Origin of the sequence: Cupriavidus sp. GA3-3 (assembly GCF_000389805.1) — a bacterium.
GTDB lineage: Bacteria > Pseudomonadota > Gammaproteobacteria > Burkholderiales > Burkholderiaceae > Cupriavidus > Cupriavidus necator_D.
In genome coordinates, this window is sequence record NZ_KB944481.1 from 1 (window position 1) to 57112 (window position 57112).

The window sequence follows — 57112 nt, forward strand, 5'->3', positions numbered from 1 at the left end:
CGGCACGAACTTCAGGTTCTCCGGACCGGTGTAGTTGGCGCTCGGGCGGATGATCTTGTTGTCGATGCGCTGCTCGATAATGTGCGCGGCCCAGCCCGAAGTACGCGCGATCACGAACAGCGGCGTGAACATCGCCGTCGGCACGCCCATCATGTGGTAGCTCACCGCGCTGAACCAGTCCAGGTTCGGGAACATCTTCTTGATGTCCCACATCACCGTTTCCAGGCGCTCGGCGATGTCAAACATCTTCATCGAGCCGGCATCCTTAGACAGCTTCTTCGCCACTTCCTTGATCACCTGGTTGCGCGGGTCGCCGGTGGTGTACACCGGGTGGCCGAAGCCGATCACGACTTCCTTGTTCTCGACGCGGCGCGTGATGTCGGCCTGGGCCTCGTCGGGGTTGTCGTAGCGCTTCTGGATCTCGAACGCGACTTCATTGGCGCCGCCGTGCTTGGGGCCGCGCAGTGCGCCGATGGCGCCGCTGATCGACGAATACATGTCCGAGCCCGTGCCGGCGATCACGCGGGCGGTGAAGGTCGAGGCGTTGAACTCGTGCTCGGCGTACAGGTTGAGCGAGGTGTTCATGGCGCGCTCCCACAGCGCCGACGGCTTCTCGCCGTGCAGCAGGTGCAGGAAGTGGCCGCCGATGGAGTCATCGTCGGTTTCGACTTCGATACGGCGGCCGTTGTGGCTGTAGTGGTACCAGTACAGCAGCATCGAGCCGAGGCTGGCCATCAGCCGGTCGGCAATGTCGCGCGCGCCCGGGGTGTTGTGGTCTTCCTTCTCCGGCAGCACGGTGCCCAGCACCGACACGCCGGTGCGCATCACGTCCATCGGGTGGGCGCTGGCGGGCACCCATTCCAACGCGGCCTTCACATTGGCGGGCAGGCCGCGCAGGCTCTTGAGCTTGGCCTTGTAGGCGGCCAGTTCGGATCTGGTCGGCAGCTTGCCGTGCACCAGCAGGTGGGCGATTTCCTCGAACTCGCAGGTCTCGGCGATGTCGAGGATATCGTAGCCGCGGTAGTGCAGGTCGTTGCCAGTGCGGCCGACGGTGCACAGCGCGGTATTGCCGGCGGTCACGCCCGACAGGGCGACGGATTTCTTGACCCGGGGCGCGGCCGGCTCGCTGGCCGTGGCGTCGGGTGCAGCGTCGGGTGCGGCGAACTTCGAGGCGGACATCCGTGTCTCCTTGGGCGCTGCCCTGTTTGTTTTTGGTACGGGTATCGGCTTCAGGCGAAAAACAATGCCTCCACATTGGCCGGCAGCGGCGTGCCGGTGGCCTGCGCGCGCTGCAGCAGCGACCAGTAGTAGCGGTAGCTGGCGCGGTCGTGCAGCTGGCCCTCGTGGCGGATCGGGGCCCAGCTGTTCTCGTGCGCGGCCAGCAGGATCTGGCTGGCCGCGCCGATTTCTTCGGCACCGGGGCGGAACGCCGCCACGATCGGCGCGATCTGGCCCGGATGGATGCTCCATTTGCGCAGGTAGCCGAACTCGCTGCGCGCGCGCAGCGCATCGTCGCCGGCGCGCTGCGGCGCCTGCACGTCGGTGCTGACGTTGTGCGACGGCACCTTGCCGTGGCGGTGGCAGGCGGCGGAGATCTCCAGCATGGCGCGGCGGATCAGCGGGTGTTCGAATTGCTGTGGGGAGCGCATGGCTTCGCCCGGGATGGCGCCATGATGGGCCGAGACAAAGTCCATCAGGCCGAAGCTCAGGCATTCCACCTGCACCAGCGCGGCAATATCGAAGGCCTGTTCCAGCGCGGCGTGGGTCTCGACCAGCACATGGATCGGGATATGCCGGGCGATGCCGGCATTGCGCGCCACCTGGTTGACATGATCGGTCACGCGCGCAACCTCGACCACGTCGCTGACCTTGGGCACCACCACATAGGCCAGGCGCGCGCCGGCGGCGCGCACCAGCACGTCGACGTCCTCGCGCCAGTTCGGGTGGGCCGGGTCATGGATGCGCACGCCGACGCGATTGTGGGCATTGAGCGGGCTGTTGACCAGTTGCGCGCACAGCTCGGCATGCTCGCTCTCACGGCCGACGGCGGCGCCGTCCTCGCAGTCGAAGGTGATGTCGAAGACCGGGCCAAGCTCTTGTTGCAGGGCAAGCGATTTGCGCATCAGCTTTTCGCTGCCCGCGTAGTGGTCACACACCGGCAACTGGACCGGGATGGCTTCGCCCTGGAACAAGACCTCGGAAGGATGCACGTTGATTCGGACCGGTTTGGGTTGAGGGGGGAGAGCAAGGGGACATCGTAGCCCCTGGATATTAAAAAACCGGGGTCCGCACTGATTCGTGAATCGTTGCGGAACCCCGGTCTTTCCTCGAGCGATCGGAGGATCAGCCCAGCAGGTGCTGCACGCCGGCCTTTTCTTCTTCCAGTTCGTTCAGGGTGATATTGATCTTTTCCTGGCTGTAGGCGTCGATCTCCAGACCCTTGACGATCTCGTACTTGCCGTTGGCGGTGGTCACCGGGTAGCCGAACATGGTGTCGGCCGGGATGCCGTATTCACCGTTCGACGGGATGCCCATGGTGACGACCTTGCCGTTGGTGCCCAGCACCCAGTCGCGCACGTGGTCGATGGCGGCGTTGGCGGCCGAAGCAGCCGACGACAGGCCACGCGCTTCGATGATGGCGGCGCCGCGCTTGCCGACGGTCGGCAGGAACACGTCGTTGTTCCACACCGGGTCGTTGATCAGGTCCTTGACGCTCTTGCCGTCGACGGTGGCATAGCGGTAGTCGGCGTACATGGTCGGGCTGTGGTTGCCCCACACGAACAGCTTCTCGATCGACGACACCGGCTTGCCGGTCTTGGCGGCGATTTGCGACAGGGCACGGTTGTGGTCCAGGCGCAGCATCGCGGTGAAGTTCTCGCGCGGCAGGTTCGGTGCCGACTTCATGGCGATGTAGGCGTTGGTGTTGGCCGGGTTGCCGACCACCAGCACCTTGACGTTGCGGCTGGCGACTTCGTCCAGCGCCTTGCCCTGCACCGTGAAGATCTGGGCATTGGCTTCGAGCAGGTCCTTGCGCTCCATGCCCTTGCTGCGCGGACGGGCGCCAACCAGCAGGGCCACGTCGGCGTCCTTGAAGGCAACCTTGGGGTCGTCGGTGATGACCACGCCGGCCAGCAGCGGGAACGCGCAGTCTTCCAGTTCCATCACCACGCCCTTGACGGCTTGCTGGGCTTGCGGGAGGTCGAGCAGTTGGAGGATGACCGGCTGGTCTTTGCCCAGCATGTCGCCATTGGCGATGCGGAACAGCAGGGAGTAGCCGATCTGGCCAGCGGCGCCGGTCACTGCGACGCGCATTGGGGCTTTAGCCATGAGTAAATCTCCAAACGATAGAAGGGGGGAAGCCGGTCGGTGGCATGCCGTTGCCGTAACAAGGGGTGCGGCGGGTCACCGGGTGCTGGTTGTCGCCACAGCGGGGAGCGGCCGTCCGCCGGAGCCAGGTGGCGGGGCCACGGGGCGGAACCGGTGAGGGAGAGCCACAACGGGTCATGGTGATGCAACAAAGCGTTAGTCTACTGCGAAGCGTGGCGCCATTTCCAGACCGGAGCGCTGCCGGGATTCTGCCGGGCCGATACATTCCGGTATCCTGACTGCTGCTGGCGTGCCTGAGGCCATCGCGGGCGTGGACCAGCGCGAGTGTAGGACGGGCCTCCCGTGATGTCAATTCATATGTCTTATATAAGACATAAGACAATTAACGTAAGGCTGGACGTATCTTGCCCTTTTGTGGTGAAATCCCGCTATGTCCTCCCTGCCTACGTCCCTGACTGGCGCAGCCGCACCCGGCGCGCCGGAATCTGGCGCCGCCACGCCTGGCGCCGGGGCGCAGCCGCCTTCTTCGCCGCCCGCGCCTGTGCCGCAGGCGGCCCCGCAATCTGGTCCCGCCTCTGGTCTGCAGTCCGTGCCGTCGCCCACCTTCAGTCCGCTCTACCAGCAGATCAAGGCGCTGATCACGCGCAGCCTGCAATCCGGCGAATGGAAGCCCGGCGAGATGATCCCCAGCGAAATGGAGCTGGCCTCGCGCTACAAGGTCAGCCAGGGCACGGTGCGCAAGGCCATCGATGAACTCGCCGCCGAGAACCTGGTGGCGCGCCGGCAGGGCAAGGGCACTTTCGTGACCACGCACCATGAAGACGTGGTCAAGTTCCGCTTCCTGCGCCTCGTCCCGGACGAAGGCGAACCCCATTATGGCGCCAGCCGCGTGCTGGAATGCAAGCGCCTGCGCGCCCCCGCCGAAATTGCCCGGCTGCTCGACATCCGCACCGGCGACAGCGTGGTGCAGATCCGCCGCGTGCTGAATTTCTCGGGCGAGTCGACCGTGCTGGATGAAATCTGGCTGCTCGGCGCCAACTTCAAGGGCCTCACTGCTGAAAAGCTGACCGAGTGGAAGGGCCCCATGTATGCATTGTTCGAGGCCGAGTTCGGTACGCGCATGATCCGCGCCTCGGAGAAGATCCGCGCCGTGCCTGCCGATGAAACCGCGGCCGAGTTGCTGTCTGTCCCGGTAGGCTCGCCGCTGCTGTCAGTCGAGCGGGTGTCGTACACCTATGGCGACCGCCCCGTCGAAGTGCGCCGCGGGCTGTACGTGACTACGCGGCACTATTACCAGAACGACCTGAGCTGACGCCGGCGCATGGCATGATGCGCCCGCTGGCGTTGATTATTGTGGCTTTCGTCATGACGGTGCGGGCTGTTGCGCGGCGCGGCTAATGTTGCGCTGGGTTGCCCGCCGGATGTGATTGGTGTGCGATTGTCGGGCGGCACCTGTTGGTGCCTGATAGCTGAAAATTATTGGTGCAGCGCGCAACAAAGGCGCTAAAATCTCATGGATTTGCCCTAATGCATCCCGTTGCATGCAGGGCAGTGGCAGTTTCGTTTTTTGTTTACCGCAAATGGGGTCTCGCATGGCTGAAGCCGTCAAACAAGCCAGGCCGGAGTACCGGAATATCGGTATCGCGCAGATTGCGCGCTACCGGTTGCCCTGGGCCGGCAAGGTATCCATCCTGCATCGCGTGAGCGGTGCACTGATGTTCCTCCTCCTTCCCTTCGTCCTGTATCTGTTTGAGCAGAGCATAACTTCGGAACTGAGCTTCGCAAAGTTCTCGGCGCTTCTGTCCGGTGGCTTCGTCAAGCTGGTTCTGCTGGTCCTGATCTGGGGTTATCTGCATCACTTCTGCGCGGGTATCCGTTTCCTGCTGCTGGATGTGCACGTCGGCGTTTCCAAGCCGGCCTCGGCCAAGTCTGCCATCGGCGTGCTGGTTGTGAGCCTGCTGCTTACCCTGATTTTCGGCCTGAAGCTGTTCGGCCTGTTCTGAGGAGAATCAAGGTGGCAAACAATAATATCGGTCCCAAGCGTCTTGTCGTCGGTGCGCACTACGGCCTGAAAGACTGGCTGGCGCAGCGCGTCACGGCCGTGATCATGGTGGTCTTCACCGTGGTCCTGGCCATTGCCTTCCTGCTGTCGAACGGCGCTTCGTATGAAGCGTGGGCAGGGCTCTTCTCCAACCAGTGGATGAAGATCATCACGTTCCTGACCATCCTGTCGCTGCTGTATCACGCCTGGATCGGCGTGCGCGACATCTGGATGGACTATGTGCGTCCGATGGCGGTTCGCCTCGTGCTGCAAGTTCTTACGATTCTGTGGCTCGTCGGTTGCGCGGGCTACGCTGCTCAGATTCTCTGGAGGGTGTAATAAATGGTCGCAGTCAAGACTGGATTGCCGCGTCGCCGTTTCGACGTGGTCATCGTCGGTGCTGGCGGCGCCGGGATGCGCGCATCCCTCCAGCTCGCGGAAGCCGGCCTGAACGTGGCCGTGCTGTCCAAGGTGTTCCCGACGCGCTCGCACACGGTGGCGGCACAGGGCGGCATCGGCGCTTCGCTGGGGAACATGAGCGAAGACAACTGGCACTACCACTTCTACGACACCATCAAGGGCTCGGACTGGCTGGGTGACCAGGACGCCATCGAGTTCATGTGCCGTGAAGCCCCGAAGGTCGTGTACGAGCTCGAACACTTCGGCATGCCGTTCGACCGCAACCCCGACGGCACCATCTACCAGCGTCCGTTCGGCGGCCACACCGCCAACTACGGTGAAAAGCCGGTGCAGCGCGCCTGCGCCGCGGCTGACCGTACCGGCCACGCGCTGCTGCACACGCTGTACCAGCGCAACGTGCGCGCCAAGACCCACTTCTTCGTCGAGTGGATGGCGCTGGACCTGATCCGCGACCAGGACGGCGACGTGCTGGGCGTGACCGCGCTGGAAATGGAAACCGGCGAGGTCTACATCCTCGAAGCCAAGACCACGCTGTTCGCGACCGGCGGTGCCGGCCGTATCTATGCAGCTTCCACCAACGCCTTCATCAACACCGGTGACGGCCTGGGCATGGCAGCGCGCGCAGGCGTGCCGCTGGAAGACATGGAGTTCTGGCAGTTTCACCCGACCGGCGTGGCCGGCGCGGGCGTGCTGATCACCGAAGGCGTGCGCGGCGAAGGCGGTATCCTGCGCAACAAGGACGGCGAGCGCTTCATGGAGCGCTATGCCCCGACGCTGAAGGACCTGGCGCCGCGTGACTTCGTCTCGCGCTCGATGGACCAGGAAATCAAGGAAGGCCGCGGCTGCGGCCCGAACGGCGACTACGTGCTGCTCGACCTGACCCACGTCGGTGCCGAGACCATCATGAAGCGCCTGCCGTCGATCCGCGAAATCGGCATGAAGTTCGCCAACGTCGACGCGATCAAAGAACCGATCCCGGTGGTCCCGACCATCCACTACCAGATGGGCGGTATCCCGACCAACTATCACGGCCAGGTCGTGGTGCCTAAGAACGGCAACCCGAACGAAGTCCTGAACGGGTTCTACGCGATCGGCGAATGCTCGTGCGTGTCGGTGCACGGCGCCAACCGCCTGGGCACCAACTCGCTGCTGGACCTGGTGGTGTTCGGCCGCGCCGCCGGCAACCACATCATCGCCCAGAACCTGAAGCAGAAAGAGCACAAGCCGCTGCCGGCCGACGCCGCCGACCTGGCGCTGTCGCGCCTGGCCAAGCTGCAGTCGTCGTCCTCGGGCGAGTACACGCAGGACGTTGCCAACGACATCCGCAAGAACATGCAGTCGCATGCCGGCGTGTTCCGTACCCAGAAGCTGATGGACGAAGGCGTCGAGCGCATCCTGGAAGTGTCGCAGCGTGCCGACAACATCCACCTGAAGGACAAGTCCAAGGTCTTCAACACCGCGCTGGTGGAAGCCCTGGAAGTGGCCAACCTGGTGGAAGTGGCCAAGGCCACCATGATCTCGGCGGCCGCCCGCAAGGAATCGCGCGGTGCCCACGCGCACAGCGACTTCCCGAATCGCGACGACCAGAACTGGCTCAAGCACACGCTGTTCTACAGCGAAGGCAACCGCCTCGACTACAAGCCGGTGAAGATGGAACCGCTGACGGTGGAAAGCGTGCCGCCGAAGGCCCGTACCTTCTGAGCACCGCATCGTAGAGACAACAGGACCCACAGAAATGAAGCGTATTTTCGAAGTCTACCGCTACGATCCGGACAAGGATGCGGCACCGCGCATGCAGACCTACGAGGTCGAGCTGGACGGTCACGAGCGCATGCTGCTGGACGCGCTGGTCAAGCTGAAGAAGCTGGACGAGACCATCTCGTTCCGCCGTTCGTGCCGCGAAGGCGTGTGCGGCTCGGACGCGATGAACATCAACGGCAAGAACGGCCTGGCCTGCCTGACCAATATGCGCGAGCTGCCGGACCGCATCGTGCTGCGTCCGCTGCCCGGCCTGCCGGTGGTGCGCGACCTGATCGTCGACATGACGAACTTCTTCAAGCAGTACAACTCGATCAAGCCGTTCCTGATCAACGACGAGCCGCCGCCCGAGAAAGAGCGCCTGCAGTCGCCGGAAGAGCGTGACGAGCTGGATGGCCTGTACGAGTGCATTCTCTGCGCCAGCTGCTCGACGTCGTGCCCGTCGTTCTGGTGGAACCCGGACAAGTTCGTCGGCCCCGCCGGCCTGCTGCAGGCTTACCGCTTCATCGCGGACAGCCGCGACCAGGCCACCAACGAGCGCCTGGACAACCTGAACGACCCGTACCGCCTGTTCCGCTGCCACAGCATCATGAACTGCGTCGATGTGTGCCCGAAGGGTCTGAACCCGACCAAGGCCATCGGCAAGATCAAGGAGCTGATGGTCCGCCGCGCGGTCTGAGCCTGCGGCTGTCTGCAGTAGTAAGCGGCGCGTCAGCCAGAGCGGCTATATCTGGCTGGCGCGCCGAAAGTAGGAAGCCATGACTGAGAGTCCTGCCACCACCTTCTCCCATCAGGCCGACCCGCACAAGCGCGCACGTCTGCGCTGGCGCGCCCGCCGCGGTCTGCTGGAGAACGACATCATCGTCGAACGTTTTTTCAACCGTTACGAGGAGAGCCTGTCCGACGAGGACGTGGCTTCGCTGAGCGAGCTGTTCGAACTCAGCGACAACGAGTTGATGGACCTGCTCCTTGCGCGCAAGGAACTGGACGGTGAGCTCGACACGCCCCCGATGCAGCGAGTGATCACCCTGCTGCGTACGGTCTGAGTTTTGGTCAACATTATTATTCACAGCATTTGAAGGATCCGACATGACGCCGTCCGATGTGAAAGCCACGCTATCGTTCTCCGATGGTTCCCCCAGCGTTGAGCTGCCGATCTACACGGGTACCGTTGGCCCGGACGTAATCGACATTCGCAAGCTGTACGGACAGACCGGTAAGTTCACCTACGACCCCGGTTTCATGTCGACGGCTTCGTGCAATTCCAAGATCACCTATATCGACGGTGACAAGGGCGAACTGCTGTACCGCGGCTACCCGATCGAGCAACTGGCGCAGAAGTGCGACCACCTCGAAACCTGCTACCTGCTGCTCAAGGGCGAACTGCCCAACGCCAAGCAGAAGGAAGAATTCGTCGGCCACGTGATGAACCACACCATGGTTCACGAGCAGATGCAGTTCTTCATGCGCGGCTTCCGCCGCGACGCGCACCCGATGGCCGTGCTGACCGGCATGGTCGGTGCCATGAGCGCGTTCTACCACGACGCGATGGACATCGACGATCCGCACCAGCGCGAGATCTCGGCCATCCGCCTGATCGCCAAGATGCCGACCCTGGTCGCCATGGCGTACAAGTACAACATCGGCCAGCCGTACATCTACCCGCAGAACGACCTGTCCTACTCGGGCAACTTCATGCGCATGATGTTCGGCACGCCGTGCGCCCCGTACACCGTGAACCCGGTGCTGGAGCGCGCGCTGGACCGCATCTTCATCCTGCACGCAGACCACGAGCAGAACGCGTCGACCTCGACCGTGCGCCTGGCCGGTTCGTCGGGCACCAACCCGTTCGCAGCCATCGCCGCCGGCGTGGCCTGCCTGTGGGGCCCGGCCCACGGCGGCGCCAACGAAGCCGCGCTGAAGATGCTGGAAGAAATCGGCAGCGTCGACAACATCAACGAGTTCATCAAGCAGGTCAAGGACAAGAACTCGGGCGTGCGCCTGATGGGCTTTGGCCACCGCGTGTACAAGAACTACGATCCGCGCGCCAAGCTGATGCGCGAAACCTGCCACGAAGTGCTGGAAGAGCTGGGCCTGCACAACGACCCGCTGTTCAAGCTGGCCATGGAGCTGGAAAAGATCGCGCTGGAAGACGAGTACTTCGTCAGCCGCAAGCTGTACCCGAACGTGGACTTCTACTCGGGCATCGTCCAGCGCGCGCTGGGCATCCCGACCTCGCTGTTCACCTGCATCTTCGCGCTGGCCCGCACCCCGGGCTGGATCTCGCAGTGGGAAGAGATGATTACCGATCCGGAATACAAGATCGGTCGTCCGCGTCAGCTGTTCGTTGGCGCAGCTACCCGCGACGTGCCGGACGTTGCCAAGCGCTGATCGCTGGCTTGTCATCCGGCTGCGCGATGCAGCAATCACAAACGCCCCGGCCCGCCGGGGCGTTTGTGTTTCTGGGCCGGAGTGCCTTGTGCGTCGCAGCAGGGCAGGGAGCAGGAAATTGCCGGATAAGTGGTGAGAACGGCAATTTGCGGAGAATTGTGTCTCAGTCTGTCAATTCAGTTCCGCATTTGTTGTGCGATTTTCGCCTGCGGCAGGAAATTTGACCCTATAATGCGGGCTGCTTTGCCGACGGCAGCCGGGCCACCCTTCCGGCATGCGGTGCGGCAAGCGGGGCAGGCGAATCGCTTGCGCAATAGAGAACGCATCAAACGTTGTCTTTCCGAACCTTGGTCCCCGTACCTCAGCGGGACTGACACATGCCGGGCCCCGCATAAGCTGTCTCTCCCTTGCAGGCCCGTCTTCCGCGTCTCGGGCGTCTTTATTCGTAGTCCGCGGGTGTTGTTCGATTGCGCAGGTCACACCGTTTCTGCCCGGTTGACCCAAACATAAATCGAGGAGCTCCTGATGACGCTGTCCCGTCTTACGTCCATCTCGCTGGCCGCCGTGCTGGCCACCCTTGGCGCCGCTGCCAACGCCGAAACCGTGAAGATCGCCATTGCCGGCCCGATGAGCGGCTCGGTGGCGCAGTATGGCGACATGGTCAAGGCCGGTGCGCTGACCGCGATCGAACAACTCAATGCCAACGGCGGCGCCGGCGGCAACAAGTTCGAAGTGGTGATGATGGACGACGCCTGCGAGCCGAAGCAGGCCGTGGCAGTTGCCAACAAGATCGTCAGCCAGAACATCAAGTACGTGATCGGCCATGTGTGCTCGGGCTCGACCATCCCGGCTTCGGACATCTACGAGAACGAAGGGATCGTCATGGTCACGCCGTCGGCCACCGCACCGCAGCTGACCGAGACCAAGAAGCGCAAGTACATCTTCCGCACCATCGGCCGCGACGACCAGCAGGGCCCGGCCGCCGCCCAGTACATCATCGGCAAGGTCAAGCCGAAGAAGGTCGCGGTGCTGCACGACAAGCAGTCGTACGGCCAGGGCATCGCCAGCTCGGTGAAGAAGGACCTGGAAGCCGCCAAGATCCCGGTCGCCGTGTTCGAAGGCATCAACGCCGGCGATTCGGACTACTCCGCCGTCATCACCAAGCTCAAGTCGCAGGGCGTGGACTTCGTCTACTTCGGCGGCTACCACCCGGAAATGGGCCTGCTGCTGCGCCAGGCGCGCGAGCAGGGCGTGAAGGCCGCGTTCATGGGCCCCGAGGGCGTGGGCAACAAGGACGTGACGGCGATCGCCGGCCCGTCCTCGGAAGGCATGCTGGTGACGCTGCCGGCAGACTTCTCGGCCGACCCGGCCAACGCCGCGCTGGTGAAGGCCTTTGCCGACAAGAAGCGTGACGCCAACGGTCCGTTCCAGATGCCGGCCTATGCCGCCGTCAAGATCATCGGCGACGCCATTGCCGGCGCCAAGAGCACCGACCCGACCAAGGTCGCGGCGTACATGCACAAGAACGCCTTCACCACCCCGATCGGCAAGGTCGAGTACGACGACAAGGGCGACCTGAAGTCCTTCAGGTTCGTGGTCTACACCTGGCACAAGGACGCCAGCAAGACGGCCGCCAACTAAGCCGGAGCTTTTCCACGCACACGCCCCGCCCGGACCCCGGGCGGGGCGTTCTGGTATCGGGCTTCAAGTTCCTGAGGCTTCCCCAATGAATGAATTCCTTCCACAGTTCACCCAGCAGCTGGTCAACGGCCTGACGCTGGGTGCGATCTATGCGCTGATCGCCATCGGCTACACAATGGTCTACGGCATCATCGGCATGATCAATTTCGCGCACGGCGAGATTTACATGATCGGTGCCTATGTCGGCCTGGTCACGCTCACCGCGATCGGCGCCCAGGCAGGCTACCCCCTGCCGCTGGTGCTGGGCGCCGCCTTGCTGGTCTCGGTGCTGGTCACCGGGGTGTACGGCTATGCGGTCGAGCGGGTGGCATACCGGCCCTTGCGCGGCGGACCGCGGCTGGTGCCGCTGATCTCGGCCATCGGCATGTCGATCTTCCTGCAGAACTATGTCCAGATCGGGCAGGGCGCACGCGACGTGTCGGTGCCGGTGCTGATCTCGGGCGCCATCGAGTTCCAGATGGGCAGTGACTTCACCGTGACGGTGCCGTACTCGCGCCTGCTGATCGTCGGCGTGACGCTGGTGCTGATGATCGCGCTGACGCTGTTTATCGGCCGTTCGCGCATGGGCCGTGCCTGCCGAGCCTGCGCCGAAGACATGCGCATGGCCAACCTGCTCGGCATCGACACCAACAAGGTGATCTCGTTCACCTTCGTGCTGGGTGCGATGCTGGCGGCGGTGGGCGGCGTGCTGATCGGGCTGACCATCGGCAAGCTCAATCCCTTTATCGGCTTTATCGCCGGCATCAAGGCCTTTACCGCGGCGGTGCTGGGCGGCATCGGCAGCATCCCGGGCGCGATGCTCGGCGGCGTGCTGCTGGGCCTGGCGGAGACCTTCGCCTCGGGCTATATGCCGGCCGAGTACAAGGACGTGGTTGCGTTCAGCCTGCTGGTGCTGGTGCTGCTGTTCCGTCCGACCGGGCTGCTCGGCAAGCCTGACGTCGAAAAGGTCTGAGGGAGGACGAGACATGACCAACAACGTTTCCGCGATGCCCGCGGGCAAGGCCGCCGCACGCGGCGCCGCACCGGGACAATCGCTCAAGAATGCGATCACGGCCGCCGTGATGACGGCCATCCTGACCATTCCCATCCTGGGCCTGCAGCTCAAGCTGGAAGGCTACAAGGTCGTGCTGGAGCCGCACTGGCGGCCGGTGTGGATCGCCGTGGCGGCGGTCTTCCTGTTCCAGCTGTTCAAGCCGCTGCTGTCGCGCGCCGGCAGCGCGGTGCGCCTGCCGGCGGTGCCGCAGCTGGGCGCCCGGCAGCAGCGCGCGGCGGTATGGATGCTGCTGGTGGTCGGGCTGGTGTGGCCGTTCTTCGGCTCGCGCGGCGCGGTCGACGTGGCCACGCTGGCGCTGATCTACGTGATCCTGGGCCTGGGCCTGAATATCGTGGTGGGCTATGCCGGCCTGCTCGACCTGGGCTATGTCGGCTTCTACGCCATCGGCGGCTACACCTACGCGCTGCTCAACCAGTATTTCGGGCTGGGCTTCTGGGAATGCCTGCCGATCGCCGCCGCGATGTCGGCCACCTTCGGCTTCCTGCTGGGTTTCCCGGTGCTGCGTTTGCGCGGCGACTACCTGGCCATCGTGACACTTGGCTTCGGCGAGATCATCCGCCTGCTGGCCAACAACCTGACCAGCCTGACCGGCGGCCCGGATGGCGTGTCCGGCATCCCGAAGCCGACCGTGTTCGGCATCGAGATGGCGCGCAGCGCGAGCGTGGAGGGCGCCAAGACCTTTCATGACCTGCTGGGCTGGGACTACAGCGGCCAGCACATGGTGATCTTCCTGTACCTGCTGGCGCTGCTGCTGGTGGGCTTCACGCTGTTCGTCACCAGCCGCCTGATCCGCATGCCGATGGGCCGCGCCTGGGAAGCGCTGCGCGACGACGAGATCGCGTGCCGCTCGCTGGGCCTGAACCCGACCCGCATCAAGCTGTCGGCGTTCACGCTGGGAGCTTCGTTCGCCGGCATCGGCGGCGCTTTCTTCGCGGCGCGCCAGGGCCTGGTCAATCCGGAATCGTTCACCTTCATCGAGTCGGCGCTGATCCTCGCCGTGGTGGTGCTGGGCGGCATGGGTTCGCAGCTGGGCGTGATCCTGGCGGCGATCCTGCTGACGGTGCTGCCCGAGGTGGCGCGCGGTTTTGCCGAATATCGCATGCTGATCTTCGGCCTGGTGATGGTGCTGATGATGATGTGGCGTCCGCAGGGCCTGCTGCCCGCGAGCCGTCCCCACGTGGAGTTGCCGAAATGAGCGCGGATTTGCTGAAAGTCTCCGGCCTGCAGATGCGCTTCGGCGGCTTGCTGGCCGTGGACGGTATTGATTTCAATGTGCGCAGCGACGAGGTCTTCGCCATCATCGGCCCTAATGGCGCCGGCAAGACCACGGTGTTCAACTGCGTGGGCGGCTTCTACAAGCCCACCGCGGGCGAGGTCACGCTGGACGGCCACGCCATCGCCGGCCTGCCCAGCCACCAGGTAGCGCGCAAGGGCCTGGTGCGGACCTTCCAGAACATCCGCCTGTTCAAGTCGCTGACGGTGGTGGAAAACCTGCTGGTGGCGCAGCACCGCCAGGTGCAGGCGGGCATCCTGCGCGGCCTGTTCGCCACGCCGGCCTACCGCCGCGCCGAGCGCGAGGCGCTGGAGCGCGCCGCGGTCTGGCTTGAACGCATGGGGCTGACCTCGGTGGCCAACCGCGAGGCGGGCACGCTGTCGTACGGCCACCAGCGCCGGCTGGAGATCGCGCGCTGCATGATCACCAAGCCGCGCCTGTTGATGCTGGACGAGCCGGCGGCCGGCCTGAACCCGCAGGAGAAGATCGAGCTGCAGCAGCTGATCGACCAGCTGCGGCGCGAGTTCGGCATTGCCGTGCTGCTGATCGAGCACGACATGAGCCTGGTGATGGGCGTGTCCGACCGCATCCTGGTGATGGAGCACGGCAAGCCGATCGTTACGGCCGCGCCTGAGGAAGTGCGCAACGACCCGCGCGTGATCAAGGCCTACCTGGGAGAGGACTGATGCTGAAGCTGGAACAGGTCCATACCCACTACGGCGCCGTCGAGGCGCTGTCGGGCGTATCGATCGAAGTCAACAAGGGGGAGATCGTCACCCTGATCGGCAGCAACGGCGCCGGCAAGACGACGCTGATGATGACCGTGTGCGGCACGCCGCGCGCGTCCAGCGGGCGCGTGACGTTCGAAGGGCAGGACATCACCAACCGGTCCACGCACGAGATCATGCGCTTGGGGCTCGCGATCTCGCCCGAGGGCCGGCGCGTGTTCCCGAGCCTGACGGTGCTGGAGAACCTGAAGATGGGCGCGTTCTTCGCCAGGCGCGACGAGATCGAGGCGGGCATCGAGCACGTGTTCAAGCTGTTCCCGCGCCTGAACCAGCGCGCCAGCCAGCGGGCCGGCACCATGTCGGGCGGCGAGCAGCAGATGCTGGCGATCGGCCGCGCGCTGATGAGCCGGCCGCGCCTGCTGCTGCTGGACGAGCCCACGCTCGGTCTGGCGCCGCTGATCATCGCGCAGATCTTCGACATCATCCGCACCATTCGTGACGAAGGCGTCACTGTGTTCCTGGTCGAGCAGAACGCCAACAAGGCACTGCAGGTCGCGGACCGCGGCTATGTGCTCGAAACCGGCAAGGTGGTGCTGGCCGATACCGGCGCCAACCTGCTGGCAAACGACCGGATCAAGGCCGCCTACCTGGGCGGCTGATCCCAAGAGGCCGCGGCCCCGCCTGGCGGGCCGCGGCCTTTTCCTTTTCGCCATCCGCGAAATCCCCCTTTCGCCAATCACATTACATTGCAGCCGCTGCCCGGGCCGGGCAGGGGGCTGACCGCCACACCCCCTGTGGCATAATCAATTGCCAAGTCAAGCATTGCGGCAACGCTTGAAATAACGCTCGCTTCAGGCGGCTTCCGGCGCGATTATCGCTATCGCCACCCGCTCGCCACCGCGACCGAAGCGAATAAAACCCCTGCAAACTACCGCGCGGTCACCGCGGACCACTCCTGCAAAGGATCGGTCTTCCGGCCCGCCATCGCATCATGGCCAAGACGCTCTACGACAAACTCTGGGATGACCACACCGTCCACGTCGAGGAAGACGGCACCACGCTGCTCTATATCGACCGCCACCTGCTGCATGAAGTGACCAGCCCGCAGGCGTTCGAAGGGCTGAAGCTGGCGGAGCGTCCGGTATGGCGCATCAGCGCCAACCTGGCCGTGTCGGACCACAACGTGCCGACCACCGACCGCAGCCACGGCATTGCCGATCCGGTGTCGAAGCTGCAGGTCGATACGCTGGATGCCAACTGCGACAGCTACGGCATCACCCAGTTCAAGATGAACGACCACCGCCAGGGCATCGTGCACGTGATCGGGCCGGAGCAGGGCGCCACGCTGCCGGGCATGACGGTGGTGTGCGGGGACTCGCATACCAGCACGCATGGCGCGTTTGGCGCGCTCGCGCATGGCATCGGCACCTCGGAAGTTGAGCATGTGCTGGCTACCCAGACGCTGTTGGGCAAGAAGGCCAGGAACATGCTGGTCAAGGTGGAAGGCAAGCTGCCGCGCGGCTGCACCGCCAAGGACATCGTGCTGGCCGTGATCGGCAAGATCGGCACCGCGGGCGGCACCGGCTACACCATCGAGTTCGCCGGCTCGGCCATCCGCGACCTGACCATGGAAGGCCGCATGACGGTCTGCAACATGGCCATCGAGGCGGGCGCGCGCGCCGGCCTGGTGGCGGTGGACGACGTCACGCTCGAATACGTGAAGGGCCGCCCCTACGCGCCGCAGGGCGTGGAGTGGGAGCAGGCCGTGGCCTACTGGCGCACGCTGCATTCGGATGCCGGGGCCAAGTTCGACCAGGTGGTCGAGCTGCGCGCCGAGGACGTCCGTCCGCAGGTGACCTGGGGTACCTCGCCCGAAATGGTGATCAGCATCGAAGACCGCGTGCCGGATCCCGAGAAGGAGAAGGACCCGAACAAGCGCAACGCGATGGAGCGCGCGCTCGAATACATGGGCCTGCAGCCCAACGTGCCGGTCGAGAGCATCAATATCGACAAGGTCTTCATCGGTTCGTGCACCAACAGCCGCATCGAAGACATGCGCGCCGCCGCGTGGGTGGTGCAGAAGCTCGGCCGCAAGGTCGCCGGCAACGTGAAGCTGGCGATGGTGGTGCCGGGCTCGGGCCTGGTCAAGGAACAGGCCGAGCGCGAAGGCCTGGACAAGATCTTCAAGGCCGCGGGCTTTGAATGGCGCGAGCCGGGCTGCTCGATGTGCCTGGCCATGAATGCCGACCGCCTCGATCCTGGCGAGCGTTGCGCGTCGACCTCGAACCGCAACTTCGAAGGCCGCCAGGGCGCGGGCGGGCGCACCCACCTGGTGAGCCCGGCGATGGCAGCGGCCGCAGCCATCGAAGGCCATTTCGTCGATATCCGCAAGCTGGGCTGAAGGAGCAAGGAAAGAGAACATGGACAAGTTCACCGTACATAGCGGCCTCGTAGCCCCGCTCGACCGCGAGAACGTCGATACCGACGCCATCATCCCGAAGCAGTTCCTGAAGTCGATCAAGCGCACCGGCTTCGGCCCCAACCTGTTCGACGAGTGGCGCTACAAGGACGTCGGCGAGCCCGGCATGGACAACAGCAAGCGTCCGCTGAACCCGGACTTCGTGCTGAACCAGCCGCGCTATCAGGGCGCGTCGATCCTGCTGGCGCGCCGCAACTTCGGCTGCGGCAGCTCGCGCGAGCACGCACCGTGGGCGCTGACGCAATACGGCTTCCGCGCCGTGATCGCGCCCAGCTTTGCCGACATCTTCTTCAACAACTGCTACAAGAACGGCCTGTTGCCGGTGGTGCTGACCGAACAGCAGGTCGACCACCTGTTCAACGAGACCAACGCCTTCAACGGCTACAAGCTGACCATCGACCTGGACAAGCAGGTGGTGCTGACGGCGGGCGGCCAGGCGTATGAGTTCGACATCGCCCCGTTCCGCAAGTACTGCATGCTGAACGGCTTCGACGATATCGGCCTGACGCTGCGCCATGCCGACAAGATCAAGGCCTATGAGGCCGAGCGCGTGGCCAAGATGCCGTGGCTGAACAACCGCCTGGTCGGATAAGACTCAACGAGGAAAGACAACAATGAAGATCGCAGTCCTGCCGGGTGACGGCATCGGTCCCGAAATCGTCGCGGAGGCCGTCAAGGTCCTGAACGCGCTCGACGAGAAGTTCGAACTGGAAACCGCCCCGGTGGGCGGCGCCGGCTACGAGGCCGAAGGCCATCCGCTGCCGGAAAACACCCTGAAGCTGGCCAAGGAAGCCGACGCCATCCTGTTCGGCGCCGTCGGCGACTGGAAGTACGACAGCCTGGATCGTCCGCTGCGCCCGGAGCAGGCCATCCTGGGCCTGCGCAAGCACCTGCAGCTGTTCGCCAACTTCCGCCCGGCAATCTGCTATCCGGAGCTGACCGGCGCTTCGAGCCTGAAGCCCGAGCTGGTGGCCGGCCTCGACATCCTGATCGTGCGCGAACTGAACGGCGACATCTACTTCGGCCAGCCGCGCGGCGTGCGCGAAGCGCCGGACGGCCTGTTCAAGGGTGCGCGCGAAGGCTTCGACACCATGCGCTACAGCGAGCCCGAAATCCGCCGCATCGCCCACGTGGCGTTCCAGGCCGCGGCCAAGCGCGGCAAGAAGCTGTGCAGCGTCGACAAGGCCAACGTGCTCGAGACCTTCCAGTTCTGGAAGGACATCGTGATCGAGGTGCACAAGGAGTACCCGGAGGTCGAACTGTCGCACATGTACGTCGACAACGCGGCCATGCAGCTGGTCAAGGCGCCCAAGAGCTTCGACGTGATCGTCACCGGCAATATGTTCGGCGACATCCTGTCGGACGAGGCCGCCATGCTGACCGGCTCGATCGGCATGCTGCCGTCGGCGTCGCTGGATGCCAACAACAAGGGCCTGTACGAACCGTCGCACGGCTCTGCACCCGACATCGCCGGCAAGGGCGTGGCCAACCCGCTGGCGACGATCCTGTCGGCGGCGATGATGCTGCGCTACTCGCTGAACCGCGCCGAGCAGGCCGACCGCATCGAGAACGCCGTCAAGAAGGTGCTGGCCCAGGGCTACCGCACCGGCGATATCCTGACGCCGGGTTGCAAGCAGGTCGGCACCCGCGAGATGGGTGACGCTGTACTGGCGGCACTGTAAGTCACACCGGAAGGGGGCACTGCGCGAGTAATGCCCCCTTTGTCTGATTTGTCCCCGTTATTTCCCCTATCTGCACGCTGCGGCAGCGCCGCAAAATCGTGTAGACTCTGCCGATGGCCCGATTTTCCCAGTCCACCCTGACTGCTGTTGCTGCCCTGACCGCTACCCGCGGCCCGGTCGGCACGATTTCGCTCGGCCAGACCGCAACGACGATTAAAACCATTATTAAAACCGCGATCGCCTAGATCCGTTCGTCGTGCCTGCCCGTCTTCCCCGCGCAGCCACGCCGGGCGAGGAAAATGGCGGGGAAGTAAAAATCACATCCGAGGTAAATCATGATTGTAGGTCTCGTCGGTTGGCGGGGAATGGTCGGCAGCGTCCTGATGCAGCGCATGCAGGAAGAGCGTGATTTCGACCAGATCGAGCCCGTCTTCTTCAGCACGTCCAATGCCGGCGGCAAGGCGCCCGCCATGGCGAAGAACGAAACCACGCTGAAAGATGCCAATGACATCGAAGCGCTGAAGAAGTGCGACGTGGTGCTGACCGCCCAGGGCGGCGACTATACCAACGAGGTCTTCCCCAAGCTGCGCGCGGCCGGCTGGAAGGGCTACTGGATCGACGCGGCCTCCTCGCTGCGCATGAAGGACGATGCCATCATCGTGCTGGATCCGGTCAACCAGGGTGTGATCAAGGACGCGCTGTCCAAGGGCGTCAAGAATTTCATCGGTGGCAACTGCACGGTCAGCTGCATGCTGATGGGCCTCGGTGGCCTGTTCCAGGCCGACCTGATCGAGTGGATGACGTCGATGACGTACCAGGCCGCTTCCGGCGGCGGTGCGCAGCATATGCGCGAGCTGCTGACGCAGTTCGGCACGCTGAACGCGTCGGTCAAGCCGCTGCTGGACAACCCGGCCTCGGCCATCCTGGAAATCGACCGCACCATCCTGGCGACCCAGCACGGCCTGTCCGCCGAGGAAACCAAGCAGTTCGGCGTGCCATTGGCCGGCAACCTGATCCCCTGGATCGACAAGGACCTGGGCAACGGCCAGTCCAGGGAAGAATGGAAGGGCGGCGCCGAGACCAACAAGATCCTGGGCCGCGGTGAAGGCTTCCTGGGTGCGACCGGCGCCACGCCGATCGCCGTCGACGGCCTGTGCGTGCGCATCGGCGCCATGCGCTGCCACTCGCAGGCGCTGACCATCAAGCTGCGCAAGGATGTGCCGCTCGATGAGATCGAAGGCATGCTCGCCGCCCACAACCCGTGGGCCAAGGTGGTGCCGAACACGCGCGACGCCAGCATGACCGACCTGACGCCCGCAGCAGTGACCGGCACCCTGAACATCCCGGTCGGCCGCCTGCGCAAGATGCAGATGGGCGGCGAGTACCTGTCTGCCTTCACGGTCGGCGACCAGCTGCTGTGGGGCGCGGCCGAGCCGCTGCGCCGCATGCTGCGTATCCTGATCGAGTCCTGATCCGGTGCTCCCGCCTGTTGCCTGGTTGCGTCCGTTGCAGCCAGGCAACAGAATGGACCGCTTTGCAGACAACGCCGCGCCCGTGCGCGGCGTTGTTGTATCCGGACGCCTATTTTCCCTGGTGATGCGTCACAATACGCCGGCATGCGCTTCGCGCCAGGCAGGGTTTGGCGTCTGCGCGCGGCTGGAGAAGGGGTGCGCCGAGAACGCCCCGCCAGCCTGCCGGACCTGGTTTTGGGGTCGGTCTGTCGATTCATATCGCTACTAAAACATAACGGAGCATAAGGTGAGTGTGAGCCAACATCGCCGGAAAGATGCGCCTACTGTCCGTCAGCGCTGGTCAACGCTGGCCGTCACGGCACTGGGCCTGCTGCTTGCGCAGCCGGCCGCATATGCCGCGGGGTTCGGGCAATTGCGGGTTCAGTCGAATCTGGGTCAGCCGCTGCAGGCTGAGATCGACATCAGTGGGGTCAGTGCCGAAGAGGCCGCCGGGCTCAGTGTCAAGCTGGCGTCGCCAGCGGCGTATGCCGCGGCCGGGCTGACCTACCTGCCGGCCGTCAGCAGCCTGCGGCTGGAGGTGGAGCGCCGCCCGAACGGCAGCTATGTGGCCCGGGTCCGCTCCAACCAGCCGATCAGCGAGCCCTTTGTCGACATCCTGGTCGACATGAGCTGGGCCAGCGGCAAGGTCTCGCGCGCCTATACCTTCCTGCTTGACCCCGCCGGGACCAAGCCTTCGAACCAGACCTTCTCGCCGGCGACGGTGGTGCAGGCGGCGACGCCGGATGCGCCGCCCGTAGCGGCACCGGCACCTGCCGCCGCGCCGCAGCCTGCGCCGGCCCAGGAAGCTGCGCCGGCCGCGGCTGCCGAGGCAGTCAAGCCAGCCGTGCCCGCGCGCCCTGCCCGCCAGAGCGCAAAGCGGGCGCCGGCACCGGCCGCCAGCGGCGGCACCGAGATGGCACCCGGCGGCGGCTACACCGTGCAGCGCGGCGACACGCTCTACGCCATTGCCGGCGAGGCCGTGCAAGGCCAGGAATCGGTCTCGCTGGACCAGATGCTGGTGGCGCTCTACCGCAACAATCCCAACGCCTTTATCGGCGGCAACATGAACCGGCTGCGCAGCGGCGCGGTGCTGCAGGTCCCGACCCAGCAACAGGCGCAAGCCGTCGCACCCAAGGCCGCCCGCCGCGAGGTGGTGGCGCGCACGCAGGGCTTCGATGCCTACCGCGGCCGGCTGGCCAGCGCTGCCGCGGCCAAGTCGGTCGAGCCCGACAGCGGCCGCCAGCAGTCCGGCAACGTGACCGCCCGGGTGCAGGAGCAGGCCGCCCCGACCGACGGCCCGCGCGATGAACTGAAGCTCAGCAAGGCCGCGCGCGGCGCGCAGGCCGACGTCGCGGCCAAGGCCGAAGCCGGCGTCGCGCGCGAGCGTGAGCTCAAGGAGGCGCAGGCCCGCCTGGCGCAGCTGGAAAAGAACGTCGGCGACATGCAGAAGCTGCTCGAGCTGAAGAACGCCGAGATCGCCAAGCTGAGCCAGGCTAACCAGGCGGTGCTGGCCGAGAAGGAAAAGGCTGAGGCCGCGGCCAAGGCCGCGGCGGCGGCGCCGACCGTGGTGGCGGCCCAGCCGCCGAAGGCCGACGCAGTGGCCCCGGCCCCGGTCGCGGCCGCCGCGACGGCTGCCGCAACCGCAGCGACCGCAGCCAGCGCCCCGGCAGCGGCCGGCGCCAGCGCCGCGGACGCCGTGGCGCCTGCGGCAGTCTCAGCCGTGGCAGCGGCGCCCGCTTCGCAGCCGGCTGCCGCCGTTGCCAGTGCAACGCAGGCCGCCGCCGCCGCATCGGCCCCCGCGGCCAAGCGCCCGCCGGTGGTGGCGGCCCAGCCCGAGCCGGTGCCCGAACCGTCGTTCATCGATGGCCTGCTGGCCAACCCCATGCTGCTGCCCGGCGGTGGCCTGCTGGTGGCGCTGCTCGGCGTCTATGCGATCTATCGCCGCCGCCAGCAGCAGAAGGCGGGCGAGGCGACCGGCTTCGGCGACAGCATCCTGTCGCAGGAAAGCACGGTGATGGCCGGTGCCAATTCGCTGTTCGGCACGGCCGGGGGGCAGAGCGTCGACACCTCGCAGCACAGCGTGTTTGGCGCGGACTTCCGCATCGGCAACAACACACCGGAAGCCAACGAGGTTGACCCGATCGCCGAGGCCGAGGTCTATATCGCCTATGGGCGCGATGTGCAGGCGGAGGAAATCCTGCGCGAAGCCCTGGAGAAGAACCCGGAGCAGCAGCCGGTGCGGCTCAAGCTCCTGGAGATTTACAGCAACAGACAGGATGTGGAAGGTTTCCGCGTGATTGCAGAAGAAATGTTCGCCCAGACCGGCGGACACGGGGCGGAATGGCTGAAGGCAGCAGAAATGGGGCGCGCGCTCGAACCGGGCAACGCGCTCTTCCTGGCGGTGACGCCCGAAGCGGCGGGGCCGGATACGACCTCGCCGGCAACCGACCAGTGGCGCACCCAGGACCCGTCGCAGAATCCGGCCTCGATCCCGCGGCTGGAGCCGTCGCTGGGTGACCTGGCGCTGCCGCTGGATGCCTTCCCGGCCCCGGCGGCCGGCGAGCCGATCGTGGCGCCTGCTTCCGCGGCGATGGTGTTTGGCGCTGACGCGCACGACGCCGGCGAGCCGGTACGGCTGGATCTCGGCCTGCCTCGCACCGGCGCCGACCCGCTTGCCGATGACGTGCCCACCCTCGACACGCCGACCCGCAGCCGTCCGCTGGAGTTCGACATGTCCGGGCTGTCGCTTGACCTGGGCAGCGCCGCGCAAGCCGACGCCCGCGGCAAGGATGTGCTGGACGAGGCCACCATGCCGCTGCCCGCCACCACCATGCTGCGCGACGGCAAGCTGGCCGAGCCGATCGACCTGTCGCGCGTGGCGCCTGAAACCGGCGGCGACCTCACGCACGGGGGTTCGCCGAGCACGCTGTCGGTCGACGGCGTGGACGGCGGGCGGGACATGCAGATCAAGCTTGACCTGGCTCGTGCCTATATCGAGATCGGCGACAAGGAAGGGGCGCGCGAACTGCTGCAGGAAGTGGTCGAGCAGTCGCAGGATCCGCTGCAGGCGGAGGCCCGTTCGCTGCTGCAGGAAGTGGCCTGAGCTATCATTGACGGTCCGGCCGCGGCACGCGCTGCCGCAGCCTGAAGCGATGCGCCGGAAGCGTCCCTTCCGGCGCATTTGCTTTTTCGGCGGACCTGGCGTGAACCACTGCGCCCGGACGTACCCGCCGCCTTGCCCGATCCCCTGACATGAACCGCATCGCTCTTGGGCTGCACTACGACGGCGCCGCCTTTTCCGGCTGGCAGTCGCAGCCGCACCGCAATACCGTGCAGGATCACCTGGAAAACGCCATCGAGCGCTTTGCCGGGGTGCGCCTGCTGACCACCGTGGCGGGGCGCACCGATACCGGCGTGCATGCGCTCGGCCAGGTCATCCACCTGGACACCGCGCTCGAGCGCGAGCCATTTTCCTGGGTGCGCGGCGTCAACGCCTTCCTGCCGCCGTCGATCGCGCTGCAATGGGCGCTGCCGGTGGACCAGGGTTTCCACGCGCGTTTCCTGGCGTTCGAGCGCATGTATTACTACGCGCTCTACACCGGGCCACACCGCGTGCCGCTGGTGCACGGCCGCGCCGGCTACCAGATGCTGCCGCCGGGCCAGCGGCTCGACGTCGACGCCATGCGCGAGGCCGCCGCATGCCTGCTCGGCGAGCATGATTTCTCTGCCTTCCGCGCCGCCGAATGCCAGGCCAAGTCGCCGGTCAAGACCATGTACGACGTCACCATCAGGGATGACGGCAACTGGGTGTTCCTGCGCTTTCGCGCCAGCGCCTTCCTGCACCACATGGTGCGCAACCTGATGGGCTGCCTGGTGGCGGTGGGGCGCGGACGCTACCCCGCGCACTGGCTGGCGCAGGTGCTGGCCGGGCGCGAGCGCAAGCTGGCGGCGCCGACCTTCATGCCGGACGGCCTCTACCTGGCCGGCGTCAAGTATCCTGATCCTTACCAGATCCCCGCGGCCGATCCGTCCGCGAGCCTGTTCCATGGAGTGTTCGATGACGCAGCCTGAGGCCGCTGAAGGCAGCACGGCGGGCAGCACAGTGCACATGCCGGCCCGCACCCGCATCAAGATCTGCGGCCTGACGCGCGAGGACGACGTGCGCGCCGCCGTGGACGCCGGCGCCGATGCCATCGGGCTGGTGTTCTACCCGAACAGCCCGCGCTGCGTCGACGTGGCGCGCGCCGCGGCGCTGGCCGAGGCCGCCGGGCCGTTCGTGGCGATCACCGGGCTGTTCGTCAATGCCGACCTGGAAGACATCGCCCATGTGGCCGAGCGCGTGCCGCTGACGCTGCTGCAACTGCACGGCGACGAGACCCCGCAGTTCTGCACGCAGGCGGCGCAGCGCTGCCGGCTGCCCTTCATGCGCGCCGCCCGTGTGCGCCCGGGGCTTGATTTGGTAGAATTTGCCGATCAATACCGTGATGCCGCTGCCTTGCTGCTCGATGCCTTCGTCGAAGGCTACGGCGGTGGCGGCCACGTCTTCGACTGGACCCTGATTCCCCCGGCATGGCTTCCGCCTACTCCCCCGGTACCAGCTACCGGCAACCCGAACGCAAGCGGCGCTCCTCGCATCGTTTTGAGTGGTGGGTTGAACGCGCAAAACGTCGCTGGCGCGATTGAACGCGTGCGGCCCTACGCTGTGGACGTCAGCAGCGGGGTAGAGGCCGCCAAGGGCGTGAAGGACCACGCCCGCATCGCCGCGTTCGTGCGTGCTGTGCGCAGTGCCGAGGCAGGATGAGCCGGGCCGTGTCCCGCGTCTTTCCCCATGCCGTCCGTGGCCTGCCGCATGCGCGCACACGCATCGCAGTCAACCATGCGCCCTTGCCGGATGAGGCAAGGCCGCTGTTCCGAAGAGTCTAGACATGTACGACTTGCCCGATTCCCGTGGCCATTTCGGCCCCTATGGCGGCACCTTCGTGTCGGAAACGCTGGTCCACGCGCTCGATGAGCTGCGCGAGGCCTATGCGCACTACCAGAAGGATCCGGAGTTCGATGCCGAATACCGCCGCGAACTGAAGCACTTTGTCGGCCGCCCGTCGCCGATCTACCACGCGCAGCGCTGGAGCGAGACGCTCGGGGGCGCGCAGATCTACTTCAAGCGCGAAGACCTGAACCATACCGGCGCGCACAAGATCAACAATGTGATCGGCCAGGCGCTGCTGGCCAAGCGCATGGGCAAGCCGCGCGTGATCGCCGAGACCGGGGCAGGGCAGCATGGCGTGGCCACCGCCACCATCGCCGCGCGCTTCGGCATGGAGTGCGTGGTCTACATGGGGGCCGAGGACGTCAAGCGCCAGGCCGCCAACGTCTACCGCATGAAGCTGCTGGGCGCCACCGTGGTGCCGGTGGAAAGCGGCTCGCGCACGCTCAAGGACGCGCTCAATGAAGCCATGCGCGACTGGGTCACCAACGTCGAGAACACCTTCTACATCATCGGCACGGTGGCCGGCCCGCATCCGTACCCGATGATGGTGCGCGACTTCCAGTGCGTGATCGGCGAGGAAGCCAAGGTGCAGATGCCGGAGATGACGGGCCGCCAGCCGGATGCCGTGATCGCCTGCGTCGGCGGCGGCTCCAATGCCATGGGCATCTTCTACCCGTATATCGAGCACCAGGACGTGCAGCTGATCGGCGTGGAAGCCGCCGGCGACGGCCTCGACACCGGCCGCCACGCGGCCTCGCTGACCGGCGGCACGCCGGGCGTGCTGCACGGCAACCGCACCTACCTGCTGCAGGACGCCAACGGCCAGATCATCGAGACCCATTCGGTGTCGGCCGGCCTGGACTACCCGGGCGTGGGCCCCGAGCATGCGTGGCTCAAGGACAGCGGTCGCGCGCAGTACGTGCCGATCACGGATGAAGAAGCGCTCAAGGCCTTCCACGACTGCTGCCGCATCGAGGGCATCATCCCGGCGCTGGAATCGAGCCACGCCATCGCCTATGCCTGCAAGCTGGCGCCGACGCTGCCCAAGGACAAGCTGCTGCTGGTGAACCTGTCCGGCCGCGGCGACAAGGACATGCACACCGTGGCCGAGCGCGCGGGGCTCAAGCTCTGATGCGCGCGCTGCCTCCGACCGGACTTGCCGTGGGCGGCGCGGGCGCGCCGGATGCGTCCGGAGCGCCCGATTCCGCCCAGCTGCGCCTGTTCCAGGAAGACATGTTCGAGGGCATTGCCCGCCTGCCGGACGGCTCGGTCGACCTGATCGTCGCCGATCCGCCCTACGGGCTGGGCAAGGACTACGGCAACGATTCCGACCTGCTGTCGGGCCAGGAGTATCTGGACTGGTCCGAGCGCTGGATGAACGCGGTCGTGCCCAAGCTCGCGCCCAAGGGAACGCTCTACCTGTTCTGCACCTGGCAGTATTCGCCCGAGCTGTTCGTGATGCTCAAGCGGCGCCTGACCATGATCAACGAGATCATCTGGGACCGCCGCGTGCCCAGCATGGGCGGCACCACGCGCAAGTTCTCGTCGGTGCACGACAACATCGGCTTTTTTGCCCGCGCGCGCGACTACTACTTCGATCTCGACCCGGTCCGCATTCCCTACGACCCCGAGACCAAGAAGGCGCGCAGCCGTCCGCGTTTCGAAGGCAAGAAGTGGCTGGAGGTGGGCTACAACCCGAAGGACCTGTGGAGCGTCTCGCGCATCCACCGCCAGGACCCGGAGCGCGCCAACCACCCGACGCAGAAGCCGCTGGAAATCGTCGAGCGCATGGTGCTGTCAAGCTGCCCGCCGGGCGGCCTGGTGCTGGATCCGTTCGCCGGCAGCGGCACCACCGCGGTGGCCTGCCTGCGCCACGGACGGCGCTTTGCCGGCTTCGAGATCAACCCGGAGTATGTGCAGGTGGCATGCGATCGCGTGTCTGCCGCCGCTGCAGCCCTTGCCGTCACGAATGCAGCCGCCGAGCCTGCCGCCACCCCAACCCTGGCCGCCGCCAACGACGATGTCTCGCCGGCGCCGCGGCCTCACCTGATTCCCTGATATGTCCCGTATCCAGAAGACGTTCGCGGCGCTGGCCGCGCAGCAGAAGAAGGGCCTGATTCCGTTTATCACCGCCGGCGATCCCGAGCCCGGCCTGACCGTGGCGCTGATGCATGCGCTGGTGGCGGGCGGCGCCGACGTGATCGAGCTGGGCGTGCCGTTCTCCGACCCGATGGCCGACGGCCCGGTGATCCAGCGCGCCTCCGAGCGCGCGCTGGCGCAGGGCGTGTCGTTGACCCAGGTGCTGCAGTGGGTGCGCGAGTTCCGCCAGACCAATGCCGATACCCCGGTGGTGCTGATGGGCTACGCCAATCCGATCGAGTGCATGGGCGAGCAGGTCTTTGCCGCCGCCGCGCGCGAAGCCGGCGTCGACGGCGTGCTGGTGGTCGACTATCCGCCCGAGGAGTGCGAGTCGTTCGCCACGCTGATGCGCGACAACGGCATGGACCCGATCTTCCTGCTGGCGCCGACTTCGACCGATGCCCGCATCGAGGCCGTGGCGCGCGTGGCCAGCGGCTACCTGTACTACGTGTCGCTCAAGGGCGTGACCGGCTCGGCCGCGATCGACCTGGACAGCGTGGCGGCGCGCCTGCCGCTGATCAAGCAGCATGCCAACCTGCCGGTGGGCGTGGGCTTCGGCATCCGCGACGCGCAGACCGCGCGCGCGATCGGCAGCGTGGCCGATGCCGTGGTGATCGGCAGCCGCCTGGTGCAGCTGCTGGAGGACACCCCGCGCGAACAGGCGGTGGCGACGCTGCAGGCGTTTATCGCCGAGATCCGCCAGGCGCTGGATAGTTGAAGTGATCTAATGTCGGCCTGATGATCATTTTTAAGTGCTTCAATGTGCGCAAATCGCGCGTTGCGCTTCGAGGTCACCGGGCCGGCATGGTAAATTCGCGGGTTGATTCCCTGCCATCTGCCAACAGGCGTCCCGACACCGGGCTTGCCGGCGGACCGCAGTCATCCGAAAGGAGCTTTCATGAGCTGGTTGGATAAACTCCTGCCCCCCAAGATTCAACAGACCGACCCCAGCACCCGCAAGGGCATCCCTGAGGGATTGTGGGTCAAGTGCCCGTCGTGCGAGTCCACCCTGTACCGGACCGACGTCGAGGCCAACCTGCACGTCTGCCCCAAGTGCGACCACCATATGCGCATCAGCGCGCGGGCACGCCTGGACGGGCTGCTGGACGCCGAAGGCCGCTATGAGATCGGCCAGGAGATCGTGCCGGTCGACGCCCTCAAGTTCAAGGATTCCAAGAAGTACCCGGACCGCATCAAGGCCGCCATGGATGACACCGGCGAGACCGATGCCATGGTGGTGATGGGCGGTGCCATCCACACCATCCCGGTGGTGGTCAGCTGCTTCGAGTTCGAGTTCATGGGCGGTTCGATGGGCTCGGTGGTGGGTGAGCGCTTCGTGCGCGGCGCGCAGGCCGCGCTGGAGCAGAAGGTGCCGTTCATCTGCTTTACCGCCACCGGCGGCGCGCGCATGCAGGAAAGCCTGCTGTCGCTGCTGCAGATGGCCAAGACCACCTCGATGCTGAACCAGCTGAGCGCGGCCAAGCTGCCGTTCATCAGCGTGCTGACCGACCCGACCATGGGCGGCGTGTCGGCCAGCTTCGCCTTCCTGGGCGACGTGGTGATCGCCGAGCCCAAGGCGCTGATCGGCTTTGCCGGCCCGCGCGTGATCGAGCAGACCGTGCGCGAGAAGCTGCCTGAAGGCTTCCAGCGCTCGGAGTTCCTGATCCAGAAGGGCGCCATCGACATGATCGTCGACCGCCGCAAGATGCGCGCGGAACTGGCGCAGCTGCTGGCGCTGCTGCAGAAGCAGCCGGCCGACGCGGTGGCATAACAACGTCTGCATGGCAGATCAAGGGCGCGGGTGGTTGACGCGCCTTTCGCTTTTCCTGGCCGCCCCGGTGGCTATGTCGGGCCGGGTGCAAGCCCGGCCTTGACTTTGCCGCTGGCTGGCCAAATCTGGTAGCAACAGCTTTTCCTCGCACCCCACATGCCTGTCTTCCATACACTCCCCGAATGGCTTGCCCATCTCGAAACCGCCCATCCCGTGGGCATCGACATGGGCCTGGCGCGCATCACGCGCGTGAAGGAGGCTCTCGGGCTGCGCATCGACGCCGTGGTGTTCACGGTGGGCGGCACCAACGGCAAGGGCTCTACCTGCGCGATGCTCGAGCGCATCCTGCTGGAGGCCGGCTACAAGGTGGGCTGCCATACCTCGCCGCACCTGATCTCGTTCAACGAGCGCGCCCGCATCAATGGCGAGATCGCCACCGATGCGCAGCTGCTGCCGCATTTCGAGGCGGTCGAGCGCGCGCGCAACAGCTTTGCCGACCCGGTCAGCCTGACCTACTTCGAGTTCACCACGCTGGCGATTATCCATGCCTTCGCCGCGGCCGGGCTGGACGCGATCATCCTGGAAGTGGGCCTGGGCGGGCGCCTGGACGCGGTCAACGTGATCGATACCGACTGCGCCATCGTCACCAGCGTCGATATCGACCATACCCAGTACCTGGGCCATACGCGCGAGGAGATCGGCTTCGAGAAGGCCGGCATCTTCCGCCCGGGCGTGCCCGCGATCTGTGGCGACCCGATGCCGCCCAAGTCGCTGGTGGCGCACGCCGAGGCCGTCGGCGCCGAGTTGTGGCTGGTGGGGCGCGACTACCATTTCCACGCCGCCAAGGGCCAGGAGCGCCAGCAATGGGACTGGAGCGGCGGCGGGCGCAAGCTTAACGGCCTGGGCTACCCGGCGCTGCGCGGCGCCAACCAGCTGCTCAACGCGGCGGCGGCGCTGGCCGCGCTGCAGGCCATGCGCCCGCGCCTGCCGGTCAGCGCACAGGAAGTGCGCAACGGCCTGGCTTTTGTCGAGCTGCCGGGCCGCTTCCAGGTGCTGCCAGGCCGCCCGGCCGTGATCCTGGACGTGGCGCACAATCCGCATGCGGCGGCCACGCTGGGGCAGAACCTGGAGAACATGGGGTTCTTCCGCTACACCTACGCGGTGTTCGGCGCGATGCAGGACAAGGACATCGCCGGGGTGCTGCAGCACGTGGCCGACAAGGTCGACCACTGGTGCCTGTGCGACCTGCCGACCGAGCGCGCCGCCAGGGCCGCGGACCTGCTCGCCAAGCTGGAGGCGGGCGGATTCCGCCCCGGCCCGGACGCCACCGCGGCCTGCTTCTCCAGCCCCGAGGCGGCATTCCGCGATGCCATCGAGCGAGCCACCGAGAATGATAGAATTCTGGTCTTCGGATCGTTCTATACCGTCGCCGGCGTGATGGCGTATCGTGCCACGCAGGCTAACTGAAGCAGGCGCCCCGGCGCCCGCTGAGCTGGCAACCCCGGCGGCCTTGGCCGATCAATGAGCGGCAAACGCAACGAGCGGCCCCACAAGGCCGTATCACCGAACCAATCTATGGGCCTGCTTTCGCTGTTTTCTTCCCGCAAGGGCAACGACCCGGCACCCGAGCGTGCGCGGCGCCAGCGCACCGACACGGGTGCAGGCATCGCCTCGTCGCGCCGTCTGGCCGATGACTATGCCGACGATACGCTCGACCCCGAATTCCCGCAGAAGCAGCGCGCGCGCCGCCGCCTGATCGGCGCCGTGGTGCTGATGGTGGCCGCCGTGATCGTGCTGCCGATCGTGTTCGAGACCAAGCCGCGGCCGGTGTCCGATGACGTCTCGGTAAAGGTCGCAAACGGGGTCACGGGCGCGCAGGGGGCGCAGAAGCCCCGCGTCGAGCCGCGCAAGGCCGACCCGCTGCCGCCCACGCCGGCGGCGCGCAATGATGCCGAGGCGCTCGACGCCGGCGAGGAAATCGTCAGCGCGCCCAAGCCCGCGGCCGCCGCAGCCGCCGCAGCCGCTGCGGACAAGCCGGCGCAACGGGCTGAAGCCAAGCCCGAAGCCAAGCCGGGCAGCGGCAAGTACCTGATCCTGATCGGCGCCTTCTCTTCCGAAGAGCGCGCCAAGGGCTGGCTGGCCAAGCTCAAGGCGAGCAAGGTCCCGGCCTATGTCGAAAAGAAAATGCTGGCCGATGGCGAGCGCATCCTGCTGCGTGCCGGCCCCTTCAGTGACCGTGACGCCGCCGACGCCGCCGACAAGCGTGTGCGCGCGGTGGGGCTGACCTCGAAGGTCGTGGAACAGTAAGGGGCAAGCACGGCCGGCGCCTGTGCCCGGCCGCAAGCAATGATGCAGCCGACTTTCTTCGACTATGCCGTGGTCTTCATCCTGCTGGCCTCGGGCGTGCTCGGCGTGCTGCGCGGCCTGGTGCGCGAGGTGCTCTCGCTGATCGGCTGGGTGGTGGCGTTCTGGGTGGCGTTCCGCTATGGCGCGGTGGCCGCGGGCTGGATGCCTGAATCGATGCCTGGCGGCGAGCTGGCGCGCCATGCGCTGGGTTTCGTGGTGCTGCTGATCGGCACCGTGCTGGGCGCCTCGCTGGCCGGCATGGTGGTCGGGCAGCTGCTGGAGAGCACCGGGCTCAAGCCCGCCGACCGCGGGCTGGGACTGATGTTCGGCCTGCTGCGCGGCGTGCTGCTGGTGATGGTGATGGTCACGCTGGCCAGCCTGACCAAATTGCCGGAAGAACCGTTCTGGCGCGACGCGGTAAGCCGCCCTTATGTGATGCAGGCCATGGAATCGGTGAAGCCATGGCTGCCGCCGGAGCTGGCGAAGTACGTCAAGACATGAAGCCGGGCATGGTGCCCGGTCGGTAGTACGCAGGCCTTTGGGTCCGGGGGATTTCCGGACCAGGCTGCGCCCCCTGATTCAAAGCCTTTCCTGGGAGCTTGGCAATGTGCGGTATCGTCGGCGTGGTTTCAGCCACGCCTGTCAACCAATTGATTTACGACAGCCTGCTGTTGTTGCAACATCGCGGACAGGATGCTGCCGGCATCGCCACCGCCAACGGCAGTACTTTCCACATGCACAAGGCCAACGGCCTGGTGCGCGATGTCTTCCGCACCCGCAATATGCGCAGCCTGCCCGGCGCCGCCGGTATCGGCCAGGTGCGCTATCCGACCGCTGGCTCGGCATCCAGCGAGGAAGAAGCGCAGCCGTTCTACGTGAACGCGCCCTATGGCGTGATCCTGGCGCATAACGGCAACCTGACCAACTGGGAGCAGCTGCGCGAGGAGATGTTCCGCCGCGACCGCCGCCACATCAACACGCATTCGGACACCGAAGTGCTGCTGAACGTGCTGGCCGACGAGCTGCAGCGCGCCAGCAACGGCATGGCGCTGGACCCGGACACCATCTTCACGGCGGTCAGCGGCCTGCACCGCCGCGTACGCGGCTCGTATGCCATTGCCGCGCAGATCGCCGGCTACGGCATGCTGGCGGTGCGCGACCCGTTCGGCATCCGCCCGCTGTGCCTGGGCAGCGTCGAGACCCCCACCGGCAAGGAATGGATGGTGGCATCCGAGTCCGTGGCGCTGGAAGGCATCGGCTACAAGCTCGAGCGCGACGTGGCGCCGGGCGAGGCCATCTTCATCGACCTGGACGGCAAGCTCTACAGCAAGCAGTGCGCCGAGAACGCGGTGCTGACGCCGTGCATTTTCGAGTACGTCTACCTGGCCCGCCCGGATTCGTGCATCGACGGCGTGCCGGTCTATGACGCGCGCCTGCGCATGGGCGACTACCTGGCCGAGAAGATCCGCCAGGAAGTGTCAGCCGGCGATGTCGACGTGGTCATGCCGATTCCCGATTCCAGCCGTCCGGCCGCGATGCAGGTGGCCAACCGCCTGGGCGTGAACTACCGCGAAGGCTTCTTCAAGAACCGCTACGTCGGCCGCACCTTCATCATGCCCGGCCAGGCGGTGCGCAAGAAGTCGGTGCGCCAGAAGCTCAATGCCATGGGCGTGGAGTTCAAGGGCAAGAACGTGCTGATCGTCGATGACTCGATCGTGCGCGGCACCACCTCGTTCGAGATCGTGCAGATGGCGCGCGATGCCGGCGCCAACAAGGTGATCTTCGCCTCGGCCGCGCCGCCGGTGAAGTACCCCAACGTGTACGGCATCGACATGCCGACCCGCAGCGAGCTGGTGGCCCATAACCGCACCCACGAAGAGATTGCGAAGATCATCGGCGCGGACAAGCTGGTGTACCAGGACGTGGAAGCGATGAAGCAGGCCGTGCGCGACATCAACCCGGCGCTGAAGGACTTCGATGCTTCGTGCTTCGATGGCCGCTACATCACCGGCGATATCGACGAGGCCTACCTGAACCGCCTCGAAACGGCGCGCAGCCAGGCCGACCGCGACGGCACCAATGGCGACACCGAGCGCTCGCAACTGCACCTGCAGCGCTCCGGCGGCAACGAGTAAGCCGTGCCGCCGCTGTCCGCGCGTTGACGAATGCGGAGCCCGGCCGTAACATGGCCGGGCGTCGATTTGATAGTCAGCTTGCGGACGCGGGTCCAGCCCGAAACAGCTAAAGAGATGGCGGTCAGCAACGATTCCCGATGCGCAGTGCCTTCGCGGCGCAGCGATTTCCGGAAGCTGGCCGCCACAGCCTGAAGCCGAAGGCCATTCGCAGAACAGCAAGCCCGTCGATCCGACCACCCGATCGCACGGGCTTTTTTCATGGCCGCGCGCCGGTCCACCTGGCCGGCGCCGGCTCGTCGAAACCATCGCATTCGCGCGGGTACGACCGCGCTCCACCAGCATGAACGAACCGCTCAACCCCGAATCGCTCGGCATCGACACCCTCGGCGTGCGCGCCGGCACGCTGCGCAGCGAATTCATGGAGCACTCCGAGGCCATTTACCTGACCTCGAGCTTCTGCTTCAACAGCGCCGCCGAGGCCGCCGAACGCTTCGCCAACTCGGAAGAGGGCTTCACCTACTCGCGCTTCACCAACCCGACCGTGTCGATGTTCCAGTCGCGCCTGGCCGCGCTGGAAGGCGCGCAGGCCTGCATGGCGACCGCCTCGGGCATGAGCGCGATCCTGTCGGTGGTGCTGTCGTCGATGCAGGCGGGCGACCACCTGGTCAGCTCGCGCGCGATCTTCGGCTCGACCATGACGCTGTTCGGCAATATCTTCTCGAAGTTCGGCGTCGAGACCACCTTCGTCGACCCGAGCGACCTGAACGCATGGCGCGCCGCGGTGCGCCCGAACACCAAGCTGCTCTTCCTGGAAACGCCGTCGAACCCGCTGACCGAAGTGGCCGATATCGCCGCCGTGGCCGACATCGCCCACGACGCCGGCGCGCTGCTGGTGGTCGACAACTGCTTCTGTTCGCCGGCGCTGCAGCAGCCGATGAAGTTCGGCGCCGACATCGTGGTGCATTCGGCCACCAAGCATATCGACGGCCAGGGCCGCGTGCTGGGCGGCGCGGTGCTGGGCTCGCACGACTTCATCATGGGCAAGGTGTTCCCGTTCGTTCGCACCGCGGGCCCGACGCTGTCGGCGTTCAACGCCTGGGTGCTGCTCAAGGGCATGGAGACGCTGGCGATCCGCATGGAACGCCATTCGGCCAGCGCGCTGGCGCTGGCGCAGTTCCTGGAATCGCATCCGGCGGTGGCGCGCGTGTTCCACCCGGCGCTGAAGTCGCACCCGCAGCACGAGATCGCCATGCGCCAGCAAAGCGGCGGCGGCGCGATCGTGTCGTTCGAGCTGAAGGGCGCCACGCCCGAGCAGCAGCGGGCCAATGCCTGGCGCGTGATCGACAACACCCGGCTGTGCTCGATCACCGGCAACCTGGGCGACACCCGCACCACCATCACGCACCCGTACACCACCACGCACGCGCGCGTGAGCCCCGAGGCCAAGGCGGCCGCGGGCGTCGGCGAAGGGCTGATCCGGCTGGCGGTGGGGCTGGAGTCGGTCGATGACCTGAAGGCCGACCTGCTGCGCGGCCTGGGCGACTGAGGGCTTACTGCGCCGGCTGTGGCGGCTGTGCAGGTTGTGGCGACGGGGGCGGCGCGGGTTCGTCGCTGCCGGCCACGGCCTTCACGCCTGCGGCCGTGACGTCGTAGGTGGTGCTGACCGCGGTTGTCGCCACGCTGACGGCGGCCGATCCGACGGTAGCCACCGTCGACACCGCGGCACTACCCACGGCCATCACCATGCACCCGGCCAGTGACGCCGTGGCGCATGCGGCCGCCAGCGCCAGGACGGTGCGCTGCAAGGTGGCGGAATCTCCGCTATCGTTGCGCACGTTGCGACGCAATCCGAGAAATCGATATGGCATGGACACTGCTGGCCCTGGCAGGGCTGTTCGAGGTGGTGTGGGCGATCGGGCTGAAGTACACCGAAGGTTTTACGCGGCTGGTGCCCAGCGTCATCACGCTGATCGGCATGGCCATCAGCGTGCTGCTGCTGGCGCTGGCGCTGCGGCATATCCCGGTCGGGACCGGCTATGCTGTCTGGACCGGGATTGGCGCGGTCGGCACCGCGATCCTCGGCATCATACTCTTCAATGAGCCCGCCACTGTGGCGCGGCTGGCCTGCATCGGCCTGATCGTGTGCGGGATTGCCGGGCTCAAGCTCGTGGGCAGCGCCTGAGGCCCGGCATGCGGCAGTCTTAGCGCAGCAGCCGGCGGCGCAGCAGCATCAGGCACACTACCAGCGCCACCATTGCATAGGCGCCCAGTACCGCCAGGTGCAGGCCGACATCCTCCGACGGACGGCCCAGCATCAGCGGCCGGATCAGCGCCACCGCATGCGCCAGCGGCAGTACCTTGGTGGCTGCCTGCACGCCCTCGGGCAACTGTTCCAGCGGGAAGAACACGCCCGACAGCAGCAGCATCGGCGTCATCACCAGGGTCTGGTAGAACATGAAGAAGTCGTAGCTGGGCGCCAGCGCGGTGACAGTCATCGCCAGCGCGGCAAAGGCAATGCCGGCCAGCACGATCACCGGCAGCGCCAGCAGCGCGCCGGGCATCTGCGCATAGCCGAGCGCGCCCGCCACCAGCATGATGGCCAGCCCGGACAGCACCGCCTTGCTGGCCGCCCAGGCGATCTCGCCCAGCACCACGTCGCCCAGCGTCAGCGGGGCATGCATGATCGCCTCCCAGGTGCGCTGCACGTGCATGCGCGAGAACGCCGAATACATCGACTCGAAGCTGGCCGACATCATCACGCTGGACGCGGTGGTGCCGGCGGCCAGGAAGGCGATATACGACACCCCGTTGACCTGGCCCACCATCAGCCCCAGCCCGAGGCCGAGGCCGAACAGGTAGATCATCGGGTCGGCGAGGTTGCCGATCATCGACGGGATGGCCAGCTTCTTCCACACCATGTAGTTGCGGTACCAGACCATCATCCAGTTGCGCAGGTTGCGCGGCAGCAGCGGCTGTGGATAGCGCTGGCGCGGCGTCGCGGCGGCGTGGCCGCCAGCGGCCGCGGGGGCAGTGGTGGTATCCGCGCGGGGATCCTGTTCGCTCATGTCAGTCCCTCGGTTCAGTCCCGCATCTCGCGGCCGGTCAGCTTGAGGAACACGTCCTCCAGGTTGGCCGGGCGGTGCAGGTAGCGCACGCCGTTCCTGCCGTGCAGCGCCGCCAGCAGCGGGGCGGGCTCGCGCACATAGCAGAACAGCGTCTCGCCGCTCATTTCAGTACGTTGCGCCAGCGGCGTCAGGCTGCCGCGCAGCGTGTCCAGTTCATCGCCATAGACCTCGACCACGTCGCAGCCGATCTGGCTGTCGATCAGCTCGTGCGGCTTGCCTTCGGCAATCTTGCGGCCGCCGTCGATCACGCACAGGTAGTTGCACAGCCGTTCGGCCTCTTCCATGAAGTGCGTGGTCAGCAGGATGGTCTTGCCGCTGGCCATCAGCGACTTCAGGCGCTCCCAGATCAGGTGGCGCGCCTGCGGGTCCAGGCCGGTGGTGGGCTCGTCCATCACCAGCAGGTCAGGGTCGTTGATCAGCGCGCGTGCCACCGTCAGGCGCCGGCGCATGCCGCCGGAGAGGTCGCGCACCTGCGCATCGGCGCGGTTTTCCAGCCGGGCGAATTCCAGCAGCATCGGCACGCGCCGCTCGATCTCGGCCGACGACAGCCCGAAGTAGCGCCCGAAGATGCGCAGGTTCTCGATCACCGAGAAATCCGGGTCGAGGTTGTCGAACTGCGGCACCACGCCCACGCGCATGCGCGCCTGCGGCGCGCGCTCGGGGATGGGCTCGCCGCACAGCGTGAGCGTGCCGGCCATGGGCGTGGTCAGGCCCAGCAGCAGGCGCAGCGTGGTGGTCTTGCCGGCGCCGTTGGGCCCCAGCAGGCCGAAGCACTGGCCGCGAAATACCTGGAGATCGAGGTCGTCGACCACGACCGTGTCGCCGTATTGCTTGCGCACCTTGCGCAACTCTAGGATGGCAGTCAAGGCAGGGTCCGGTGTGGCGCCGCACGGGCGCAATATCCGCCATTATGCCGGTCATCGGCGCAATGCTCAGGTGGCGCAGTGCAGCAAAAGCCGCGGCGGCAAGGCGCAGCGGGGGCCGGCCTGGGCGCGAGGCATAAAAAAACCGCCAGCGAACTGGCGGTTTTTTTATGCCCGGCGGTGCCAGGCGGCGAAGCGTACCGGATCAGTACATCTTCTTCGGCAGCATCTGCATGCGCAGGCGCTTGCGCAGACGTGCTTCGGCGGCCTTCTTCTTGCGCTTGCGCTCGGTCGTCGGCTTCTCGTAAGCGGTGCGGCTCTTGAGTTCAACGATCAGGCCAGTCTGCAGAATGGCGCGACGGAAGCGCCGCATTGCAACTTCAACGGGCTCACCGGGTTTCAAGACGATCTTAGTCAATTCAGTCCTTTAGGGGATTGCCGCAAGGAGCGGCTGGTTCACACGGGGGGAAACTGCGGTCGCCGGAGCGACTGGTATTGCACGCCGGGCTAATGCCCTGGTGCGCCCCCGCGAACCTGAAAGATGTGGACGTTTCAGTCCGTGCAACCAGTGTCAGGGGTGATAGCGCCAGGTCCTATACAACTGGAGCCTGACAGTACCGGTTTCCATGAATGCTATACGCCCGTAACTATGGCATGTATACGACTGCACTGTCAAGAATGTAGTGCAATGCGCGCGCGGGCGCAGCGTCGGAAATCGCCGCTAGTCTACCTTGGCGCACTTTACGCCGGCGCCTGCGTGGCACAATCTGGCTGCGCTCCCGCCGCTGCGAGGCAAGCGCGACCACCATGCCTGAGCCGCGCCAACCCGACGATCCCCGCCCCGACCCCGACCACCTGCTGCAGCGCATGCAGGCCGCCGGCGAACGCGCCGCGCGCGGGTGCCTGCGCATCTATTTCGGCGCTTCGGCCGGCGTCGGCAAGACCTTCGCCATGCTGGCCGCGGCGCGCGCGCAGCGCGAGCAGGGCGGCGACGTGGTGGTGGGCGTGGTCGAAACCCATGGCCGCGCCGAAACCGAGGCGCTGGCCGAAGGCATCGAGCGCGTGCCATTGCGCCGCGTCGACTACCGCGGCCGCACGCTGCAGGAATTCGATCTCGATGCGGCCCTGGCACGCCGGCCTGCGCTGATCCTGGTGGATGAGCTGGCGCACAGCAACGCGCCCGGCAGCCGCCACCCCAAGCGCTGGCAGGACATCGCCGAACTGCTGTCGGCCGGCATCGATGTCTGGACCACGGTCAACGTCCAGCACCTGGACAGCCTGAACCAGGCGGTGGCCGGCATCACCGGCATCCGCGTGCGCGAGACCGTGCCCGACGCGGTCTTCGACGATGCCGGCGAGGTGGTGCTGGTCGACCTGCCCGCCGACGAGCTGCTGCGCCGCCTGCGCGAAGGGCGCGTGTACGTGCCCGAGCAGGCCCGCCATGCCGTGCAGCATTTCTTCCGCAAGGGCAACCTGATTGCGCTGCGCGAGCTGGCGCTGCGCCGCACTGCCGACCGCGTCGACGACGACGTGCGCGCCTACCGGCAGGAAGCCTCGATCGAACCGGTCTGGCGCACGCGTGAAGCGGTGCTGGCCTGTGTCGGCCACGGCAGCGATGCTGCGCAGGTGGTGCGCAGCGCGCGCCGGCTGGCCGGGCAGCTCGATTGCGACTGCCATGTGGTGACGGTGTCGGTGCCGCGCCTGGCACCCGTGCCCGACGCCCAGCGCGAGCAGCTCGACCAGGCCATGCGGCTGGCCGAGGCGCTGGGCGCGCGTACCGAAACGCTAGCCGGCAGCGACATGGTGGCGGCGGTGGCCGGCTATGTGCGGCGGCACAATCTGACCAAGGTCTTGATCGGCCGCACGCCGGCGCGCTGGGCCGATGGCGGGGCTTCATTGTCCGGCCGCATGCACGCGCTGCTGGCGCGCGCGCTGGCGCCATGGCTGGGCGCGCGCGCGTGGCTGTTCGGGCGCACCAGTTTTGCCGATGCGCTGGCTGCGGCGTGTCCCGAGATCGACGTGATCCGCGTGGCGGACGACAGCGTCCGACAGGAGACCCCCGCTGATGCGCCCGTGCTGCCCGGCACCGAGCCGCCGCAGGCAGACGCCCGGCCTGCGCAGTGGCCGGGCCTGCTGTGGGCGGTGGCCTGGTGCGCCGGCGCCACCGCGCTGTCGGCGCTGGCGCGGCCATGGTTCGACCTGGTCAATATCGCCATGCTGTTCCTGCTGGCGGTGGCCGGCGTGGCGCTGCGCCACGGACGTACCGCGGGGGCGTTCGCCGCGCTGGTGGCGGTGGGGGCGTTTGATTTCTTCTTCGTGCCGCCGCAGCTGTCGTTTGCGGTCACCGACGTGCAATACCTGGTGACCTTCCTGGTGATGCTGGCAGTCGGGCTGGTGATTGGACAGCTGACGGCCGGACTGCGCGAGCAGGCCCAGGTATCGGTGCAGCGCGAGACCGATGCGCGCACGCTGTACGAGCTGGCGCGCGAGCTGTCGGCGGCGCTGACCGACGCGCAGATCGTCGGTATCGGCAGCCGCTTCCTGCGCGCGGCGTTCGATGCGCGTGCCGCGTTTTTCCTGGTCGGCGCGGACGGCCGGCTGCTGCCCGCGGCCACGGCTCCCGAGGCCGGCGGCGCGGCACAGAGCGATGCCGTCGACCACGTGCTGGCGCAATGGGTCTTCAACCACGGCCAGCCGGCCGGCACCGGCACCGACACGCTGCCTTCCGGCACGGTGCTGTACCTGCCGCTGAAGGCGCCGATGCAGGTGCGCGGCGTGCTGGCAGTGGAGCCGCGCACCTGGCGCGCATTTGCTCAGCCCGCGCTGCGGCGCCAGGTCGATGTCTTTGCCACGCTGATCGCGATTGCGATCGAGCGGCTGCACTATGTCGAGGTGGCGCAGCAGGCGCTGCTGGCGATGGAGTCCGAGCGCCTGCGCAGCTCGCTGCTGGCGGCGGTGTCTCACGACCTGCGCACGCCGCTGACCAGCCTGATCGGCATGGCCGAGACCCTGCAGCGCGGCACGACGCCGCTGGCGCCGGAGGTGGCCGAGACCGTCGGCGCCATGCGCGACCAGGCGCGCCGCATGCACGCGATGGTGGCCAACCTGCTCGACATGGCGCGGCTGCAAAGCCGCAGTGTGGCGCTGCGCAAGGAATGGCAGTCGTTCGAAGAACTGGCCGGCGCGGCGCTGGCGTCGCTGCGCGATGCGCTGGCGCGGCACCGCGTGGTGGTGGCCGACCTGTCGGCACTGCCGCTGGTGGAATGCGATGGCGTGCTGATGGAGCGCGTGCTGTGCAACCTGCTGGAGAATGCGGCCAAGTACACCGCGCCGGGTACCGAGATCCGCGTGCGCGGCGAGCTCTCCGACGACGCCGTGCACCTCGTCGTCGAGGACGACGGCCCCGGCGTGCCGGCGGCGATGGCGCGGCAGGTGTTCGAGAAATTCACCCGCGGCGAGCGCGAGTCCGCCACCACCGGGGTGGGCCTGGGGCTGGCCGTGTGCGAGGCCATCGTGCAGGCGCACGGCGGCAGCATCCGCGTCGAGCCGGTGCATGCTCGGGCGCAGGGCGAAGGCACCGGCGCGCGCTTCGTGGTCACGCTGCCGCGCGGCAACCCTCCAGTGCTGGAACTGGAAGCGGCCGGCTTGCCGGCCTGAACCCGACAACCTTTCAAGGATCTGACGCGTTATGCCATTCGAGTTTTCGCCCACGGTGCTGCTGGTGGAAGACGAGCCCCATATCCGCCGCTTCGTGCGCGCGGCGCTGCAGGACGAGGGCTGCACCGTGCACGAGGCCGAATCGCTGCAGCGCGGACTGATCGAGGCCGGCACGCGCCAGCCGGACCTGGTGATCCTGGACCTGGGGCTGCCCGATGGCGACGGCGTATCGATGATCGGCGACCTGCGCACCTGGACCGAAGTGCCGGTGCTGGTGCTGTCGGCGCGCACCGGCGAGGCCGAGAAGATCCGCGCGCTCGACGCCGGCGCCGACGACTACCTGACCAAGCCCTTCGGCGTGGGCGAGCTGGTGGCGCGCCTGCGCGTGCTGCAGCGCCGCCATGTGCGTGCCGGCGCGCAGGGGCGGGCGCAGGTGGCGTTCGGCGAGATCGCCGTGGACCTGGCCAACCGCCAGGTCACGCGCGCGGGGGAGCCGGTGCACCTGACGCCGATCGAGTTCCGGCTGCTGGCGGTGCTGCTGGCGCATCGCGGCAAGGTCATGACCCACCGCGAACTGCTGCGCGAGGTGTGGGGGCCGTCGCATGCCGACAGCAGCCAGTACCTGCGCGTCTACATGGGGCACCTGCGGCACAAGCTGGAAGCCGACCCGGCCCGGCCTGCCTACCTGCTGACCGAGATCGGCGTGGGCTACCGCTTCGCCGGCTGAGCGCCGGGTCACTCCCACAACACTTTCTTGCCGGTCACGCGCCGCGTGAGGCTGGCGCTCGCCCCTTGCACTCCCGGTAAACCCGCAGCGATGTCGAAATTGTTTGACGGATAAATTCAAGATAATAAACTGTTATTCATAGATATGAATTAAGGCAGGAGCACCGCATGCAGGACCAACCCGTCTATTTCATCTCGACCGACGAGGTCGAGGGCTACCACCCCGCCAACCATGTCGGCACCCTCAATCGCCGGCTGATCGGCCCAGAGACCGTCGGATCGCGGCATCTGGAAGTGATCCACGGCACCATCGAGAAGGGCAAGGGCGCGCTGCCGCACGCGCATCCCGGCATCGAGCAGGTCTGCTACGTGCTGGAAGGCCGCGCCGTGGCCGAGGTCGGCGGCCAGCGAAAGGAACTGGGCCCTGGCGACTGCTGCTTCTTCCCGCCGGACCAGATGCATGTGTTCACCGTGGTCAGCGACGAGCCGGCCAAGATTCTGGTCATCTATTCCCCGCCATATGAGGAATCCCCCGAGCGCGTGATACGGCCCGCATAAGACGCGGCTGGTCACGGCAAGGGATTGAACAACTACAGGAGACAACTACCGTGAAGTCCTTCAGCAATGCCTTTGCCAGCCTGGTGCTCGGGTGCACCGCGGCGCTGGCCGCCACCCCGGCGCTGTCGGCCGATGAATTCCCGTCCAGGCCGCTGCGCCTGGTGGTGCCGTTCGCTGCCGGCAGCGGCACCGATGCCGTGGCCCGCCTGACTGCCAAATACCTGGGCGAGGCGCTGCAGCAGCCGGTGGTGGTGGACAACAAGCCCGGCGCCAACGGCACCATTGCCGCCGAGTTCGTGGCCAAGGCCCCGGCCGATGGCTACACGCTGTTCATGACCACCAACACCACGCATTCGGCCAACCCGTCGCTGATGAAGCAGCTGCGCTATGACCCGGTCAAGGATTTCACGCCGGTCTCGCGCATGGGCAACCTGCCGTTCATGCTGGTGGTCAACCCGGCGCTGCCGGTGAAGACGCTGCGCGAGTTCATCGACTATGCCAGGGCGCATCCGGGCCTGAGCTATGCCAGCGGCAACAGCACCGGCATCGTCTCGGGCGCCACGCTGTCGAAGATGGCCGGGCTGAACATGCTGCACGTGCCATACAAGAGCACGCCGCCGGCGATGACCGATGTGATGGGTGGCCAGGTGCAGGCGATGTTCGTCGACTTTGCCGCAGGCATCGCCAACGTGCGCGCCGGCAAGCTGCGCGCGCTGGCGGTGACCACCGCGCAGCGCAGCGAACTGCTGCCCGACCTGCCGCCGCTGGCGAGCGTGCCGGAGCTGAAGGGTTTCGACGTGACCTCATGGAACGGCGTGTTCGCGCCGGCCGGGGTGCCGGCGCCGGTGGTGCAGCGGCTCAATCGTGAACTGGTTGCCATCGCCACCAGCAAGCAGCATGCGCCGCGGTTCCACGCGCTGGGCTTCGAGCCATTCGGCAGCACGCCGGCCGAGCTCAGCCAGTTTGTCGTGGCCGAGCTGCAGAAGTGGTCGCGGCTGGTGAAAGACGCTGGCATCCAGCCGGAATAGGCGCTCTTCGGGCAACCATCAGACAACCAACAAGACAACGACATCAGGCAGGTAACGCTATGAATTTCGACCTCTCCGAAGAACAGGCATCCATCGTCGAGGCCGTGCAGCAGGTCTGCACGCAGTTCGACATGGAGTACTGGGATCGCCTGGACAAGTCCGGCACCTATCCGCACGAGTTCTACAAGACGCTGTGCGAAGGCGGCTGGCTGGGCGTGGCGATGCCCGAGGCCTTCGGTGGCGCGGGCCTGGGCATCCTGGAAGCGGCGCTGGTGATGCAGACCATCTCGCAGTCGGGCGCTGGCATGACCGGCGCCTCGGCGGTGCATATGAATGTGTTCGGCCTGAACCCGGTGGTGGTGTTCGGCACCGACGAACAGAAGGGCCGCTTTCTGCCGCCGCTGATCGCCGGCCAGGAGAAGGCCTGCTTCGGCGTGACCGAGCCCGACGCGGGCCTGGACACCACCAAGCTCAAGACCTTTGCGCGCAAGGTGCCGGGCGGCTATTCGGTGAGCGGGCGCAAGATCTGGATCTCGACCGCGCAGGTGGCCGACCGCATGCTGCTGCTGGCGCGCACCACGCCGCTGGAGTCGGTGAAGAAGTCGACCGAAGGGCTGTCGCTGTTCTACACCAAAGTCGACCGCAGCAAGATCGAGATCCGCGAGATCGACAAGATGGGCCGCGCCGCCGTCGATACCAACATGCTGTTTATCGACGACCTGTTCATCCCGGAGGAAGACCGCATCGGCGAAGAGGGCAGGGGCTTTGAGTACATCCTGCACGGACTTAACCCGGAGCGCATCCTGATCGCGGCGGAGGCCATCGGCCTGGGCCGCGCGGCGCTGGCCATTGCCACGCAGTACGCCAAGGAGCGCGTGGTGTTCGGCCGCCCCATCGGCATGAACCAGGGCGTGCAGCATCCGCTGGCGCAGGCCTGGATGCAGCTGGAGTCGGCCAACCTGATGATGCTCAAGGCCGCCGCGCGCTATGACGCCGGGCAGTCCTGCGGCGCCGAGGCCAACACGGCAAAGTACCTCGCCGCCGAGGCCGGCCATAACGCGTGCCAGACCGCGATCCTGACGCTGGGCGGCATGGGCTACTCGCGCGAGTACCGCGTCGAGCGGCTGCTGCGCGAGTCCTATATCCCGCGCATCGCGCCGGTCAGCCCGCAGCTGATCATGTGCTTTATCGCCGAGCGCGTGCTGGGTTTGCCCAAGTCGTACTGAGAGGGAGCGACGATGCCAGACGAGCAAGCGCAGGCGAGCGCGGCCACCGGGCCGCTGGCCGGCATCCGCGTGATCGACATGACCGCGGTCGCGATGGGGCCGTATGCCACCCAGATCCTCGGCGACATGGGGGCTGAAGTCATCAAGGTCGAGCCGCCCGCCGGCGATGTGTTCCGCCACGCCGAGCCGGCGCGGCACGCGGCCATGGGCGCCAGCTTCCTGAACCTGAACCGCAACAAGCAGTTCGTGGTGCTGGACGTGAAGCAGCCCGATGACCTCGCCGCGCTGAAAGCCCTGATCGCCACGGCCGATGTCTTTGTCTCCAACGTGCGGCCGCAGTCGCTGCGCAAGCTTGGGCTGGACTATGCGTCGCTGCGCGCGGACCATCCGCGGCTGATCTACTGCGGCGCTTATGGCTATTCGGAAGAGGGTCCCTACGCGGGCGCGCCGGCCTTCGACGACATCATCCAGGCGCGCAGCGGCATGGCGCAGTTCCAGGGTGCGAACTCGAACGAAGGCCCGCAGTACGTCAACACCATCCTGGCCGACAAGGTGGCCGGGCTGACCGTGGCCTACGCGATCCCGATGGCGCTGTACGAGCGCGAGCGTTCCGGCCAGGGCCAGGCCATCGAGGTGCCGATGTTCGAGACGCTGGTGTCCTTCCTGGCCACCGAGCAATTGGCCGGGCAGACCTTCATCCCGCCGCTCGGGCAGGCCGGCTATCCGCGCGTGATGTCGGCGCACCGCAAGCCCTATCGCACGCGCGACGGCCATATTGCGCTGCTGCCCTATACAAGCGCCCAATGGCTGCGTTTTTTCGATGTGTCAGGCCATGCGGAGCTGGCGCAGGATCGGCGCTATGCCACCCCGGCCGCGCGCAGCGCCAATATCGACGCGCTCTACGCCACACTGGCCGAGATCGTCGCGCAGCGCAGCACTGCGGAATGGCTCGACCTGCTGCGTGATGCCGATATCCCGCACAGCGAAGTGCCGCATTTCGAGAGCCTGGCCGACGACCCGCACCTGCGCGCCACCGGCATGATGTTCGAATACGACCATCCCAGCGAAGGCCGGCTGCGTGGCGTGGGCATCCCGACGCGCTTCTCGCGCACGCCCGGCAATATCCGCAGCTGGCCGCAGGCGTTGCCCGGGCCAGGCGGCGCGGAGGGCGGCTGACACCCTTGCCGGCCGACTCCGCCGCGTACAATCCCGGCCAACAGATATTGAAGTCGAGGAAGCCAACGATGGCAGAACAGGAACCGGCAGAAAAATCGGGTCACGCCAGCGTCAAGACCGCGCTGCGCGTGATTGAGATCATGGAGATCTATGCGCGCGAAGGGCGCTCGCTGACGCTGACCGAGCTGGCCAGGCTGCTGGGCGCGCCGATGTCGAGCTGCCTGGGGCTGATCCGCACACTGGCCTCGCTCGGCTACCTGTACGAGACCGGCCGCCGCCAGGGCTACTACCCGACGCGCCGGCTGCTCGACATTGCCCAGCGCATCGCCCGCAACGACCCGCTGCTCGAACGCGTGCAGCCGGTGCTGGAATCGCTGCGCGACACCACCGGCGAAACCGTGATCTTCGGCAAGCTTCAGGATGACGGCCGCGTGCTGTACCTGGAGGTGCGGGAGTCCGGCAATCCGGTGCGCTATATCGCCGCGCCGGGCGAGCTGCGCGATGCGCACGTGAACTCGATCGGCCGCGCCATCCTTGGCACGATGCCGGCGGACAGCCGCGCCGAACTGCTGGCCGGCGTGTCGTTTGCCTCGCGCACGGGGCGCACGGTGGACTCGCTGCGCGTTTTCGAAGCCGCCATGCAGCAATGGCAGGCGCAAGGCTGGTATCCGAACTTTGGCGAGTCGTTTCCTGATCTCGGCGCGATCGCCTTCCCGGTGGCCATCGGGGGCGTGACCTATGGCATGTCCGTGGCGGGGCCGCTGCATCGGATCGAGGCCAATGCCGACGCCATTGTCGTGGCGCTGAAGGCCGCTGGCGGTTCGCTGCAGGGATAAGTGGGAGAGGGCAGGCGTTGCGGCGGCCCGCAGGCTGTCGTGACGGCTGTCGAGGCCGGACAAGATCGAAGCGCGTTGCGCGAACCGAAGCCCAAAACGAAAAAGCCCGGTGCGTTTGCACCGGGCTTCCGTATCGGTTGGCTCCCCGACCTGGGCTCGAACCAGGGACCTGCGGATTAACAGTCCGTCGCTCTACCGACTGAGCTATCGGGGAACAGCTGAGAAAGAAATTATAGCCAGTTTCTCTTTTCTTCGTCAACACCTTTTCGACATTTTGTTCTTGTCAGAAGGTGTCTGGAAGCTTCCGGCTTGCTGCCTGCCGTACGGTGCGAAGGGCATCTCTGCTGGCTTCGTGCCGTCGTGTCGAACAGCGAGGCCGCATTATAGCTATGGTTTTTGGTTTGTGCCAGAAAAAAACCGCCTCGCGGCGGTTTTTTTCTGCGGCACTCGCCCGGCTCAGTCGAACACCGGCGAATCCACGCCGAGGATCTTGTGCAGCTTCGGCGAGGTGGTGGTGTACTGCATGTGGATTTTCTTCTCGGGGAAGATATACGGCGCGGCACCGAACGCGGCCAGCGCGGCCTCGTGGAAGCCCGACAGGATCAGCTTCTTCTTGCCGGGGTAGGTGTTGATGTCGCCCACCGCGAAGATGCCCGGGATATTGGTCTCGAACTTCTCGGTGTCCACCTTGATCTGCTTGCGCTCCAGGTCCAGGCCCCACTCGGCGATCGGGCCGAGCTTGGGCGACAGGCCGAAGAACACCAGCAGGTCATCCACCGGCAGGCGGCGGGTCACGCCGTCGGCGCCGGTCACCTTGATCTCGGTGAGCACGCCGTCCTTCTCTTCATAGCCGCCGACCTGGCCGACCAGGAACTGCATTTCCATTTGCTCGCACAGTTCCTTCATCTTGGCGACCGAGGCCGGCGCGGCGCGGAAGCCGTCGCGGCGGTGGATCATCACCACCGACTCGGCCTTGCCGACCAGGTCCAGCGTCCAGTCCAGCGCCGAGTCACCGCCGCCGATGATCACCAGGTTGCGGCCATGGAAGCGGCTCGGGTCCTTGACGCGGTAGAACAGCTGCTTGCCGTCGAACTTGTCGATGCCCTCGACCTTCAGCGTGCGCGGCTGGAACGAACCCACGCCGGCGGCGATAAAGATGGTCTTGGTGATGAAGCGGGTTCCGAGCGAGGTCTCGACGAAGAAGCGGCCGTCCTCGCGGCGCTCCACGACGGCGACTTCCTGGCCCAGGTGGAAGGTGGGCTCGAACGGCTCGATCTGCTTGAGCAGGTTGTCGGTCAGTTCCTGGCCGGTGCAGATGGGCACCGCCGGGATGTCGTAGATGGGCTTGTCCGGATAGAGCTCCACGCACTGGCCGCCGACCACCTTCAGGGAATCGATGACATGTGCCTTGATTTCGAGCAGGCCCAGTTCAAAGACCTGGAACAGGCCCACCGGGCCGGCACCGACGATCAGCGCATCGATCTCCTGCGGCTGGCCGCCTGCAGGGCTGCCGCCGTCGACCTGCTTGGTCGTGTCGGCGACGGGATTTGGAATGCTCAAGTCCATATTCGTCCTGATACGTTTGCGTGGGCCGCTTGTGCCCGGTGTTGCGGAAAGCGCGTGGGGACGGCTTTCTTGTTCTGTCAGCGCTGCAGGTACTGCAGCTTGTCAGTGGCGTCCTTCCATTCCTCGGCCTCGGCCAGCGGGGCCTTGGTCTTGGTGATGGAGGGCCAGTTGCGGGCCAGCTCGGCGTTCAGGTCGATGAACTGCTGCTGGTCGCCCGGCACGTCTTCCTCGGCGTAAATGGCGTTCACCGGGCATTCGGCCACGCACACGGCGCAGTCGATGCACTCATCCGGGTCGATAGCCAGGAAGTTGGGGCCTTCGCGGAAACAATCGACCGGACACACGTCAACGCAGTCTGTGTAGCGGCAACGGATGCAGGATTCGGTGACAACGTGAGTCATTTCGGTTCCAGGAAAACAGGTCGGCTTTTAATGGGAAACTGTGGGGCCGCTTCTTGCCGGCGGACGCCGCATCCACCGCATGGTGCCGCATGGCAGCATGGGCTGGGCGAGCGCCGGCCGAGGCCTTTCGGAAAGCGATATTGTAGCCGAGGCTTCTGGCAAGAATAGCGGGTCTATATAGCCGGATCAGATAGTTTTCTTATTTCTTTATGTACTTTTGATTTAACGCATGGCGGCCTGCTGGCATGTCGGCCCGCCAGCGGGCATGATGAGGCCGCCAACAGTCACTTGCATCCGTGCCGGGAGACCCGTATGCCACGCCAGCCTTGCCTTGCCAGCCTGCGGCACGATGCCGCGATGCGCCGGATCTTCGCACCCATTGTTGTGCTGCTGACGGCATTTCTGGCGCCGATCGGGTCGGTTGCCGCCCAGACCCTGGCCCAGTCGCCGGGCATGGCCGACAGCGTGGTATCGCGCCTGGTGGCGTGGCGCGCGCGCACCGATGCGCCGGTCGCGCTGCCGGCGCTGACCGCGTTCGAGTGGGACCACTTCAGCGTGACCGATTCGCCCGCGGGCGACGCCATCGCCCATTGCGGCCGGGCCGGCCTGATGCCGTGCGGGCCGCAGTTGCAGCCGCAGCCGGGCGACCGGGTCCAGGTGCTGCGCTTCGAGCGCGCCGGGACCCAGGTCTACGCCGAGCGCATCATGGCCGGCGACGGCGCCTTTGCCGAGCCGCTGCCGCAGCGGGTGCCGCGCGCCGCCGCCACGCTGGTGTCGTGCCCCGCTACCGACGGCCGCCAGTTGTGGTGCCTGCAGGGCAAGGCCCGGGGCAGGGAGGCGCCGCGGCAGCCACAGCCCTTCCTCGATGGTGGTTGAGCGGCAAGAGTGGCCGGGTGCGGCCAGACTTCGGTTAGCATGACGTACTGACCCGGCATCGCCGTCTGGCCCGCTATGATCATCCCGTCCCTGCTCGACACCGACCTGTACAAATTCACGATGATGCAGGTGGTGCTGCATCAGTTCCCGCAGGCGCAAGTGGAATACCGCTTCAAGTGCCGCAACGCGGGCGTCGACCTGACGCCCTATATCGATGAGATCCGCGCCGAGGTGGCACACCTGTGCCAGTTGCGCTTCACCGACGACGAGCTCGCCTACCTGCGCGGGCTGCGCTTTATCAAGAGCGATTTCGTCGACTTCCTCGGCCTGTTCCACCTGAACGAGAAATATGTCTCGGTGCGGCCGTCCCCGCAGGGCAATGGCGAGATCGAGATCTCGATCATCGGCCCGTGGCTGCATACCATCCTGTTCGAAGTGCCGGTCCTGGCGATCGTCAACGAGGTCTATTTCCGCCGCACCCAGCCCAGGCCCGACCTGGCCGAAGGCCGCCGCCGGCTGGACCAGAAGCTGGCCTTGCTGAAGACACCCGAGCTGGCCGATTGCGTGATCGCCGACTACGGCACGCGCCGGCGCTTTTCGCGCGAATGGCAGGAAGAGGTGCTGCTGACCATGCGGCGCCTGCTCGGGCCGCAGCTGGCCGGCACCAGCAACGTCCACTTTGCCCGTCTGCACAATATGGTGCCGCTGGGCACGATGGCGCATGAATACCTACAGGCCTGCCAGGCGCTGGGCCCGCGGCTGCGCGATTCGCAGGTGTACGCACTGGAGCGCTGGGCGCGCGAGTACCGCGGTGACCTGGGCATCGCGCTGTCGGATACCTACGGCTTCGATGCCTTCCTGCGCGACTTCGACCTGTATTTCTGCAAGCTCTTCGATGGCGTGCGCCATGATTCCGGCGACCCGATGCTGTGGGGCGAGCGCATGGTCGCCCACTATGCCGCCAACCGCGTCGACCCGCGCACCAAGACGCTGATCTTCAGCGACAGCCTCGACATCCCGCGCGTGATCGAACTGTACGAGCGCTTCCATGGCCGCTGCCGGCTCGCCTTTGGCGTCGGCACCAACCTGACCAACGACCTCGGCTATACCCCGCTGCAGATCGTGATCAAGATGGTGCGCTGCAACGGGCAGCCGGTGGCCAAGCTGTCGGACACGCCGGAAAAGACCATGTGCGACGATCCCGGCTACCTGTCCTACCTGCGCCAGGTGTACTCGGTTCAGCCCGCGGCGTAGCAAAATTCAACACCTTGCGCCGGCCATCGCATGCTCTGCATGCGGCGGGCGCCACTATAATCGGCGCATCGCGCGTTCGCCGCGCTTTGCGCTTCTCCAGCCAGGCCTTATGGAAACCAACGACGCCCGCGACCGCATCTTTGCCCGCATCCGTGCTGCCCAGGGCAGGCCGACCCGGCCGAGCGCGGGCGAGCGCGAGGCCGTGGCCGACTACCTGGCGCGTCACCCGCAGGGCCCGCGCCCGGCGGTGGCCGTCGACCTGGCCGAGGCCTTCCTGGCGCAGGCCCAGCGCATGGCCTCGACCGTCGACCGCGTGGCGAGGATGGACGAGGTGCCCGCCGCCACCGTGCGCTTTCTGGACAACCTGAACCTGGTCCACCGTGCCGTGGCGTGGGACGCGCTGGGCCCGCTGCCGTGGCAGGCCGCGGGGCTGGCGGTGGAATGCCGCCCGCCGGTGCGCGAGGTCGAGGCCGACCACGATCATGGCGACCTGGTCGGCATCACTGGCTGCTTCTGCGCGATTGCCGAGACCGGCTCGCTGATGCTGCTGTCGGGCCCGGCCACCTTTGCCTCGGCCGCGCTGCTGCCCGAGACCCACGTGGCGGTAGTGCCGCGCTCGCGCATCGTCGCCGGCCTGGAAGACGCCTTTGCGCTGGTGCGCAGCGAGCGCGGCGAACTGCCGCGCGCCACCAATATCATCAGCGGGCCTTCGCGCACGGGCGATATCGAGCAGACCATCGTGCTCGGCGCCCATGGCCCGTACCGCGTGCATGTGATCCTGGTCGACGAGGCCTGAACCCGCGGCTTTTGCCGCACGGAATGCGATGCACCACCCATGCCGGAAGCCCCGGGGCAAGAGGTGCTTGAATTACACTTGCAGGCTTGCCTGCGTGCCGCGGCTTCGTGCCGGCGGTGCGCCAATGAATGCTGCATTCCCGAGGAGATCCTGCCTGATGCGACGTGCCTCCGTGCTGTTGCCGCTGCTGGCCGTGCTGGCCGCATTTCCCGCCGCCGGCCATGCCGCGGACCTTGACGGGGCGTCGCTGTCCCCGCTGTGGGGGCTGCCGTTCGCCGGCATCCTGCTGTCGATCGCGGTGTGGCCGCTGGTTGCGCCCAAGTTCTGGCACCACCACTACGGCAAGATCGCCGCGGGCTGGGGGCTGCTGTTCCTGCTGCCGTTCGCGGCAGCGTTCGGCACGCATGCGGCCGCGGCCAGCGCGGGGCACGCGCTGCTGGCCGAGTACATCCCGTTCATCGTTCTGATCGCCTCGCTGTATATCGTGGCCGGCGGCATCTGCGTGCGCGGCAACCTGCACGGCACGCCCGGGCTCAATACCGGCATCCTGGCGCTGGGCACGCTGCTGGCCAGCTTCATGGGCACCACCGGCGCGGCCATGCTGCTGATCCGGCCGCTGCTGCGCGCCAATGACAACCGCCGCCACGTGGCGCACGTGGTGGTGTTCTTTATCTTCCTGGTGGCCAATGCCGGTGGCTCGCTGACGCCGCTGGGCGATCCGCCGCTGTTCCTGGGCTTCCTGAAAGGCGTGGACTTCTTCTGGACCATGCGCAACATCTTCCCGGAGACGGTCTTTATCTGCGTGGTGCTGCTGGTGCTGTTCTACCTGGTCGACCGTCACTACTACCAGAACAAGGAAGAGGAGCTGCCACCGCGCAGCGACCCCACGCCGGACTCGGGCGGCATCGCCATCGAGGGCAAGTTCAACTTCGTGCTGCTGCTGGCCGTGATCGGCCTGGTGCTGATGAGCGGGCTGTGGCAGCCGGGCATCGCATTCGACGTCCTGGGCACCGAGGTGCCGCTGCAGGCCGCGGTGCGCGATGCGCTGCTGGTGGTGGTGGCGGTGGTGTCGCTGCTGGTGACGCCGCAAGCGGCGCGTGCCGGCAATGAATTCAACTGGGAGCCGATCCTGGAAGTCGGCAAGCTCTTTGCCGGCATCTTCCTCACCATCATCCCGGTCATTGCCATGCTCAAGGCCGGCACCGACGGCGCTTTCTCCGGGGTGATCCGCGCGGTCAGCGACAGCAACGGCCAGCCGGTCGACGGCATGTACTTCTGGGCCACCGGCCTGCTGTCCTCGTTCCTGGACAACGCGCCGACCTACCTGGTGTTCTTCAACACCGCCGGTGGCGACGCGGCCACGCTGATGACGCGCGATGCCTCGACGCTGGCCGCGATCTCGGCCGGGGCCGTGTTCATGGGCGCCAATACCTATATCGGCAATGCCCCCAACCTGATGGTCAAGGCCATTGCCGAGAACCGCGGCGTGCGCATGCCGAGCTTCTTCGGCTACATGCTGTACTCGGGCACCTTCCTGGTGCCGCTGTTTGTCATCATGACCTTCCTCTTCTTCCACGTTTGATGCCATGAAGCCGTCTGTCCTTGTCACCCGCGCCATCTATCCCGAAGTCATCGCGCACCTGGCGCAGTACTTCGATGTCGACGACAACCAGCAGGACGCGGTGCTGGATGCCGCCGCACTGAAGGCGCGCCTGGCGGGCAAGGCCGGCGTGCTGGCCAACGCCGCCGACCGCATCGACGGCGACGTGGTCGCCGGGCTGCCGGCGCTGCGCGCGGTGTGCAACATGGCGGTCGGCTACAACAACCTGGACGTGCCGGCGCTGACGGCCGCCGGCATTGTCGCCACCAATACGCCGGACGTGCTGACCGAGACCACCGCCGACTTCGGCTGGGCCCTGCTGATGGCTACCGCGCGCCGCGTGACCGAGGCCGAGCACTACCTGCGCGCCGGCAAGTGGCAGCGCTGGAGCTATGACATGCTGGTAGGCATGGACCTGTACGGCAGCACGCTCGGCATCCTCGGCATGGGCCGCATCGGGCAGGCGCTGGCGCGCCGCGCGAGCGGGTTTGGCATGAGCGTGCTGTACCACAACCGCAGCCAGCTGCCGGCGGACACCGAGCGCGCGCTGAGCGCGCGCTATGTCAGCAAGGAAGACCTGCTGCGCCAGTCCGACCACCTGCTGCTGGTGCTGCCCTATGGCCCGCAGAGCCACCACGCCATCGGCGCGGCCGAGCTGGCGCTGATGAAGCCGACCGCGACGCTGGTGAACCTGGCGCGCGGCGGCATCGTCGACGATGCCGCGCTGGCGCAGGCGCTGCGCGACAAGCGCATCTTCGGCGCCGGCCTGGATGTGTTCGAGGGCGAGCCCAGCGTCAATCCGGACCTGCTGACGGTGCCCAACGTCGTGCTCACGCCGCATATCGCCAGCGCCTCCGAGAAGACCCGCCGTGCGATGGCGATGCTGGCCGCCGACAACCTGATCGCCGCGCTCGACCAGGGCCCGCAGGCCGGCCATCCACCCACCGTGATCAACCCCGACGTCATGTCGCGGCGCCGCTAAGCCTGCCATTTACCTGTTTCCTGCTGCATGACCCTGATTCCGTTCCTGACGCTGGCCGTGGCGCTGCTCGCGGTCGTCCTGCTGGTCATCGTCCTGCTGCGCCAGCAGGCTGCCTCGCCGGGGGCCGAGCTTGGCCGGCAACTGGCCGACATGCGCGCGGAAAGCGCGCGCGGCATGGAGCGGCTGGAGCGGGAGTTGCGCACCGACGTGGCCGACGCCGCGCGCGGCAGCCGCGACGAGTCGGCCCAGCAGATGCTGCGCTTCCAGCAGGCGCTGTCGTCGCAGCTGACGGGCATCGCCACGCTGCAGAACAACCAGATCGACACCTTCGCGCAGCAACTGGCCAAGCTGACCGAGACCAACACCCAGCAGCTCGAGCAGGTGCGCCAGCACCTGATGCTGCAGGGCCAGCAGGCGCGCGACGAGCAGGCCGGCACGCTGCGCCGCTTCGGCGACGGGCTGCAGCAGCAGCTGGCGCAGATGTCCGAAGCCAACGAGCGGCGCCTGGCCGAAGTGCGCGCCACGCTGGAGAAGAAGCTGCAGGACATCGAGGCCAACAACGCCGCCAAGCTGGAGGAAATGCGCCGCACTGTCGACGAGAAGCTGCATGCCACGCTGGAGCAGCGCCTGGGCGAGTCCTTCCGGCTGGTGTCGGACCGGCTCGAGCAGGTGCACCGGGGGCTGGGCGAGATGCAGGTGCTGGCGCAGGGCGTGGGCGACCTGAAAAAGGTGCTGACCAATGTGAAGTCGCGTGGCACCTGGGGCGAAGTCCAGCTGGAAATGCTGCTGGAGCAGATGCTGACGCCGGAGCAGTACGGCAAGAATGTCGAGACCGTGCGCAACTCGGGCGCGCGGGTGGAGTTCGCGATCCGGCTGCCGGGCAAGGCCGCGGGTGGCGACAATGCGCCGGTCTGGCTGCCGGTCGACGCCAAGTTTCCCAAGGAACAGTACGAGCGCCTGGTGGACGCGCAGGAGCGGGGCGACCCGGATGGCGTGCTCGCTTTTGGCCGCGAACTGGAAGTGGCGCTGCGGCGCGAGGCCCAGACCATTGCCGAGAAATACCTGTCGCCGCCCCAGACCACGGATTTCGCCATCCTGTTCCTGCCGACCGAGGGGTTGTACGCCGAGGTGCTGCGGCGCCCGGGCCTGACCGACCTGATGCAGCGCGACTACCGTGTGACCGTGGCCGGGCCGACCACGCTGACCGCGTTGCTGAACAGCCTGCAGATGGGTTTCCGCACGCTGGCGCTGGAAAAGCGCTCAAGCGAGGTGTGGGAGGTGCTGGGCGCGGTCAAGACCGAGTTCGGCAAGTTCGGCGACGTGCTGGCCAAGACCCGCGATACGCTGGAGCGCGCCGCGCGCAATATCGAGCAGGCCGAAGTGCGCACGCGCCAGATGGCGCGCAAGCTGCGCACGGTGGAAGCGCTGCCGGGCGAGGCCGCGCAGCAGGTGCTTGGCCTCAATGCGGCAGCAGCGGCGGACGCGCCGGAGGCCGCCGAAGACAACGGCGGCTGAACGCGCGGCAGGGAAGGGTCAGGGCAAGCCCCCGCGGGGGCTTGCGGATTGCTGCCGGCCTGGGCGCCGGCGCGCTGCTCAGCGCTCGTCTTCGGGCGCCAGTTCGCGCACGTGGACTTCAATGCCGCCGAAGCGGGCGGCCACCCAGTTGTAGGCCTTGCAGGCCAGCCACAGCAGGCCAAAGCCGATCAGCGCATTCAGGATGATTGCGCTGAAGACCGTGATGGCGGGCAGGTCACCGTAGCGGACGAAGGTGACAAACAGGCCCAGCGACACGATCGGCAGCGAGAAGCACAAGTAGACCAGCACCAGCGCGCGGGCGGTCTTGACGGGGTGGAGGTAGGCGATCTCCTGATTCATGACGGGGGATACTCGAATGGTTCTGAATCGTGCGCCAAGTGTAGCGATTGGCCGATGCCAAGCATAGCCCGTCGGCGGCGGGGGCAGGCGAAAGCCCCGTGCCGGCTGTGCTATGGCCGCAAATGTGCGGCACAAAAACGACACATTGCTCCGGCGTGTGGCAAGCGCTTGCGTGTAGCGCCTGCCGGTCCGGCTAGACCAGTCCGTCGAACAGCATCACCTCGACCGCATCGCCGGCCTTGACCGAGTCCTGTTCATGACCGAGCACGATAAAGCAGTTGGCCTCGCTCATCGAGCGCAGCACGCCCGAGCCCTGCTGGCCGGTGATGCGCACTTCCCACTGGCCGTCGCCGGCGCGCGCCAGGATGCCGCGCTGGTACTCGGTGCGGCCGGGCTTCTTGCGGATGGCTTGCGCGCTGCGCACGCGCAGCAGCGGCAGCGGTGCCACGCTGGCGCCCATCAGCCGCTGCAGCGCGGCGCGCACGAAGTGGTAGAAGGTGACCATCACCGCCACCGGGTTGCCCGGCAGGCCGAACAGGAGCGCGTCGCGGCCGTTGGAATTGATGCGGCCGAAGGCCATCGGCCGGCCCGGGCGCATCGCGATCTTCCAGAACGTGACATCGCCCAGGCGCGCCATGATCTGCTTGGTGTAGTCGGCCTCGCCGACCGAGACGCCGCCGGAGGTGATGACCGCGTCGGCGGTCTCGCAGGCGGTGCGGAAGGCGGCTTCGAGCGCCTCGGGGTCGTCGCGCACCACGCCCATGTCGAGCAGGTCGACGTTCATCCGGCGCAGCATGCCGTACAGCGTGTAGCGGTTGGAGTCG

The 57112-nt window shown here is 66.6% G+C and carries 54 protein-coding genes and 1 tRNA gene (1 of these 55 cut by a window edge); 43 read left to right on the forward strand and 12 right to left on the reverse strand.

All coding sequences use genetic code 11. The annotated features are described in order from the left end of the window. The 3 genes from prpC to C265_RS17510 form a co-directional block, all read right to left on the reverse strand. Positions 1-1179, reverse strand: a 1179-nt coding sequence (prpC, locus tag C265_RS17500) for a 2-methylcitrate synthase (RefSeq protein ID WP_010814612.1), incomplete at its 3' end; no start/stop codon positions are given. Between the two features lie 50 nt (positions 1180-1229). Beyond that, positions 1230-2210, reverse strand: a complete 981-nt coding sequence (locus tag C265_RS17505) for a CoA ester lyase (protein WP_010814613.1) — start codon at positions 2208-2210, stop codon at positions 1230-1232. Between the two features lie 133 nt (positions 2211-2343). Beyond that, positions 2344-3327 (reverse strand): malate dehydrogenase, encoded by a 984-nt coding sequence (locus C265_RS17510; RefSeq protein WP_010814614.1) that lies wholly within the window; start codon positions 3325-3327, stop codon positions 2344-2346. A gap of 430 nt (positions 3328-3757) precedes the next feature. On the opposite strand from C265_RS17510, the gene C265_RS17515 reads away from it, so the two are divergent. The 29 genes from C265_RS17515 to C265_RS17650 all read left to right on the forward strand — a co-directional run bounded on the left by C265_RS17515 (position 3758) and on the right by C265_RS17650 (position 35289). Further along, entirely contained in the window at positions 3758-4639 is an 882-nt protein-coding gene (locus C265_RS17515) for a GntR family transcriptional regulator (RefSeq protein WP_011615746.1), read from the forward strand. A gap of 280 nt (positions 4640-4919) precedes the next feature. Beyond that, a complete protein-coding gene (gene sdhC / locus C265_RS17520) occupies positions 4920-5330 on the forward strand; it encodes a succinate dehydrogenase, cytochrome b556 subunit (protein ID WP_010814616.1) in 411 nt (136 codons plus the stop codon). A gap of 11 nt (positions 5331-5341) precedes the next feature. Then, a complete protein-coding gene (sdhD, locus tag C265_RS17525) occupies positions 5342-5707 on the forward strand; it encodes a succinate dehydrogenase, hydrophobic membrane anchor protein (RefSeq protein ID WP_010814617.1) in 366 nt (121 codons plus the stop codon). Between the two features lie 3 nt (positions 5708-5710). Continuing rightward, a complete protein-coding gene (gene sdhA, locus C265_RS17530) occupies positions 5711-7489 on the forward strand; it encodes a succinate dehydrogenase flavoprotein subunit (protein WP_010814618.1) in 1779 nt (592 codons plus the stop codon). A 34-nt stretch (positions 7490-7523) separates the two neighbouring features. Continuing rightward, positions 7524-8225: a succinate dehydrogenase iron-sulfur subunit gene (locus C265_RS17535; protein WP_010814619.1), complete on the forward strand. Its 702-nt coding sequence runs from the start codon at positions 7524-7526 to the stop codon at positions 8223-8225. Between the two features lie 79 nt (positions 8226-8304). Next, positions 8305-8592: a succinate dehydrogenase assembly factor 2 gene (locus C265_RS17540; protein WP_010814620.1), complete on the forward strand. Its 288-nt coding sequence runs from the start codon at positions 8305-8307 to the stop codon at positions 8590-8592. 43 nt (positions 8593-8635) lie between these two features. Continuing rightward, entirely contained in the window at positions 8636-9937 is a 1302-nt protein-coding gene (gene gltA, locus C265_RS17545) for a citrate synthase (protein WP_010814621.1), read from the forward strand. Positions 9938-10462: 525 nt separating this feature from the next. Beyond that, positions 10463-11578, forward strand: coding sequence for a branched-chain amino acid ABC transporter substrate-binding protein (locus C265_RS17550; RefSeq protein WP_010814622.1), 1116 nt, complete (start codon positions 10463-10465; stop codon positions 11576-11578). Positions 11579-11663: 85 nt separating this feature from the next. Beyond that, positions 11664-12590, forward strand: a complete 927-nt coding sequence (gene livH, locus C265_RS17555) for a high-affinity branched-chain amino acid ABC transporter permease LivH (RefSeq protein WP_010814623.1) — start codon at positions 11664-11666, stop codon at positions 12588-12590. A 13-nt stretch (positions 12591-12603) separates the two neighbouring features. Then, complete coding sequence (locus C265_RS17560; RefSeq protein ID WP_010814624.1) at positions 12604-13887, forward strand: high-affinity branched-chain amino acid ABC transporter permease LivM; 1284 nt, start codon at positions 12604-12606, stop codon at positions 13885-13887. Beyond that, the gene (livG, locus tag C265_RS17565) at positions 13884-14651 is read left to right on the forward strand and encodes a high-affinity branched-chain amino acid ABC transporter ATP-binding protein LivG (RefSeq protein ID WP_010814625.1); all 768 of its coding nucleotides are present in this window, start codon (positions 13884-13886) and stop codon (positions 14649-14651) included. The genes C265_RS17560 and livG overlap by 4 nt, the downstream gene beginning before the upstream one ends. Continuing rightward, positions 14651-15352: an ABC transporter ATP-binding protein gene (locus C265_RS17570; protein WP_010814626.1), complete on the forward strand. Its 702-nt coding sequence runs from the start codon at positions 14651-14653 to the stop codon at positions 15350-15352. The genes livG and C265_RS17570 overlap by 1 nt, the downstream gene beginning before the upstream one ends. 332 nt (positions 15353-15684) lie before the next feature. Further along, complete coding sequence (gene leuC, locus C265_RS17575) at positions 15685-17094, forward strand: 3-isopropylmalate dehydratase large subunit (RefSeq protein ID WP_010814627.1); 1410 nt, start codon at positions 15685-15687, stop codon at positions 17092-17094. Positions 17095-17113: 19 nt separating this feature from the next. Further along, a complete protein-coding gene (gene leuD, locus C265_RS17580) occupies positions 17114-17764 on the forward strand; it encodes a 3-isopropylmalate dehydratase small subunit (protein WP_010814628.1) in 651 nt (216 codons plus the stop codon). A gap of 22 nt (positions 17765-17786) precedes the next feature. Continuing rightward, positions 17787-18854: a 3-isopropylmalate dehydrogenase gene (leuB, locus tag C265_RS17585; protein ID WP_010814629.1), complete on the forward strand. Its 1068-nt coding sequence runs from the start codon at positions 17787-17789 to the stop codon at positions 18852-18854. A gap of 113 nt (positions 18855-18967) precedes the next feature. Continuing rightward, entirely contained in the window at positions 18968-19099 is a 132-nt protein-coding gene (locus tag C265_RS33085; protein WP_013957414.1) for a hypothetical protein, read from the forward strand. A gap of 90 nt (positions 19100-19189) precedes the next feature. After that, positions 19190-20326, forward strand: a complete 1137-nt coding sequence (gene asd / locus C265_RS17590; protein ID WP_010814630.1) for an aspartate-semialdehyde dehydrogenase — start codon at positions 19190-19192, stop codon at positions 20324-20326. A 286-nt stretch (positions 20327-20612) separates the two neighbouring features. Beyond that, on the forward strand, positions 20613-23468 hold the full coding sequence (locus tag C265_RS17595) for a FimV/HubP family polar landmark protein (protein ID WP_037024629.1): 2856 nt from the start codon (positions 20613-20615) through the stop codon (positions 23466-23468). A 149-nt stretch (positions 23469-23617) separates the two neighbouring features. Then, entirely contained in the window at positions 23618-24436 is an 819-nt protein-coding gene (truA, locus tag C265_RS17600) for a tRNA pseudouridine(38-40) synthase TruA (protein WP_010814632.1), read from the forward strand. Then, entirely contained in the window at positions 24423-25166 is a 744-nt protein-coding gene (locus C265_RS17605; RefSeq protein WP_010814633.1) for a phosphoribosylanthranilate isomerase, read from the forward strand. Before truA ends, C265_RS17605 begins: the two co-directional genes overlap by 14 nt. A gap of 124 nt (positions 25167-25290) precedes the next feature. Beyond that, complete coding sequence (gene trpB, locus C265_RS17610) at positions 25291-26484, forward strand: tryptophan synthase subunit beta (protein ID WP_010814634.1); 1194 nt, start codon at positions 25291-25293, stop codon at positions 26482-26484. Further along, on the forward strand, positions 26484-27410 hold the full coding sequence (locus C265_RS17615) for a site-specific DNA-methyltransferase (RefSeq protein WP_010814635.1): 927 nt from the start codon (positions 26484-26486) through the stop codon (positions 27408-27410). Before trpB ends, C265_RS17615 begins: the two co-directional genes overlap by 1 nt. A 1-nt stretch (position 27411) precedes the next feature. Then, on the forward strand, positions 27412-28209 hold the full coding sequence (gene trpA / locus C265_RS17620) for a tryptophan synthase subunit alpha (protein ID WP_010814636.1): 798 nt from the start codon (positions 27412-27414) through the stop codon (positions 28207-28209). Between the two features lie 180 nt (positions 28210-28389). Beyond that, positions 28390-29262, forward strand: a complete 873-nt coding sequence (accD, locus tag C265_RS17625) for an acetyl-CoA carboxylase, carboxyltransferase subunit beta (RefSeq protein ID WP_010814637.1) — start codon at positions 28390-28392, stop codon at positions 29260-29262. 156 nt (positions 29263-29418) lie between these two features. Next, positions 29419-30729, forward strand: coding sequence for a bifunctional tetrahydrofolate synthase/dihydrofolate synthase (gene folC / locus C265_RS17630; protein WP_010814638.1), 1311 nt, complete (start codon positions 29419-29421; stop codon positions 30727-30729). Between the two features lie 108 nt (positions 30730-30837). Next, the gene (locus tag C265_RS17635) at positions 30838-31569 is read left to right on the forward strand and encodes an SPOR domain-containing protein (RefSeq protein WP_010814639.1); all 732 of its coding nucleotides are present in this window, start codon (positions 30838-30840) and stop codon (positions 31567-31569) included. Positions 31570-31611: 42 nt separating this feature from the next. Further along, positions 31612-32109, forward strand: coding sequence for a CvpA family protein (locus tag C265_RS17640; RefSeq protein ID WP_010814640.1), 498 nt, complete (start codon positions 31612-31614; stop codon positions 32107-32109). Between the two features lie 104 nt (positions 32110-32213). Further along, complete coding sequence (gene purF / locus C265_RS17645; protein WP_010814641.1) at positions 32214-33743, forward strand: amidophosphoribosyltransferase; 1530 nt, start codon at positions 32214-32216, stop codon at positions 33741-33743. A 340-nt stretch (positions 33744-34083) separates the two neighbouring features. Beyond that, positions 34084-35289 (forward strand): O-succinylhomoserine sulfhydrylase, encoded by a 1206-nt coding sequence (locus C265_RS17650; RefSeq protein WP_010814642.1) that lies wholly within the window; start codon positions 34084-34086, stop codon positions 35287-35289. Positions 35290-35293: 4 nt separating this feature from the next. Here the strand turns inward: C265_RS17650 and C265_RS17655 are convergent, their stop codons facing one another. Then, positions 35294-35548, reverse strand: coding sequence for a hypothetical protein (locus tag C265_RS17655; RefSeq protein WP_010814643.1), 255 nt, complete (start codon positions 35546-35548; stop codon positions 35294-35296). Positions 35549-35604: 56 nt separating this feature from the next. Here C265_RS17655 and sugE point away from each other — a divergent pair, with 56 nt between their 5' ends. Next, entirely contained in the window at positions 35605-35925 is a 321-nt protein-coding gene (gene sugE, locus C265_RS17660) for a quaternary ammonium compound efflux SMR transporter SugE (protein ID WP_010814644.1), read from the forward strand. A gap of 19 nt (positions 35926-35944) precedes the next feature. Here sugE and C265_RS17665 read toward each other — a convergent pair whose 3' ends face one another. From C265_RS17665 to rpsU, 3 genes are all read right to left on the reverse strand, one after another. Beyond that, positions 35945-36808, reverse strand: a complete 864-nt coding sequence (locus C265_RS17665; RefSeq protein ID WP_010814645.1) for an ABC transporter permease — start codon at positions 36806-36808, stop codon at positions 35945-35947. A gap of 14 nt (positions 36809-36822) precedes the next feature. Continuing rightward, on the reverse strand, positions 36823-37734 hold the full coding sequence (gene nodI / locus C265_RS17670) for a nodulation factor ABC transporter ATP-binding protein NodI (protein ID WP_026200447.1): 912 nt from the start codon (positions 37732-37734) through the stop codon (positions 36823-36825). A 202-nt stretch (positions 37735-37936) separates the two neighbouring features. Continuing rightward, positions 37937-38149 (reverse strand): 30S ribosomal protein S21, encoded by a 213-nt coding sequence (gene rpsU, locus C265_RS17675; protein WP_010814647.1) that lies wholly within the window; start codon positions 38147-38149, stop codon positions 37937-37939. A 389-nt stretch (positions 38150-38538) separates the two neighbouring features. On the opposite strand from rpsU, the gene C265_RS17680 reads away from it, so the two are divergent. From C265_RS17680 to C265_RS17710, 7 genes are all read left to right on the forward strand, one after another. Further along, positions 38539-41388 carry a sensor histidine kinase KdpD gene (locus C265_RS17680; protein ID WP_010814648.1) on the forward strand — a complete coding sequence of 950 codons (2850 nt, stop codon included), beginning with the start codon at positions 38539-38541 and terminating at the stop codon, positions 41386-41388. A 31-nt stretch (positions 41389-41419) separates the two neighbouring features. Continuing rightward, on the forward strand, positions 41420-42115 hold the full coding sequence (gene kdpE / locus C265_RS17685) for a two-component system response regulator KdpE (protein WP_010814649.1): 696 nt from the start codon (positions 41420-41422) through the stop codon (positions 42113-42115). Positions 42116-42282: 167 nt separating this feature from the next. Beyond that, positions 42283-42672: a cupin domain-containing protein gene (locus tag C265_RS17690; RefSeq protein WP_010814650.1), complete on the forward strand. Its 390-nt coding sequence runs from the start codon at positions 42283-42285 to the stop codon at positions 42670-42672. A gap of 50 nt (positions 42673-42722) precedes the next feature. Continuing rightward, on the forward strand, positions 42723-43700 hold the full coding sequence (locus C265_RS17695; RefSeq protein WP_010814651.1) for a tripartite tricarboxylate transporter substrate binding protein: 978 nt from the start codon (positions 42723-42725) through the stop codon (positions 43698-43700). 59 nt (positions 43701-43759) lie between these two features. After that, entirely contained in the window at positions 43760-44926 is a 1167-nt protein-coding gene (locus tag C265_RS17700) for an acyl-CoA dehydrogenase family protein (protein WP_010814652.1), read from the forward strand. Positions 44927-44938: 12 nt separating this feature from the next. Next, complete coding sequence (locus tag C265_RS17705; protein ID WP_010814653.1) at positions 44939-46102, forward strand: CaiB/BaiF CoA-transferase family protein; 1164 nt, start codon at positions 44939-44941, stop codon at positions 46100-46102. A 68-nt stretch (positions 46103-46170) separates the two neighbouring features. Beyond that, on the forward strand, positions 46171-46938 hold the full coding sequence (locus C265_RS17710) for an IclR family transcriptional regulator (protein ID WP_010814654.1): 768 nt from the start codon (positions 46171-46173) through the stop codon (positions 46936-46938). Between the two features lie 138 nt (positions 46939-47076). Here C265_RS17710 and C265_RS17715 read toward each other — a convergent pair. The 3 genes from C265_RS17715 to fdxA form a co-directional block, all read right to left on the reverse strand. After that, a tRNA-Asn gene (locus C265_RS17715) sits at positions 47077-47152 on the reverse strand. A 242-nt stretch (positions 47153-47394) separates the two neighbouring features. Beyond that, a complete protein-coding gene (locus C265_RS17720; RefSeq protein WP_010814655.1) occupies positions 47395-48504 on the reverse strand; it encodes an NAD(P)/FAD-dependent oxidoreductase in 1110 nt (369 codons plus the stop codon). A 77-nt stretch (positions 48505-48581) separates the two neighbouring features. Continuing rightward, positions 48582-48905, reverse strand: coding sequence for a ferredoxin FdxA (gene fdxA, locus C265_RS17725; protein ID WP_010814656.1), 324 nt, complete (start codon positions 48903-48905; stop codon positions 48582-48584). A 312-nt stretch (positions 48906-49217) separates the two neighbouring features. Here fdxA and C265_RS17730 point away from each other — a divergent pair, with 312 nt between their 5' ends. The 6 genes from C265_RS17730 (at position 49218) to rmuC (ending at position 55928) form a co-directional block, all read left to right on the forward strand. Further along, positions 49218-49781 (forward strand): hypothetical protein, encoded by a 564-nt coding sequence (locus tag C265_RS17730; protein ID WP_010814657.1) that lies wholly within the window; start codon positions 49218-49220, stop codon positions 49779-49781. Positions 49782-49856: 75 nt separating this feature from the next. Continuing rightward, the gene (pncB, locus tag C265_RS17735) at positions 49857-51035 is read left to right on the forward strand and encodes a nicotinate phosphoribosyltransferase (RefSeq protein ID WP_010814658.1); all 1179 of its coding nucleotides are present in this window, start codon (positions 49857-49859) and stop codon (positions 51033-51035) included. 109 nt (positions 51036-51144) lie between these two features. Continuing rightward, positions 51145-51831, forward strand: a complete 687-nt coding sequence (locus C265_RS17740; RefSeq protein ID WP_010814659.1) for a lactate utilization protein C — start codon at positions 51145-51147, stop codon at positions 51829-51831. 157 nt (positions 51832-51988) lie between these two features. After that, the gene (locus tag C265_RS17745) at positions 51989-53413 is read left to right on the forward strand and encodes a sodium:proton antiporter (RefSeq protein WP_010814660.1); all 1425 of its coding nucleotides are present in this window, start codon (positions 51989-51991) and stop codon (positions 53411-53413) included. Between the two features lie 4 nt (positions 53414-53417). Next, positions 53418-54413 (forward strand): D-glycerate dehydrogenase, encoded by a 996-nt coding sequence (locus tag C265_RS17750; RefSeq protein WP_010814661.1) that lies wholly within the window; start codon positions 53418-53420, stop codon positions 54411-54413. A 27-nt stretch (positions 54414-54440) separates the two neighbouring features. After that, positions 54441-55928, forward strand: a complete 1488-nt coding sequence (gene rmuC, locus C265_RS17755; protein ID WP_010814662.1) for a DNA recombination protein RmuC — start codon at positions 54441-54443, stop codon at positions 55926-55928. 78 nt (positions 55929-56006) lie between these two features. Here rmuC and C265_RS17760 read toward each other — a convergent pair whose 3' ends face one another. Together C265_RS17760 and glp are read right to left on the reverse strand one after the other, a co-directional pair. Beyond that, entirely contained in the window at positions 56007-56288 is a 282-nt protein-coding gene (locus C265_RS17760) for a hypothetical protein (RefSeq protein ID WP_010814663.1), read from the reverse strand. A 193-nt stretch (positions 56289-56481) separates the two neighbouring features. After that, positions 56482-57112: the end of a gephyrin-like molybdotransferase Glp gene (gene glp, locus C265_RS17765; RefSeq protein WP_010814664.1), read on the reverse strand. The gene runs 659 nt beyond the window's last position; 631 of the gene's 1290 nt are visible here — the last part of the coding sequence; its start codon lies beyond the right edge, outside the window; its stop codon occupies positions 56482-56484.

Excerpts from the sequence above, each read along its gene's own strand:
- C265_RS17510 (WP_010814614.1), bottom strand. The coding sequence starts at position 3,327 with ATGGCTAAAGCCCCAATGCGCGTCGCAGTGACCGGCGCCGCTGGCCAG.
- C265_RS17515 (WP_011615746.1), top strand. The coding sequence starts at position 3,758 with ATGTCCTCCCTGCCTACGTCCCTGACTGGCGCAGCCGCACCCGGCGCG.
- sdhC (WP_010814616.1), top strand. The coding sequence starts at position 4,920 with ATGGCTGAAGCCGTCAAACAAGCCAGGCCGGAGTACCGGAATATCGGT.
- sdhA (WP_010814618.1), top strand. The coding sequence starts at position 5,711 with ATGGTCGCAGTCAAGACTGGATTGCCGCGTCGCCGTTTCGACGTGGTC.
- C265_RS17535 (WP_010814619.1), top strand. The coding sequence starts at position 7,524 with ATGAAGCGTATTTTCGAAGTCTACCGCTACGATCCGGACAAGGATGCG.
- C265_RS17540 (WP_010814620.1), top strand. The coding sequence starts at position 8,305 with ATGACTGAGAGTCCTGCCACCACCTTCTCCCATCAGGCCGACCCGCAC.
- gltA (WP_010814621.1), top strand. The coding sequence starts at position 8,636 with ATGACGCCGTCCGATGTGAAAGCCACGCTATCGTTCTCCGATGGTTCC.
- C265_RS17550 (WP_010814622.1), top strand. The coding sequence starts at position 10,463 with ATGACGCTGTCCCGTCTTACGTCCATCTCGCTGGCCGCCGTGCTGGCC.
- livH (WP_010814623.1), top strand. The coding sequence starts at position 11,664 with ATGAATGAATTCCTTCCACAGTTCACCCAGCAGCTGGTCAACGGCCTG.
- C265_RS17560 (WP_010814624.1), top strand. The coding sequence starts at position 12,604 with ATGACCAACAACGTTTCCGCGATGCCCGCGGGCAAGGCCGCCGCACGC.
- livG (WP_010814625.1), top strand. The coding sequence starts at position 13,884 with ATGAGCGCGGATTTGCTGAAAGTCTCCGGCCTGCAGATGCGCTTCGGC.
- C265_RS17570 (WP_010814626.1), top strand. The coding sequence starts at position 14,651 with ATGCTGAAGCTGGAACAGGTCCATACCCACTACGGCGCCGTCGAGGCG.
- leuC (WP_010814627.1), top strand. The coding sequence starts at position 15,685 with ATGGCCAAGACGCTCTACGACAAACTCTGGGATGACCACACCGTCCAC.
- leuD (WP_010814628.1), top strand. The coding sequence starts at position 17,114 with ATGGACAAGTTCACCGTACATAGCGGCCTCGTAGCCCCGCTCGACCGC.
- leuB (WP_010814629.1), top strand. The coding sequence starts at position 17,787 with ATGAAGATCGCAGTCCTGCCGGGTGACGGCATCGGTCCCGAAATCGTC.
- C265_RS33085 (WP_013957414.1), top strand. The coding sequence starts at position 18,968 with ATGGCCCGATTTTCCCAGTCCACCCTGACTGCTGTTGCTGCCCTGACC.
- asd (WP_010814630.1), top strand. The coding sequence starts at position 19,190 with ATGATTGTAGGTCTCGTCGGTTGGCGGGGAATGGTCGGCAGCGTCCTG.
- truA (WP_010814632.1), top strand. The coding sequence starts at position 23,618 with ATGAACCGCATCGCTCTTGGGCTGCACTACGACGGCGCCGCCTTTTCC.
- C265_RS17605 (WP_010814633.1), top strand. The coding sequence starts at position 24,423 with ATGACGCAGCCTGAGGCCGCTGAAGGCAGCACGGCGGGCAGCACAGTG.
- trpB (WP_010814634.1), top strand. The coding sequence starts at position 25,291 with ATGTACGACTTGCCCGATTCCCGTGGCCATTTCGGCCCCTATGGCGGC.
- C265_RS17615 (WP_010814635.1), top strand. The coding sequence starts at position 26,484 with ATGCGCGCGCTGCCTCCGACCGGACTTGCCGTGGGCGGCGCGGGCGCG.
- trpA (WP_010814636.1), top strand. The coding sequence starts at position 27,412 with ATGTCCCGTATCCAGAAGACGTTCGCGGCGCTGGCCGCGCAGCAGAAG.
- accD (WP_010814637.1), top strand. The coding sequence starts at position 28,390 with ATGAGCTGGTTGGATAAACTCCTGCCCCCCAAGATTCAACAGACCGAC.
- folC (WP_010814638.1), top strand. The coding sequence starts at position 29,419 with ATGCCTGTCTTCCATACACTCCCCGAATGGCTTGCCCATCTCGAAACC.
- C265_RS17635 (WP_010814639.1), top strand. The coding sequence starts at position 30,838 with ATGGGCCTGCTTTCGCTGTTTTCTTCCCGCAAGGGCAACGACCCGGCA.
- C265_RS17640 (WP_010814640.1), top strand. The coding sequence starts at position 31,612 with ATGCAGCCGACTTTCTTCGACTATGCCGTGGTCTTCATCCTGCTGGCC.
- purF (WP_010814641.1), top strand. The coding sequence starts at position 32,214 with ATGTGCGGTATCGTCGGCGTGGTTTCAGCCACGCCTGTCAACCAATTG.
- C265_RS17650 (WP_010814642.1), top strand. The coding sequence starts at position 34,084 with ATGAACGAACCGCTCAACCCCGAATCGCTCGGCATCGACACCCTCGGC.
- sugE (WP_010814644.1), top strand. The coding sequence starts at position 35,605 with ATGGCATGGACACTGCTGGCCCTGGCAGGGCTGTTCGAGGTGGTGTGG.
- C265_RS17665 (WP_010814645.1), bottom strand. The coding sequence starts at position 36,808 with ATGAGCGAACAGGATCCCCGCGCGGATACCACCACTGCCCCCGCGGCC.
- C265_RS17680 (WP_010814648.1), top strand. The coding sequence starts at position 38,539 with ATGCCTGAGCCGCGCCAACCCGACGATCCCCGCCCCGACCCCGACCAC.
- kdpE (WP_010814649.1), top strand. The coding sequence starts at position 41,420 with ATGCCATTCGAGTTTTCGCCCACGGTGCTGCTGGTGGAAGACGAGCCC.
- C265_RS17690 (WP_010814650.1), top strand. The coding sequence starts at position 42,283 with ATGCAGGACCAACCCGTCTATTTCATCTCGACCGACGAGGTCGAGGGC.
- C265_RS17700 (WP_010814652.1), top strand. The coding sequence starts at position 43,760 with ATGAATTTCGACCTCTCCGAAGAACAGGCATCCATCGTCGAGGCCGTG.
- C265_RS17705 (WP_010814653.1), top strand. The coding sequence starts at position 44,939 with ATGCCAGACGAGCAAGCGCAGGCGAGCGCGGCCACCGGGCCGCTGGCC.
- C265_RS17710 (WP_010814654.1), top strand. The coding sequence starts at position 46,171 with ATGGCAGAACAGGAACCGGCAGAAAAATCGGGTCACGCCAGCGTCAAG.
- C265_RS17720 (WP_010814655.1), bottom strand. The coding sequence starts at position 48,504 with ATGGACTTGAGCATTCCAAATCCCGTCGCCGACACGACCAAGCAGGTC.
- fdxA (WP_010814656.1), bottom strand. The coding sequence starts at position 48,905 with ATGACTCACGTTGTCACCGAATCCTGCATCCGTTGCCGCTACACAGAC.
- C265_RS17730 (WP_010814657.1), top strand. The coding sequence starts at position 49,218 with ATGCCACGCCAGCCTTGCCTTGCCAGCCTGCGGCACGATGCCGCGATG.
- pncB (WP_010814658.1), top strand. The coding sequence starts at position 49,857 with ATGATCATCCCGTCCCTGCTCGACACCGACCTGTACAAATTCACGATG.
- C265_RS17740 (WP_010814659.1), top strand. The coding sequence starts at position 51,145 with ATGGAAACCAACGACGCCCGCGACCGCATCTTTGCCCGCATCCGTGCT.
- C265_RS17745 (WP_010814660.1), top strand. The coding sequence starts at position 51,989 with ATGCGACGTGCCTCCGTGCTGTTGCCGCTGCTGGCCGTGCTGGCCGCA.
- C265_RS17750 (WP_010814661.1), top strand. The coding sequence starts at position 53,418 with ATGAAGCCGTCTGTCCTTGTCACCCGCGCCATCTATCCCGAAGTCATC.
- rmuC (WP_010814662.1), top strand. The coding sequence starts at position 54,441 with ATGACCCTGATTCCGTTCCTGACGCTGGCCGTGGCGCTGCTCGCGGTC.
- C265_RS17760 (WP_010814663.1), bottom strand. The coding sequence starts at position 56,288 with ATGAATCAGGAGATCGCCTACCTCCACCCCGTCAAGACCGCCCGCGCG.